Annotated in this window: 50 protein-coding genes and 1 pseudogene (1 of these 51 only partly in view); 16 read left to right on the top strand and 35 right to left on the bottom strand. The window is 66.6% G+C overall.

The genetic code is table 11. The annotated features are described in order from the left end of the window. Positions 1-112: 112 nt before the first annotated feature. Positions 113-781 (top strand): metal-dependent transcriptional regulator, encoded by a 669-nt coding sequence (locus tag ACLMAL_RS19215; protein WP_328413227.1) that lies wholly within the window; start codon positions 113-115, stop codon positions 779-781. Positions 782-1,088: 307 nt separating this feature from the next. On the opposite strand, the gene ACLMAL_RS19210 is transcribed toward ACLMAL_RS19215, so the two are convergent. The 3 genes from ACLMAL_RS19210 to ACLMAL_RS19200 form a co-directional block, all read right to left on the bottom strand. Continuing rightward, positions 1,089-1,778: a hypothetical protein gene (locus tag ACLMAL_RS19210; RefSeq protein ID WP_412000299.1), complete on the bottom strand. Its 690-nt coding sequence runs from the start codon at positions 1,776-1,778 to the stop codon at positions 1,089-1,091. A 339-nt stretch (positions 1,779-2,117) separates the two neighbouring features. Next, positions 2,118-2,540 carry an EF-hand domain-containing protein gene (locus tag ACLMAL_RS19205; protein WP_412000298.1) on the bottom strand — a complete coding sequence of 141 codons (423 nt, stop codon included), beginning with the start codon at positions 2,538-2,540 and terminating at the stop codon, positions 2,118-2,120. A 385-nt stretch (positions 2,541-2,925) separates the two neighbouring features. Then, the gene (locus ACLMAL_RS19200; protein ID WP_412000297.1) at positions 2,926-3,339 is read right to left on the bottom strand and encodes a DUF4345 domain-containing protein; all 414 of its coding nucleotides are present in this window, start codon (positions 3,337-3,339) and stop codon (positions 2,926-2,928) included. A 136-nt stretch (positions 3,340-3,475) separates the two neighbouring features. On the opposite strand from ACLMAL_RS19200, the gene ACLMAL_RS19195 reads away from it, so the two are divergent. Further along, the gene (locus tag ACLMAL_RS19195) at positions 3,476-4,066 is read left to right on the top strand and encodes a TetR/AcrR family transcriptional regulator (RefSeq protein ID WP_412000296.1); all 591 of its coding nucleotides are present in this window, start codon (positions 3,476-3,478) and stop codon (positions 4,064-4,066) included. A gap of 352 nt (positions 4,067-4,418) precedes the next feature. Here the strand turns inward: ACLMAL_RS19195 and truB are convergent, their stop codons facing one another. The 5 genes from truB to ACLMAL_RS19170 form a co-directional block, all read right to left on the bottom strand. Next, positions 4,419-5,351, bottom strand: a complete 933-nt coding sequence (gene truB, locus ACLMAL_RS19190; RefSeq protein WP_412000295.1) for a tRNA pseudouridine(55) synthase TruB — start codon at positions 5,349-5,351, stop codon at positions 4,419-4,421. Continuing rightward, positions 5,351-6,025, bottom strand: a complete 675-nt coding sequence (npt, locus tag ACLMAL_RS19185) for a 4'-phosphopantetheinyl transferase Npt (RefSeq protein WP_412000294.1) — start codon at positions 6,023-6,025, stop codon at positions 5,351-5,353. The genes truB and npt overlap by 1 nt, the downstream gene beginning before the upstream one ends. Before the next feature lie 44 nt (positions 6,026-6,069). Then, complete coding sequence (locus tag ACLMAL_RS19180; protein WP_412000293.1) at positions 6,070-7,026, bottom strand: metallophosphoesterase family protein; 957 nt, start codon at positions 7,024-7,026, stop codon at positions 6,070-6,072. Positions 7,027-7,348: 322 nt separating this feature from the next. Then, positions 7,349-9,955, bottom strand: a complete 2,607-nt coding sequence (locus tag ACLMAL_RS19175; RefSeq protein ID WP_412000292.1) for a hypothetical protein — start codon at positions 9,953-9,955, stop codon at positions 7,349-7,351. Positions 9,956-9,963: 8 nt separating this feature from the next. After that, the gene (locus tag ACLMAL_RS19170) at positions 9,964-11,646 is read right to left on the bottom strand and encodes an Hsp70 family protein (protein WP_412000291.1); all 1,683 of its coding nucleotides are present in this window, start codon (positions 11,644-11,646) and stop codon (positions 9,964-9,966) included. A 104-nt stretch (positions 11,647-11,750) separates the two neighbouring features. Between ACLMAL_RS19170 and grpE the strand changes: the two genes are divergently transcribed. Further along, a complete protein-coding gene (gene grpE, locus ACLMAL_RS19165; protein ID WP_412000290.1) occupies positions 11,751-12,242 on the top strand; it encodes a nucleotide exchange factor GrpE in 492 nt (163 codons plus the stop codon). 205 nt (positions 12,243-12,447) lie between these two features. Here the strand turns inward: grpE and ACLMAL_RS19160 are convergent, their stop codons facing one another. The 8 genes from ACLMAL_RS19160 to rimP form a co-directional block, all read right to left on the bottom strand. Then, positions 12,448-13,815, bottom strand: coding sequence for an MATE family efflux transporter (locus ACLMAL_RS19160; protein ID WP_412000328.1), 1,368 nt, complete (start codon positions 13,813-13,815; stop codon positions 12,448-12,450). A 49-nt stretch (positions 13,816-13,864) separates the two neighbouring features. Then, complete coding sequence (locus ACLMAL_RS19155; protein WP_412000289.1) at positions 13,865-14,881, bottom strand: DHH family phosphoesterase; 1,017 nt, start codon at positions 14,879-14,881, stop codon at positions 13,865-13,867. Between the two features lie 13 nt (positions 14,882-14,894). After that, on the bottom strand, positions 14,895-15,338 hold the full coding sequence (rbfA, locus tag ACLMAL_RS19150; RefSeq protein ID WP_328403808.1) for a 30S ribosome-binding factor RbfA: 444 nt from the start codon (positions 15,336-15,338) through the stop codon (positions 14,895-14,897). Between the two features lie 26 nt (positions 15,339-15,364). Further along, positions 15,365-15,655, bottom strand: coding sequence for a DUF503 domain-containing protein (locus tag ACLMAL_RS19145; RefSeq protein WP_328413231.1), 291 nt, complete (start codon positions 15,653-15,655; stop codon positions 15,365-15,367). A 117-nt stretch (positions 15,656-15,772) separates the two neighbouring features. Beyond that, positions 15,773-18,817 carry a translation initiation factor IF-2 gene (gene infB / locus ACLMAL_RS19140; RefSeq protein WP_412000288.1) on the bottom strand — a complete coding sequence of 1,015 codons (3,045 nt, stop codon included), beginning with the start codon at positions 18,815-18,817 and terminating at the stop codon, positions 15,773-15,775. A 108-nt stretch (positions 18,818-18,925) separates the two neighbouring features. Then, the gene (locus ACLMAL_RS19135) at positions 18,926-19,261 is read right to left on the bottom strand and encodes a YlxR family protein (RefSeq protein WP_412000327.1); all 336 of its coding nucleotides are present in this window, start codon (positions 19,259-19,261) and stop codon (positions 18,926-18,928) included. 146 nt (positions 19,262-19,407) lie between these two features. After that, positions 19,408-20,436, bottom strand: coding sequence for a transcription termination factor NusA (gene nusA, locus ACLMAL_RS19130; protein ID WP_328403812.1), 1,029 nt, complete (start codon positions 20,434-20,436; stop codon positions 19,408-19,410). Then, on the bottom strand, positions 20,433-21,083 hold the full coding sequence (rimP, locus tag ACLMAL_RS19125) for a ribosome maturation factor RimP (RefSeq protein ID WP_328403814.1): 651 nt from the start codon (positions 21,081-21,083) through the stop codon (positions 20,433-20,435). Before rimP ends, nusA begins: the two co-directional genes overlap by 4 nt. A 297-nt stretch (positions 21,084-21,380) precedes the next feature. Between rimP and ACLMAL_RS19120 the strand changes: the two genes are divergently transcribed. Beyond that, complete coding sequence (locus tag ACLMAL_RS19120) at positions 21,381-21,902, top strand: hypothetical protein (protein ID WP_412000326.1); 522 nt, start codon at positions 21,381-21,383, stop codon at positions 21,900-21,902. After that, positions 21,899-22,333 (top strand): ferritin-like domain-containing protein, encoded by a 435-nt coding sequence (locus ACLMAL_RS19115; protein WP_412000287.1) that lies wholly within the window; start codon positions 21,899-21,901, stop codon positions 22,331-22,333. The genes ACLMAL_RS19120 and ACLMAL_RS19115 overlap by 4 nt, the downstream gene beginning before the upstream one ends. Before the next feature lie 235 nt (positions 22,334-22,568). On the opposite strand, the gene ACLMAL_RS19110 is transcribed toward ACLMAL_RS19115, so the two are convergent. Together ACLMAL_RS19110 and ACLMAL_RS19105 are read right to left on the bottom strand one after the other, a co-directional pair. Beyond that, positions 22,569-24,320 (bottom strand): acyl-CoA dehydrogenase family protein, encoded by a 1,752-nt coding sequence (locus ACLMAL_RS19110; protein WP_412000286.1) that lies wholly within the window; start codon positions 24,318-24,320, stop codon positions 22,569-22,571. A 426-nt stretch (positions 24,321-24,746) separates the two neighbouring features. Then, complete coding sequence (locus ACLMAL_RS19105) at positions 24,747-26,504, bottom strand: proline--tRNA ligase (protein ID WP_412000285.1); 1,758 nt, start codon at positions 26,502-26,504, stop codon at positions 24,747-24,749. A gap of 135 nt (positions 26,505-26,639) precedes the next feature. On the opposite strand from ACLMAL_RS19105, the gene yaaA reads away from it, so the two are divergent. Together yaaA and ACLMAL_RS19095 are read left to right on the top strand one after the other, a co-directional pair. Further along, entirely contained in the window at positions 26,640-27,383 is a 744-nt protein-coding gene (gene yaaA / locus ACLMAL_RS19100) for a peroxide stress protein YaaA (RefSeq protein ID WP_412000284.1), read from the top strand. A 106-nt stretch (positions 27,384-27,489) separates the two neighbouring features. Further along, a complete protein-coding gene (locus tag ACLMAL_RS19095; protein ID WP_412000283.1) occupies positions 27,490-28,221 on the top strand; it encodes a hypothetical protein in 732 nt (243 codons plus the stop codon). Between the two features lie 208 nt (positions 28,222-28,429). Here the strand turns inward: ACLMAL_RS19095 and ACLMAL_RS19090 are convergent, their stop codons facing one another. Both ACLMAL_RS19090 and ACLMAL_RS19085 read right to left on the bottom strand, forming a co-directional pair. Beyond that, a complete protein-coding gene (locus tag ACLMAL_RS19090; protein ID WP_328403828.1) occupies positions 28,430-28,609 on the bottom strand; it encodes a hypothetical protein in 180 nt (59 codons plus the stop codon). A gap of 285 nt (positions 28,610-28,894) precedes the next feature. Beyond that, positions 28,895-30,496, bottom strand: a complete 1,602-nt coding sequence (locus ACLMAL_RS19085; protein ID WP_412000282.1) for a PucR family transcriptional regulator — start codon at positions 30,494-30,496, stop codon at positions 28,895-28,897. Positions 30,497-30,756: 260 nt separating this feature from the next. Between ACLMAL_RS19085 and ACLMAL_RS19080 the strand changes: the two genes are divergently transcribed. The 3 genes from ACLMAL_RS19080 to ACLMAL_RS19070 all read left to right on the top strand — a co-directional run bounded on the left by ACLMAL_RS19080 (position 30,757) and on the right by ACLMAL_RS19070 (position 34,168). Beyond that, positions 30,757-32,247, top strand: coding sequence for a CoA-acylating methylmalonate-semialdehyde dehydrogenase (locus ACLMAL_RS19080; RefSeq protein ID WP_412000281.1), 1,491 nt, complete (start codon positions 30,757-30,759; stop codon positions 32,245-32,247). A 50-nt stretch (positions 32,248-32,297) separates the two neighbouring features. Continuing rightward, complete coding sequence (locus ACLMAL_RS19075) at positions 32,298-33,665, top strand: aspartate aminotransferase family protein (RefSeq protein WP_412000280.1); 1,368 nt, start codon at positions 32,298-32,300, stop codon at positions 33,663-33,665. 104 nt (positions 33,666-33,769) lie between these two features. Continuing rightward, positions 33,770-34,168, top strand: a complete 399-nt coding sequence (locus tag ACLMAL_RS19070; protein ID WP_412000279.1) for a PPOX class F420-dependent oxidoreductase — start codon at positions 33,770-33,772, stop codon at positions 34,166-34,168. Positions 34,169-34,189: 21 nt separating this feature from the next. Here the strand turns inward: ACLMAL_RS19070 and ACLMAL_RS19065 are convergent, their stop codons facing one another. From ACLMAL_RS19065 to ACLMAL_RS19050, 4 genes are all read right to left on the bottom strand, one after another. Beyond that, positions 34,190-35,674: an MFS transporter gene (locus tag ACLMAL_RS19065; protein WP_412000278.1), complete on the bottom strand. Its 1,485-nt coding sequence runs from the start codon at positions 35,672-35,674 to the stop codon at positions 34,190-34,192. A gap of 4 nt (positions 35,675-35,678) precedes the next feature. Beyond that, positions 35,679-37,205: an MFS transporter gene (locus ACLMAL_RS19060; RefSeq protein ID WP_412000325.1), complete on the bottom strand. Its 1,527-nt coding sequence runs from the start codon at positions 37,203-37,205 to the stop codon at positions 35,679-35,681. 161 nt (positions 37,206-37,366) lie between these two features. After that, positions 37,367-38,587 carry a uroporphyrinogen-III C-methyltransferase gene (gene cobA / locus ACLMAL_RS19055; protein WP_412000324.1) on the bottom strand — a complete coding sequence of 407 codons (1,221 nt, stop codon included), beginning with the start codon at positions 38,585-38,587 and terminating at the stop codon, positions 37,367-37,369. A gap of 188 nt (positions 38,588-38,775) precedes the next feature. Then, positions 38,776-39,342 (bottom strand): carbonic anhydrase, encoded by a 567-nt coding sequence (locus ACLMAL_RS19050; RefSeq protein WP_412000277.1) that lies wholly within the window; start codon positions 39,340-39,342, stop codon positions 38,776-38,778. Between the two features lie 407 nt (positions 39,343-39,749). Here ACLMAL_RS19050 and ACLMAL_RS19045 point away from each other — a divergent pair, with 407 nt between their 5' ends. The 3 genes and pseudogenes from ACLMAL_RS19045 to ACLMAL_RS19035 form a co-directional block, all read left to right on the top strand. Further along, entirely contained in the window at positions 39,750-40,733 is a 984-nt protein-coding gene (locus ACLMAL_RS19045; RefSeq protein WP_412000276.1) for a hypothetical protein, read from the top strand. A 263-nt stretch (positions 40,734-40,996) separates the two neighbouring features. Beyond that, positions 40,997-41,443, top strand: a complete 447-nt coding sequence (locus ACLMAL_RS19040; protein WP_412000323.1) for a nucleoside deaminase — start codon at positions 40,997-40,999, stop codon at positions 41,441-41,443. 117 nt (positions 41,444-41,560) lie between these two features. Further along, positions 41,561-41,686, top strand: a pseudogene (locus ACLMAL_RS19035) (isopenicillin N synthase family oxygenase); the annotation flags it as partial. A gap of 21 nt (positions 41,687-41,707) precedes the next feature. Here ACLMAL_RS19035 and ACLMAL_RS19030 read toward each other — a convergent pair. Together ACLMAL_RS19030 and ACLMAL_RS19025 are read right to left on the bottom strand one after the other, a co-directional pair. Then, the gene (locus ACLMAL_RS19030) at positions 41,708-43,075 is read right to left on the bottom strand and encodes a DoxX family protein (protein ID WP_412000275.1); all 1,368 of its coding nucleotides are present in this window, start codon (positions 43,073-43,075) and stop codon (positions 41,708-41,710) included. Between the two features lie 131 nt (positions 43,076-43,206). Further along, positions 43,207-44,565 carry a DoxX family protein gene (locus ACLMAL_RS19025; RefSeq protein ID WP_412000274.1) on the bottom strand — a complete coding sequence of 453 codons (1,359 nt, stop codon included), beginning with the start codon at positions 44,563-44,565 and terminating at the stop codon, positions 43,207-43,209. Positions 44,566-44,831: 266 nt separating this feature from the next. Here ACLMAL_RS19025 and ACLMAL_RS19020 point away from each other — a divergent pair, with 266 nt between their 5' ends. Both ACLMAL_RS19020 and ACLMAL_RS19015 read left to right on the top strand, forming a co-directional pair. Continuing rightward, complete coding sequence (locus ACLMAL_RS19020) at positions 44,832-45,962, top strand: phosphotransferase family protein (protein WP_412000273.1); 1,131 nt, start codon at positions 44,832-44,834, stop codon at positions 45,960-45,962. Between the two features lie 8 nt (positions 45,963-45,970). Next, complete coding sequence (locus ACLMAL_RS19015; protein ID WP_412000272.1) at positions 45,971-47,068, top strand: hypothetical protein; 1,098 nt, start codon at positions 45,971-45,973, stop codon at positions 47,066-47,068. A 99-nt stretch (positions 47,069-47,167) separates the two neighbouring features. Here the strand turns inward: ACLMAL_RS19015 and ACLMAL_RS19010 are convergent, their stop codons facing one another. The 7 genes from ACLMAL_RS19010 to mqo all read right to left on the bottom strand — a co-directional run bounded on the left by ACLMAL_RS19010 (position 47,168) and on the right by mqo (position 54,989). After that, the gene (locus tag ACLMAL_RS19010; protein WP_412000271.1) at positions 47,168-47,599 is read right to left on the bottom strand and encodes a VOC family protein; all 432 of its coding nucleotides are present in this window, start codon (positions 47,597-47,599) and stop codon (positions 47,168-47,170) included. Between the two features lie 241 nt (positions 47,600-47,840). Further along, positions 47,841-48,251: a cobalamin biosynthesis protein gene (locus ACLMAL_RS19005; RefSeq protein WP_412000270.1), complete on the bottom strand. Its 411-nt coding sequence runs from the start codon at positions 48,249-48,251 to the stop codon at positions 47,841-47,843. Continuing rightward, positions 48,238-49,656 carry a cobyrinate a,c-diamide synthase gene (locus ACLMAL_RS19000; RefSeq protein WP_412000269.1) on the bottom strand — a complete coding sequence of 473 codons (1,419 nt, stop codon included), beginning with the start codon at positions 49,654-49,656 and terminating at the stop codon, positions 48,238-48,240. Before ACLMAL_RS19000 ends, ACLMAL_RS19005 begins: the two co-directional genes overlap by 14 nt. Before the next feature lie 118 nt (positions 49,657-49,774). Further along, on the bottom strand, positions 49,775-50,389 hold the full coding sequence (gene cobO / locus ACLMAL_RS18995) for a cob(I)yrinic acid a,c-diamide adenosyltransferase (RefSeq protein WP_328403865.1): 615 nt from the start codon (positions 50,387-50,389) through the stop codon (positions 49,775-49,777). 336 nt (positions 50,390-50,725) lie between these two features. Then, on the bottom strand, positions 50,726-52,756 hold the full coding sequence (locus ACLMAL_RS18990; RefSeq protein WP_412000322.1) for a VWA domain-containing protein: 2,031 nt from the start codon (positions 52,754-52,756) through the stop codon (positions 50,726-50,728). A gap of 250 nt (positions 52,757-53,006) precedes the next feature. Continuing rightward, a complete protein-coding gene (locus ACLMAL_RS18985) occupies positions 53,007-53,456 on the bottom strand; it encodes a GNAT family N-acetyltransferase (RefSeq protein ID WP_328403867.1) in 450 nt (149 codons plus the stop codon). A gap of 18 nt (positions 53,457-53,474) precedes the next feature. Further along, positions 53,475-54,989: a malate dehydrogenase (quinone) gene (gene mqo / locus ACLMAL_RS18980; RefSeq protein ID WP_412000268.1), complete on the bottom strand. Its 1,515-nt coding sequence runs from the start codon at positions 54,987-54,989 to the stop codon at positions 53,475-53,477. Positions 54,990-55,262: 273 nt separating this feature from the next. Between mqo and ACLMAL_RS18975 the strand changes: the two genes are divergently transcribed. Further along, entirely contained in the window at positions 55,263-56,321 is a 1,059-nt protein-coding gene (locus tag ACLMAL_RS18975; protein ID WP_412000267.1) for an alpha/beta hydrolase, read from the top strand. Here the strand turns inward: ACLMAL_RS18975 and ACLMAL_RS18970 are convergent. Together ACLMAL_RS18970 and ACLMAL_RS18965 are read right to left on the bottom strand one after the other, a co-directional pair. Further along, positions 56,301-56,864 carry an alpha/beta hydrolase gene (locus ACLMAL_RS18970; RefSeq protein ID WP_412000266.1) on the bottom strand — a complete coding sequence of 188 codons (564 nt, stop codon included), beginning with the start codon at positions 56,862-56,864 and terminating at the stop codon, positions 56,301-56,303. The genes ACLMAL_RS18975 and ACLMAL_RS18970 overlap by 21 nt on opposite strands. A gap of 115 nt (positions 56,865-56,979) precedes the next feature. Then, positions 56,980-57,671 carry the 3' end of a cobyric acid synthase gene (locus ACLMAL_RS18965; protein ID WP_412000321.1) on the bottom strand. It continues 853 nt past the right edge of the window, so the window shows 692 of its 1,545 coding nt (coding positions 854-1,545); the start codon falls outside the window, past its right edge; the stop codon is at positions 56,980-56,982.

Below are 57,671 nucleotides of genomic sequence, written 5' to 3'. Positions count from 1 at the left end.
ACGAGATATCGCCACCCGACGCGAGCTGGCCGACACCTCGGCGCAGCTCAGAGATGCCGCGCAGCAGGCAGGCGGCCCGACGCACGGTGAACCGCACGGCAGCACCGTGACGATGGCGCCGGTGCTCTCGTCGGTGGCTCAGGACTACCTCAAGGTGATCTGGACCGCGCAGGAGTGGTCGCAGGAGAAGGTGTCGACGAAGCTGCTGGCCGAGCGGATCGGCGTTTCGGCCTCCACCGTCTCCGAGGCGGTCCGCAAACTCGCCGATCAAGGTCTGGTAGAACACGCTCGCTACGGCTCCATCACCCTCACCGAGGACGGCCGCCTCGCGGCCATCGCCATGGTGCGCAGGCACCGGCTGATCGAAACGTTCCTGGTCAGTGAGCTGGGCTACGGCTGGGACGAGGTGCACGACGAGGCCGAGGTGCTCGAGCACGCCGTCTCCGAACTCCTGATGGCCCGCATCGACGCCAAACTCGGCTTCCCGGACCGCGACCCGCACGGTGACCCCATCCCCTCGGTCGACGGCGCCGTCCCCACCCCACCGGCCCGCCAGCTCAGCGACTTCGCGGCCGCCGAATCCGGCCGCGTCGCCCGCATCTCCGATGCCGATCCCGACATGCTGCGCTACTTCGACTCCGTCGGCATCGCCCTCGACACACCGATCGCCGTCGTGGAACGTCGCGACTTCGCAGGCACCATCGCCATCCGCATCGAGGACCGCACCATCGACCTCGGCAGCCCCGCCGCCCAGGCCATCTGGCTCACCACCACCGACTGACCGCGCACCCACCGGGCCCCTCAGCGCCGCTTCGACGAAAGCACCTCTGGGACAACGCAAGAGGATACGGTGCCCTCGTGGCAGCGCCAATGCGTGACCCGTCTCCGCAGCTGGGGCTTCTCGATCTTTCTGTTGATCTGTCCGTGCCGGAGGTCTACTCGGGGACCGCAGCCTTCTCTCACATCACACGGATGAAGATGCCCGGCGCCCCGCAATGAAAATGCTCCCGCAGGAAGACATCTCGCGACCTGCACGCAGGCGTTGAGCAAGGAGATGCTCGGGTTCTGCTGCGGGCGGCCAGCAGGCCTCAGCACGTTGGGAAGTAGCGCTGCAGACGAGCGGGGACGCCGTCGGCGAGGGCTTCGGTCCAGCAGGTGTGGTGTGGGAAGCCGACGTAGGTGGTCCAGCCGTCCGGGTTGTGGACGACGATGCGTTGGGAGTCGCCGGGGACATCCCAGACGATGACCGCCCAGCCGCCCTCGCATTCGGAAACCGTGGCCTGGGCGGCGGCGAGGTATGGCGGAACGTCGAGGTCGTCGACGATCGCTTCCGCGGTGCACGGTGGCGGCACCGGATCTTCGAATCGCAGTACGCCGGACACGGTCTGGCCGGGTGCGGTCACGAAGGCGCTGTGCATGCCCTCGGGCACCGGCGACGATCCCGGCGGCGGTTGCATGGTGAACAGGTAGCAGCCGACCGGGATGGCGAAGGTGGTGGTGCCGTTCCCGTCCGTGGTCCCGGTCCATTGCCGCGTCTCGGCCGTCTCGCCGACCGGAATGTCATGCCGCGCAGGGTCACACGGCTGTATTAGTCGAACCGCCACCGGCACGTTCGGAACTGCGCCGCCGGATACGGTCAGCGTCTTGATGACCAACGCCGAGTTGTCCGGAGGTGGGAAGATCGGCGGCGCCTCGGGTGCGGCCAGGGAGGGAATAGTGGTTCCCTGCGGCGCGCCCGGGTGAGTCGTCGACCCCGGCGCTGTGCCCGTACTCGTCACCGCTACCGAACCCCCGCGCGATGACACTGACGATTCATTGCCAGCACCGCAAGCAACGGCGGCCACGACCACCGCGGCGCAGACCATTGCCCGCTGAACGACACGCATCCCCATTGCCATCGGCCTTCCGATCGATCGTGCCTCCTGACATCTGAACTATCGCCCCGGCGGCCGCCGGAGTTAACCCAGGTCAACCCTCATACGCAAGGTCGCAGTCCGGTCCGTTCCGGGACCTACACCCGACCTGATGGGCTACCTACACTGCGGCCGGCACGACCGCTTGGGTCAGCACAGCACCGCGACTAGCGCGACCGACGTAACAGAACAGGACCGTCGCGGTCAGCGGGAGAGGAAGTCGAGGAGGGCTCGAAATTCTGGGAGCGAAAGGTAGCCGTCGCCGTTGGTGTCGGCGGCGGCCAGGAGGGATTCGGCTGGTTCGTCGATGCGGCCCGCACCGACATGGCGGATCAGGGATTCGAGTTCGTCGACAGAGATTTGACCGTCGCCGTTGGTGTCGAAGACGCGGAAGGCGGCGTCGGCGTCGGTGACCTCTATGCGGCCTGCGACGAGAGCGGCGTCGAATTCGGCCTTGGAGACCAGGAAGTCGCCGTTGGTGTCGGCGGCCGCGACCAGGCGTTCGATCGCCTCGGCATCGACGTCCAGTCCGAGGGCGCGGATGCCCTCGGTGATGTCGTCCACCGAAACCAGCCCGTCGCCATCACGATCCCACAGTTCGAAAGTGTCGACCGGTCGTTCACTCATTGCCCATGCCTTCCCGCCGCCGCCGATCCCGAGTGCCTGCGTCCGGCCACTGGCCACTCTACGGATTCCGTTGCGCCGGAGCCTGTCCGGGCGAGCAGCGCAGGAGGCACAAGCCTGCCACTCGCTACGCCCGCAGCCGCTACATCGCGGTGCGCATCGGAGCCGACGGCATCGCGGGCGATTTGCGCTCGGCCGAGGCCGGTGAACTCCGGCCACATCACCGGAGAATTCTGGATTGCCCGCGAGCTGCCGCGCAGGTCCCCGACTGCGGCGACGTGACCACGTCCAGCAGTCTGGTGGTCGTCAGCCGATGTCCGCTGCGAGCTGCGGGGACTACCTGAATTCGAGCAGCGGATCCCGAGACCCCGCAGTCGACCCCTCCGGCTCAGGCCGCAGCAGTGACGTCGCGAGTGTCGCGCTCGAAGCGCGTTTCCTCGCCCCTGGACAGCACAAAGAACACGGGCGGGAGCACAAGCTCGATCGCGGTGAGCACGATCTGGAACCAGTGCGGCCAGCCGTAGACGGCCAGCGATATCCCGCGTCCGACAGCGCCGAGCAGGAAGATTCCGGCGAGCCAGCGGATCGCCACCGCCGAGATCGGCGACTGCCGTGCGGCCCAGATCCACACGACGCCGTAACCGACGAAGATCGCGCCGAAGAATCGAGTCTGGCTGTCGGCGGTCACGCCGGAGGAACCCATGTCCGGGATGCCATCGATGCCGAATCCCAGGTGAAAGAACCCGATCGCCACACACGCGACACCCATTGCCATCGTGAGCCATTTGAGTACGGCGGTCATGAAATTCCTCTCGGATGTGCGGGGCGTTCAGCGCTGGCACACTACGACCTTCGGGCGATGAGCCAACTAGTAGACGTTTGTCTACTAAGCCCGACCCTACGACGCTTAGTAGACAGTCGTCAACTAAGCTCACACGGTGCCCACCCGCCGCCGCCTCTCCCCCGACGAACGCCGCCGCCTACTGCTGGACGCCGGTGCGAAGCTGTTCGCCGAACGCGCGTACGACACCGTGCTGATGGACGACGTCGCGACCGCAGCAGGGGTGTCGCGGGCCCTGCTCTACCGACATTTCCCCACCAAGAGAGATCTCTTCGCGGGGGTCTATCAGCTAGCCGCGGACCGGCTGCTCGTGGCAACGAAACTCGATACCGAAACCCCACTACGAGAACAACTCTCAGCGGGCCTGGACGCCCACTTCGACTACTTCGAGGCCAACAGCACAACAGTGATCACCGCCAACAAGGTGCTCGCGGGCGACCCCACCATCCAGGCCATCATCACCGGCGAACTCGGCGAGCTACGCCACCGACTGCTCGAGGTGATCGGCGTCGAAGGCGCCACCCGGGATACCACCTCCGCCATCCTGATGAGCTGGCTCACCTTCGTCCGCGTGCTATCGATCGAGTGGCTGGAAAACCGCGCCTTCTCCCGCGCCGAACTCCGTGAGGTCTGCATCGGCGCACTGCTCGGCGCACTCGAACCCGTTCTCGGCGCCCGGGACGAGTGATCCGGCAGCAGTCGGGCTCGGACATCGCATATCCGCAGCGGCCCGAATCGAACTCGGCTCAGGGCTTCTCGACAGCCGACGTATAAGGTTCGGACGCGGCGGGGAGCTCGCCATACATGCGGACCGGCTCATGACGCCATCAGTATTCGCCATATGACGGCGGCCGGGTCCATTCATGGATTCCCACCATGCCCAGCAGTGCCGACGGACTGTCGGCGAAAACATCCCTGCAATCCTTCTCGGCACCGAGCCGCTCGCCGGCCGGGTCTGAACTACAGCTGATATCCCTGTCTCACAGAATATTCAGCGCCGTGTCGTAGACATTGGTGTAATCCGACAGCACGGGCACGATTCAGTCGACCAACCCGCGCGGACGCACGACCATCACCGAGGCAGCGCGCTTACCGCTCTCCTCCAGCAGCGCAATGGCTGTTCCGTCCTCGGTGAGCGCGGCATGCACACCCTTGATGCCAATCGGCTCGAGCCAACGCCCGTCGCGCAGCGACTCGGCCTCCTGCGCGCTGATCGTGCGGTGCGGAAAGGCGGTCCGGACGGCGTCGTCCATGCCCAAGCTCAGCAGCGGGGTGTCGGCTTCCGCGGCGAGCGCCAATTCGTCCAGGGTGCGTGCATGTTCGAGGGTGAAGGGACCGACTCGGGTGCGGCGCAACACGGTCAGGTGGCCACCGACGCCGAGAGCGGCACCGAGGTCGCGGGCCAGCGCGCGCACATAGGTGCCCGACGAGCATTCGACTTCGACGTCGAGGTCTACGAAATCGCCGTCCGAAATATCGTGGCGGGCCAGGACATCGAAGCGGGACACCGTCACGGGGCGGGCGGCGAGCTGCACGTCCTCACCAGCGCGATGGCGTGCGTAGGCGCGTTCGCCGTTCACCTTGATCGCGCTGACGGTGGCAGGCACCTGTTCGATATTGCCGGTCAGTTCCGCCGTGGCCGTGGCAATTTCGCCATCGGACAGGTGGTTCGCCGGTGTCGTCGCGAGCACCTCGCCCTCGGCGTCGTCGGTGGTGGTGGCCTGGCCGAGGCGAATGGTCGCAGTGTAGGCCTTGGTGGTGAGGGTGAGCAGCCCGAGCAGCTTGGTGGCGCGCTCCACGCCGAGCACAAGCACCCCGGTGGCCATCGGGTCCAATGTGCCCGCGTGACCGACCTTCTTGGTGCGCAACAGCTTCCGACACTTCGCTACCACATCGTGGCTGGTCCAGCCGCCGTCTTTGTCCACGATCAGCAGACCGCCGAGCACATCGGGACGCACCGTCGAGCCGGCCATCAGCCGTGCACAATCGCGGTGAGGATGAGCCCGTCGCCGATCATCCAGCGACCGTCGAAGGAGGTCAACGGCACACCACCGTCATTGGTCTGCCCTGGCACCAGCAGCTCGCTGTGGAAGGTTCCGGTACCGGCACCGTCGGAGCTCTCGTCGACGGTGAAGGTGATGTGCGCGTCCTCGAAGCCGAGCCAACGCGACGTCAGCGGCCACCATGCCTTGTAGGTGGCTTCCTTGGCACAGAACAGCAGTCGGTCGAGATGCACGGCAACGAGGGGGCTCGCGCTGGTGAGCCACTCTCGCTCCGGCGGCAGGCTCACCGAATCCAGCACGCCCTCGGGGAGCGGACCATGTGGTTCCGCATCGATCCCGACAGACCGGAACCGCAGCTTGTGCGCCAGCGCCGCCGCCCGGTACCCCTCGGTGTGCGTCAGGCTCCCGACGATGCCGCGCGGCCACACCGGCGCACCCCGCTCCCCTTTACCGATGGCCACCGGCGGCTCGCCGAGCTCCGCCAACGCGAGTCGCGCGCAATGCCGGGCTCCGATGAAGTCCCGACGGCGCTTCTCCACCGACTTCGCGATGAGATGCTCCTCCGCAGGATGCGCCGTCAGCTCCTCCGGGTACTCCAACAGCTCGGCCGAGGCCACACCAGCAGGCAGAATTTTCTCGATCATCGCCAACGAGCGTAGTCCAGCCCGGCTGGCGCGAGCATGCGGAGTCAGACTCCGCGGCGACGTTCTGCTTTGCTCCGCATTTCGGCGGCGGCCGCTTCCATTTCCGGCGTGACCTTGAAATGGCCGCCCCACTTGTTCAGCGAGCCCGGCGGGTACTCCGGGGCAGGCAGGATCTGGCGCAGCAGGCGGTCGGGCAGGCCGCGGCGCTGCCATTCGCGGGGGTAACCGAGGGAGACCTCTTCGAATCGGACGCCGTCGTAGTAGGAGGTGCGCGGGATGTGCAGGTGGCCGTAAACCGAGCACACCACGTTGTATCGGGTGTGCCAGTCGGCGGTCAGGTCGGTGCCACACCAGAGGGCGAACTCCGGGTAGAACAACACGTCGGTGGGTTGGCGAACCAGCGGGAAGTGGTTGATCATCACCAACGGCGTGCCGGGCGCGAGTGCGTCCAGCTTGCGCTGGGTGACCTGGACTCGGGCATGGCACCAGGCGTCGCGGGTCGAGAACGGGTCCGGCGAGAGCAAGAACTCGTCGGTCGCCACTACGTTGCGGTCGCGGGCGACGGCCAGTCCCTCGGCCTTCGTGGTGGTCCCTGCGGGCAGCCACGAGTAGTCGTAGAGCAGGAACATCGGGGCCAAGGTCACCCGTCCGCCGTGCTCCTCCGCGCCTGCGCCCTCCCATACCGGGAACGGATCCTCCGGTGTGAGCACGTCGAGATCGCGGCAGATCGACACCAGATAGTCGTATCGCGCCGCACCGTGCATCTGGACCGGGTCCTTTGCCGTGGTCCACAATTCGTGGTTACCCGGCACCCAGATCACCTTCGCGAACCGGCCGCGCAACAGCTCGAGCGTCCACCGGATGTCGTCGCTCTTCTCCGCCACGTCCCCGGCGACGATCAACCAGTCCTCCGGCGAATCCGCCCTGATCTCCTCGACCACCGGACGATTCCCCTGGTGGCCGACATGAACGTCGCTCACCGCCATCAACTTGGGTATCACCCCACCTACATTGGCACAGCCACACCACTCTCCGCCCGCCGACCCGCTCCCTCGCCCACCACTCATCACCCGCGAGCACGCGCTCAGCACAGACCACCGCACCCTCGCCACATGTGGCGCGCTGATCTCCGGCGCCTGGGAGTATGAGCCAGGCGCAGGGTTGCGACCTGGATGGCTCACATCGAGTGGCAAGAGCTCGGCGGCGGGATTGTCACTGAAGATGAGCCGAGTCGGCAGGTTTGCGGCTCGACCGGGCTGCGGACTTCGGCGAGGCAATGTGATCGTGAGCAACGACCTCCGATCGCCAGTTACGAGAAGCCGGCTAGCATTCCCAGTGGATTCGGGCTGTGTCTGCGAAACCTGTTGCAACAGTAAGCTTTCCCGTTGCTTCGCGACGGCATGACGCGATCGCGATGTGGCATGGGCGGTCGATGCTCTCGGGGATGCGGACACCGCCGTCGATCTCGTAGCGCATATTGGTGACCTTCCATGCACGGGCGCACGAGTCGTCCGGGGTGCTCGGCGGCTCGTCGGCACGGATCACGACCATTACTTCGGTGACGCCACTCGGCCAGGTGAACACCAGTAGGCCGTTTTGCGCGGCCAAGCCTGTGACAGTGGGGATCCCGCTGGGAGCGGGATCATCGTGCCGGTACGCGGGATCATCTTGTGCCGGTACACGATCGCCGTCGGAGCGCCCCCGATCGGCCAGCGGATACTCGCGTTCGGCCAGCGAGGACACATGCTCGCCGGACGAGCCACCGCCATCGCCCTGCGGACGACCCTGCAAACGCTCCGGCGGGACCGGCGAGGTCGCACCATGACTCTGCACATTTCCACGACTCTCCGCCGAGAACTCACCATCACCCCTCGAATAGCCGTAATCACGAGGCGAATGCCGGTCATCGCCCGTGGCGGGCCCAGCATCGTCGGACGATGGCACAGCGGCACCCGACGAATCGCCAGGATCGCCCTGCGCGGGCATGGGACGGACCTCGGGATTGGTCGACGCCGGTATCGAATCGTTTAGCGCAGGATCGGATAGTGAGAGTTGTTGCTCACCAAGTGGTTTCGGTGACTCAGCTCCGGGATGCAGGGTGGGTGCGGTGTCGGATCGGGCGATCTCCGAGTACTTCCCGGCGACTGCGGCGGCTACCGCGTAGACGGGCAGCCGGCCTGCGGGTGCGCCACCGTCTTCGAGTTCGGTGGCTCGGGTGCGGCCGACTACGCGCCAGGAGCCGTCCGGTTGCAGGCGGGTCACTCGGTAATCGACTGTGGCAGTCGATGATGGTGACCAGACCACCAGGACCGATCCGGTCGCGGTGCGGGTGGCCTCGACACGGGCCGGCGCCTCGACAGGCGCCTGCGCGAGCGCGGCTGCTGCGCCTTCATGGTCGGCGCAGATAGCTTTGGCGTCGACCAGACCGCGCAGCAGGGTCTCGGCGGGCCCCGCCTGTGCTACGGCAACGAGCCGGTCCGCTTCGGCGATCGCCGCCCGTGCTTCGGCAAGTAGTTCGTCAAGGGTACGACCCTGCTGTGGGGGCGGCATGTCGGAGGCGGTGCGCTGCAAGGACTCCAGGTGCGGCACGGCCTCGACGTATCGCTTCGCCGCGCAAGCCGCGCTCGCGCTGTGCCATTGCGCTGCGGCCGCCGCGAGCACTCGATCCACTTCGTCGGCGACCGACCTGATGGGTGTCAGGCCGTCATCATCGGCGCCGAGGAGCCGACGTGCCTCGGCGACCTGACGCGCCGCTTCGCTCGGACGGCCGGCTCGCAACGCCGCGCGTGCCGCCTTCAACGGCGCCTCCCATTGCCGAGGCACCGGCGTTCCCGATCGGGTCGGCGACGTACTCGACGTCGATGCTGTTCGCGGTCGGGGTGCGGTCGTGCCATGCGGCGCGGTCCTCGGCAGCGATGTATCGGACGACGTAGGTGTTCGGGGTGGCACGCCGTGCGACGAATCCTCCACGGAAGCACCGAGTTCCGCGGCGAGTCCGGTAAGCAGCCGAGTGGCGCCGGCGCGGTCGAGCCCCAACGCGACAGCCTCGTCGAGGAGATACTGGAAGTCCGTACCGACGAGCTCGTCTTCGACGAGCACCGCGGCCCTGACCTTCGGGCGAAGCTCGGTGGCGACATCCCCGGCCACCGCGCGCAGGTATTCCGCCATGGCAGCGTCACCGGACTCGAGCACGTCGTGAACATGAATCAGCAGTTCATCCAACACCACTCGAACCCGCCCCGGCGGCAGTTCCCGAGACCGGGCGCGCAATGCCTCGGCACGCAGCCGAATCTCGCGAGTCCGGCCCGCGTTCGTGGATTCCACTCGGAGCAGGGCGAACAAGGTCGGTGTCGGCGGTCCCTCCAGCAGCCGCTCCCATTCAGCGAGCAGTTGGCGGATCTGCCGTCTGCGCTGGTCGGTGAGCACGCTGGGAGCGGCGGGTTCGGCGTCGGCGATGACTCGGTGCCTGCGCATCCGAGTCGCAACCTCGGCGGCACTGAGCCCGCCCATCGCGCCGATCTCGGTCAGCCCCTCGACTTTTCCGGCCGGTACGCCGCCGTAGCGCTGCACCAAGCGGGATATCGCGGTATCGAGCATCTCGTATCGATCCGCGTCGCGCTGGGCACGACGCTCGCGCACCCGCGCCGCCTCGGCCCGCCGCGTTCCCGCCTCGAGCACCAGCCCCGACAAAATGGAGTGCGCCTCGACAAGCAGCCCCACCAGCACCCGGTACTTCGGATGATCGCGCTGACGCTGCCAGAAACCCCACACCTCGGCGACCCGTGCGGCCACCTCGGCATCGCTCAGCGTGTCTGCTTCCGCCAGCGGAATGTCGTAGAGCTCGAACGGATCCGAGTGCTCGATGCCGCCTCTGCGCTCGACGCCGGCGAGCACACGCTTGCGATAGTCGTTCGGGTTGAATGCCTCCATGAGGTGACTCAGCTACTGCGCCGACGCGAGCGCTGGACCTGATCCAGCTCACGCTCCACGTCGGCTTGTGACAATGTCGCCCCGGTCTGAGTAGCTAGGACCAACGGAATGTCGGCGTCGATGTGATGGGCCGTCACGTGCAGCACGCCGTCGAAACCCATTTCGAAGGTCACCCGCACCTCGCTGCCTTCGGGATACCCGGGCGGAATCCCCCGAATGCGTCCCTCTATCAGTACTTTCGTGTCCTCCGGCCGCATCGACGCGGCTTGCCCCTGCTGCTCGACCACGGTCAGGGCGATCTCGTCCTGGTCGGGGCGGACCGTGCCGAAGGACCGCCGTACTCGAACCGGCAACGTCTGATTCCGGTTGACCAGCCAGGTCGCCGCCAACCCATACCGGTGGTCCAGCGCGAGCAGACCGAATCCGCGCGAGACGACCGTGTCGACCTGAATTTCCAGCATCCGGCGCACCAGGCTCACCGGCTGCCCGAACGACGCGGCGACCCGCCCGATCGCATTGTCCAGATCCTGTTGCGACGCATCCTGGATGCCCGCTCCGTCGCGGAGCCGGCCCCTGGTCACCAGGTCGGCGATGATCAGCCGCTCCATCTCGAGCTTCTCCCCGTACAGCGCGGCGCCGCGTGCCACCGAAAGATCGGGATCGCGCAGTTCACCGGCCAGCCCCAGCTCCCGTTGAAGGTCACGCTCCACCATGGGCATTCGGGACGAACCGCCGACCAGCAGCAAGCGGTCGACGGACGAGACGCCGCGCTTACTCGCCGCGGCCAAGCAGTCGCGGGTGAGATCTATCGTGCGCTGCATCAGTGAAGCGGTCATGGTCTCGACGTCGTCGCGGGTCAGCGAGATGACGGCCCTTGCACCGTCGTGGGCGACCACCACATCGGTGTGGTCGGCGTCGGTCAACTCACGTTTGGCCCGTTCGGCGGCCAGCACCAGCATCTGCGATCCCGCCGAATCGTCCAGCGGGTCTTCGGCATCCGGATTGGCCGCGCAGAATTGCTGCGACAGATACAGGGCGATCCGCTCGTCCCAATCGGCACCGCCGAGCTGATGGTCGCCCTCGACCGCGAGCACCGAGATACGGCGATCGGCGAGCTCGATGACAGTGGCGTCGAACGTGCCACCGCCGAGGTCGTAGACGAGCACGGTCTCGCGCGCCGGGTGCTTATCGACATCCATACTGCCGTCGAGGCGGCCGAACCCATAGGACAGCGCCGCGGCGATCGGCTCCGACAGCACACCGGCAACATCGAGACCGGCATAGGTGCCCGCCTGGATCGTCGCGCGACGCTCCTCGTCACCGAAATACGCGGGGACAGTGATGACGGCACGTTTGACCGGCTCGCCACCACCGAATTCAGCGTCGGAGGCAAGGCTTTTCAAGATCAGCGCCGATACCGCGGGCGCCGACCAGGTCTTCCCGTGCGCCGCGAACCGCCACTCGCTGTCGCCCATGCGGCGTTTGACCAACGCGCACACATGTTCCGGATCCAGCCGGGCCTGCCGCCGGGCGCCTTCACCGACGAGATGATCGTTCGCGGAGGCGAACAGCACCACCGAGGGAACCGTCGAGTCACCGGTCATCCCGACCATGATTTCGGGGCGGCCGTCGGCGTCGATGCGCGCGATGGCCGAGTTCGTGGTGCCCAGGTCGATGCCGTAAACCCCCATGAGACGCGATGGTAGCAGCCGGATCCGACCGGTTCCCAGCCGCGAACACCGCCGAATCCGGCTGGCGCCCAACCCGATTGATCACGTCCGGTTATGGTGCGAATATGACGGAACCAGCCGCCCGGTCGATCGAAGATCCGAAGACCACGATCGATCAACTCGCCGAGCGCATCGAGGACCTGTCCCGCGTGATCGCCCGCCAGGCCGCGACGATCGAGCGCATGGTCGATACAGCGAAGGCACGTGCCGATCGGGACCGCGCGGGAGCCGATCTTCCCTTGGTCGTCGAACTGTTCGCCCTGTACGCCGACACCGCCGCCTGCGCCGCCACCGCGCAGTCCCCCCGCGAACGTGATGCCTTCGACGCCATGGCCACTCGCGTCGAGCGCCTCATCGTCGGCCGCGGCGGATCCCTCGTCACACCCCGACCCAACTCACCCTTCGACGCGCTCACCATGGAGGCGTCCGACGTCACGCCAACCGACGACCCGGCCGCGGATCGCACCGTCGATGGTCTGATCCAACCCGGCCTCACCGTCTCCGGCCGCTCCATTCGCCCCGCAACGGTGGTCGTCCGACGCTACGTCGAGCGCTGACCGACGCAGCCGATCGGGCAGCTCGCCGTGTCTGCCATCCGAGGGATTACTCCGACAACGCATCCACTGCCAGTGAACCACGGTGGAAGCCGGCCGTCCGATACCCGAGTTGCGGAAGGCTGAGCCGGGTACGCCCGCCGGGCGCGTTGAGCTCTGCTCAGCACACTGCGGAGAGCTGAGCTCGACACCGACGATTCTTGCAGGCTCAGGCCGCTGCGCGGCCCCGTCCGGGAATTTCCATGCCGACCTGCGCCCATCGGCCCGACTCCGCCCGCCAGGCCACGGCGATCAACCGCAGCAGCATGAATCCGACAAGGCCGGACCAGATCCCGGCTAGACCCCAGTCGAAGGCAAGCGATAGCCAAATCGCGGGGAGGAAGCCGAGCAGTGCTGCGCCGAGGGTGGTGGTCCGCAGGTAGGCCGCGTCGCCCGCGCCGAGCAGGACGCCGTCGAGCGCGAAGACGATGCCTGCGACCGGGATGATGGCGACGAAGAACCACCACGCGACGTGTGTGCGGTCCAACACGGCGGGGTCGTCGGTGAAAAGTTTCGGCATCACGACGACGCCCGCGGCGAAGAACGCCGCCAAGATCAATGCGAAGAGCTCCGACCAGCGAGTGATGCGACGTGCCAGGCTGCCTGCGCCCTGCGCGTCGCCTGCACCGAGCGCGGCTCCGACCAGGGTTTGCGCGGCGATCGCGAGCGAATCCAGCGTCAAGGCAAGGAAATTCCAGAGTTGCAGGACCAATTGGTGGGCGGCGACGGAGGCAGCACCGAATCGGGCGGCGACGGCGGCCGCCGAGACGAAACAGGCTTGGAAGGCAAGACTGCGGACGATCAGGTCGCGACCGAGCACCAACTGCGCACGCATAACCGACCAGTGCGGAGCGAGCGAAATCCGTTCACGCACCAGAGCACTGAGGAACAACACGGCCGTCACGGCCTGCCCGGCAACATTGGCCACAGCGGATCCTGGCAGCTCGAGGCGTGGTGCACCGAGCAGCCCGTGCACCAGTACCGGGCACAGCACACCTGAAACCGACAGCCCGGCAACCACGAACAACAACGGTCGACGGGTCTGCTGTACCCCACGCAGCCACCCGTTGCCCGCCATCGAAATCAGGATCAGCGGGACACCGAACAACGCGATCCGCACCCAGAGCAGAGCCTCAGCCGCGATACCCCCACCGCCTGCGATCACATTCGTCAGCGGAATCGCGAACAGCTGCACCGCAAAGACGATCAGCGCCCCCAATACGACGGCGATCCACGTCGCCTGCACGCCCTCGGCCACCGCACCGCGCTCATCCCCCGCACCATGCCTGCGGGCAGCGCGCGCGGTGGTGCCGTAGGACAAAAAGGTCAGCTGCGAACTCGCCTGAGCCAGAATCAATCCCCCGACTGCAAGCCCAGCCAGCGCCAACGCCCCGAGCCGCCCGACCACCGCCAGGTCGAACAGCAGATAGATCGGTTCGGCGACGAGCACTCCCAACGTCGGCACCGCAAGTCCGAGAATCCGCCTCGGCCCGGCATTCGCCGCCGGATCAGCACGCTCCGGCGGCGCGGCAACCACGATGGACTCGTGCCCAGCGCCCCCGCCGAGGTCCTCAGTACTCACCCGCTCACCCGAGAGCGGCCAGCAGTGCCGCGACAATGGATTCGGGCGTGCCGTTGGTGGTGTAACCGGCAGCGAAGCGATGTCCGCCGCCACCCAAGGCAGTTGCTATCGCGGCCACGTCGACGCCGTCGGCGCCGCCGGGTGTGGTGTCGCGGGAACGCAGCGACACGGTCCAGCGCTCCTGGATGGTGCGTGACTCCTTGAAGACCGCGGCAACGCCCGCTTCGGCGGTGGTGCGGACGATGTCGACGACACTCTCCGCTTCTTCCGAGCTGACCTCGGCCACATCGGCGCGACGCACGAACGCGTACACCAGGCCCGTGCCGCCATTCGCCGAGGGCACCAACTGCGCGGAGCCCAGGACGCGCGACAGCATCGGCAGCCAATTGAACGGGTGGGTGTCCATCAGCGTGCGGGAAATCTCCGCACCGTCGATACCGGTGGCCAGCAGTCGCTCGGCCAAACGGTGGGTGCCGGGCCGAACCCAGCGGAACGAGCCGGTGTCGGTGACAAGCCCTGCGTAAAGGCAGTGCGCCACTTCGGGATCGATCGGCACTTGCCACGCGTCGAGCAACCGGACGAGCACGCTGGTCGTCGACTCCGCGTTCGGATCGACCACATTGACCGTCCCGAACCTGGTGTTGGATCGGTGATGATCGAGCACCAGTGTTGTTGCGGCACCGGACAATCGGTCGGCCAAAGCGCCGAGCCTGCCCGCGCTGCCGCAGTCCACGGCCACCAGCAGGTCCACCTCACGCGGTACCTGCTCCGGCGCGACCAAATGATGCGCGCCTGGCAACGACCGCATCGAAACGGGCAAATCGGCCGGTTCGGCGAACGACACCCACACCGGAATGCCGCGACGATGCAGTATCAACGCCAATGCCAGCCCACTGCCGATGGTATCGGCATCAGGCTGCACGTGGCACAGGATGGTGACCGAGCGTGCGGCCGCCAATGCCGCGACGGCCGCATCGAGATCCGCCGCGTCGAGACCGACTGCTTCGGGCATCGTCGTCATCGCCTACCGCATGTCACTCGTCGGTGTCGCGTTCGACCTTGTACGGATCGGACTCGCCTGCGTGGGTAGCGGTGGCCGCCACCTTCGCCACCGCTTCGTCGGCAGCTCTGGCCTTGGCCAGCAATGCCTCCATGTCCGCAGCCACCTCGGGCACCTTGTCGAGCACAAAGGCCAGCGTCGGGGTGAACTTCACGCCGGTGCCTGCGCCCACCTTCGAACGCAGCACGCCCTTCGCCTTCTCCAGGCCCATGGCCGCACCCTCGTAATCGGGTTCGACGTCCAAGCTTTCGCCCAGCACCGTGTAGTACACCTTGGCGTCCCGCAGATCCGGGGAGACCTTGGCGTCGGTGATGGTCACGAAATTCAGGCGCGGATCCTTCACCTCGTACTCGATCGCGGTCGCCACGATCGCGGAAATCCGCTTGGCGAGTCGGCGTGCCCTGGCTTGATCCACCATGGCTGAACCCTCCTCACAATAAAACGTCAGTCTTCGGGTCCGAAGATCCTGCGGCGCACTGCCAGCAACTCTAACTCCGGACGGGCGGCAACGTGCCGCTCACATTTGTCGAGCACCTCGGTCAGATGATCCATTCCGGAACTGACCATGGCGACTCCCAGCAACGACCGGCGATGCCGATCGTGTTCCCCGCCTTCGGCGGCACTCACCCCGAAGCGTTGCAACTCGGCCAGGACCGGCCGGATCACCGAACGCTTCTCCTTCAGTGAATGCACGTCACCGAGCAGGATGTCGAACTCCAGTGCACCGAGGTACACGCACACCTCTTCAGTGTCGAGATTCTTCAGTATCGAGACGATAGCGCCGTCAGGTCGCGCCCACCCGAGCCCCGGCTTTCGCCGGGGTGACGGGCGGGCGCGACGCTGTTGCGGCTATCAGTCGCGCGGCTTCTCGCGCAGCTCGTAGGCCTCGATGATGTCGCCTTCCTTGATGTCGGAGTAGGTGACGGTCATACCGCATTCGAAACCCTCGCGGACCTCGGCGGCGTCATCCTTCTCACGCTTCAGGGAGGAGATCGTCATCGTCTCGGCGACCACCACGTTGTCACGCAGCAGCCTGGCCTTCGCATTGCGCTTGACCGACCCGGAGGTGACCATGCAGCCGGCGATGTTACCGATCTTGGAGGACCGGAAGATCGCGCGGATCTCGGCGCGACCCAGCTCGACCTCTTCGTAGATCGGCTTGAGCATGCCCTTGAGGGCCTTCTCGATCTCATCGATGGCCTGGTAGATCACCGAGTAGTACCGGATGTCCACGCCTTCGCGGTTGGCCAACTCGGTCGCCTTGCCCTCTGCACGGACATTGAACCCGATGATGATCGCGTTCGACGCCGACGCCAGGTTGACGTTGGTCTCGGTGACACCACCGACACCACGGTCGATGACCCGCAGACGCACCTCGTCGTCCACCTGGATACCGAGCAGCGCCTCTTCGAGGGCCTCGACGGTACCGGAGTTGTCGCCCTTCAGGATCAGGTTCAGCTCCGAAGTCTCCTTCAGTGCGGCATCCAGATCTTCCAGGCTGATCCGCTTGCGGCTGCGAGCGGCCAGTGCGTTGCGCTTACGCGCATTGCGGCGATCGGCGATCTGACGTGCGATGCGGTCCTCGTCGACAACCAGGAGGTTGTCACCGGCGCCCGGCACCGACGTGAAGCCGATGACCTGGACCGGTCGCGACGGCAGCGCCGCAACAACATCCTCGCCGTGCTCGTCGACCATGCGACGGACGCGACCGTAGGCGTCGCCCGCCACGATCGAGTCGCCGACACGCAGCGTGCCGCGCTGGATGAGCACGGTTGCCACCGGACCACGGCCGCGGTCGAGGTGCGCCTCGATGGCGACACCCTGGGCGTCCATGTCCGGGTTGGCCCGCAGGTCCAGCGATGCGTCCGCGGTCAGCACGACCGCTTCCAGCAGCGCCTCGATGTTGGTGCCCTGCTTGGCGGAGATGTCGACGAACATGGTGTCGCCGCCGTACTCCTCGGTCACCAGACCGTATTCGGTCAGCTGCTGCCGGATCTTGTCCGGGTTCGCGCCTTCCTTGTCGATCTTGTTGACCGCCACCACGATCGGCACGTCGGCCGCTTGCGCATGGTTGATCGCTTCCACCGTCTGCGGCATGACGCCGTCGTCGGCCGCGACCACCAGGATCGCGATGTCGGTGGCCTTCGCACCACGGGCACGCATGGCGGTGAACGCCTCGTGACCCGGGGTGTCGATGAAGGTGATCAGTCGGTCTTCGTCGTTGACGTGCGTCAGCACCTGGTAGGCGCCGATGTGCTGGGTGATGCCACCGGCCTCGCCCTCACGGACGTTGGCCTTACGGATCGTGTCGAGCAGTCGGGTCTTACCGTGGTCGACGTGACCCATGACGGTCACCACCGGCGGCCTGATCTGCAGGTCTTCCTCGCCACCCTCGTCCTCGCCGTAGGTGAGGTCGAAGCTTTCGAGCAGCTCGCGATCCTCGTCCTCCGGGCTGACGACGTGCACGACGTAGTTCATCTCGCTGCCGAGCAGCTCGAGGGTCTCGTCGTTCACCGACTGGGTAGCGGTGACCATTTCGCCGAGGTTGAACAGCGCCTGGACCAGGGAGGCCGGGTTGGCGTCGATCTTCTCCGCGAAGTCCGACAGCGATGCGCCGCGGGCGAGACGGATGATCTCGCCGTTGCCGCGCGGCAGCCGCACGCCGCCGACCGCGGGCGCCTGCATGTTCTCGTACTCGGCGCGCTTCGCCCGCTTCGACTTGCGGCCACGACGGACCGCGCCGCCGGGACGACCGAAGGCACCGGCTGCGCCACCACGGCCACCGGGTCCGCCGGGACGACCACCGCCGCCACCGGGACGACCACGGAAACCGCCCGCCGCGGGAGCACCCGCACCGGCACCGGGCGCACCCGTGCCGCCACCGCCACCGCCACCGGGACCGCCGCGGTAGCCACCGCCACCGCCACCGCCACCGGGACGACCGCCGGGTCCACCCGGACGACCGCCGGGACCGCCAGGACGACCGGCACCCGCGCCGCCGCCCGGACCCGGACGGGCCGAACGAGCAGGCATGGCACCGGGATTCGGGCGCGGCGGCATCGAGCCGGGGCTCGGCCGCGGTCCACCCGGACGGGGACCACCCTGACCAGCGGCCGGACGGGGACCGCCCTGACCGGGAGCCGGACGCGCGCCGCCCTGCGCGGGTGCGCCGGGACGCGGACCGTGCCCGGGACCCGGGCGCGGACCGCCTTGGCCGGGGGCAGGACGCGGCGCGGGGCGCTCACGCTCGGGAGCCGATGAATACGGATTGTTGCCGACCCGAGGGGTCTTGGGGCCTGGCTTCGGACCGCCCGCGGGACCACCGGGGCGCGGGCCCGAGCCCTGCGCGGGGGCGCCGGGGCGCTGTTGCTGCGGCTGACCGGGCCGCGGACCACCTGGGGTCGGGCGCGGACCGGCCGGAGCCGGAGCGGCCTTCGCCGCGGGAGCCGACTGTGCGGCGTCCTGAACCGGCGCCGATTCGCGCGCGACCGGGGCCGCGGGAGCCGGCTTCACGGCCGGACCGGGGCGCACCGCGTCGGCGACGCGCTCGGCGGGCCGGGCGACGGGCTCAGCGGTTTCCCGTGCGGCCGGAGCCGCGGGGGTGGCTGCCGGAGCCGGAGCCGGAGTACGTGGACCTGGACGCGGCCCACCCGGGGTGGGCTTGGCGGCCGGACGGGCCGTCGACGCCGATCCGGGCCGCGCCTCGGACTTGGCTGCTCCATTGGCCGGTGCGGACTTCGCCGCCACCGACTCGCGCAGCCGACGTGCGACGGGTGCTTCCACCGTCGAGGACGCCGACTTCACGAACTCGCCCTGCTCCTTGAGCTTTGCGAGTAGTTCTTTGCTTGTGACACCGAGTTCTTTGGCCAACTCGTGCACGCGGGCTTTGCCTGCCACTGCTCTCCTCACTGAGAGGTCGAGCAGTGCCTCCGCCTAGGGAAGGCGGGCCCGCACGACCTCGGGTTATCTCCGATGGACGTTCATCGTTGGTGCTTCACGGTGTGCTCATGAGTGCTCGTGCCTGTTCTCGAGGTACTTCTCCAGGGCTGAGATATCCAGATGTCCGGACACTCGTAGTGCTCTGCCGAATGCTCGGCGTCGCTCTGCTGCGGTCAAACAAACCGAAACGGGGTGCAACCAGGCACCCCGTCCGGGAAGTCTGCGCTGCGGATCGGGAACGACCGCAAAAGCATGAGAACCATTTGTGCCGGTCTCACATTCCCGCGCCACGATCCGCAACAGGTCGACGGTCAACTCGCGCTTCCGGCATCCGATGCAAGTCCGCACCGGAGCTGCCGGACGCTGGGGCGTTGTTGGCTGCTGGCTGGTGCGGTCGGGCAAGGAAACCGAAGGCTCGCGTTGAACCTGAGACCACTCTACCGCTGCCCCGGTCAGATCACCGAACCCCGCCCCCGCGGAAGTTACCAACATGTCATCCGAAGCATCCGGTATCGGGCCCATACGCGGCTCACCGCGAGCGGTGTCGGTCAACTTCGATGCGCTTCCGTTCGCACACTGCCGCCCATGTCAGGGGCCGCGTCGCTGCGGATATCGATGCGCCAGCCGGTCAAGCGGGCCGCCAGGCGGGCATTCTGCCCCTCCTTGCCGATCGCGAGCGAGAGCTGGAAGTCCGGCACCACGACCCGCGCAGCGCGCGCCTCCGCATCGACGATGGTGACCGATACCACTTTGGACGGCGAGAGCGCATTGCCGACGAAAGTCGCCGGGTCCTCCGCGTAATCGATGATGTCGATCTTCTCGCCTGCCAGCTCGCTCATCACGTTGCGCACCCGCTGCCCCATCGGGCCGATACAGGCGCCCTTGGCGTTGACTCCCGGCACGGTGGTGCGCACCGCGATCTTGGAGCGGTGCCCGGCCTCACGAGCGACCGCGACGATCTCCACCGAGCCGTCGGCGATCTCGGGAACCTCGAGCGCGAACAGCCGGCGCACCAGATTCGGGTGCGTCCGCGACAGCGTGATCTGCGGGCCACGCGGGCCGCGCGAGACGCCGACGACGTAGCACTTGATCCGGTCGCCGTGCTCGTAGGTTTCGCCGGGCACCTGCTCGGCGGGCGGGATCAAGCCCTCGGTCCCGTGCATCTCGCTACCGATGCGCACCACGATGGTGCCGCGAGCGTTGGCGCGCGCGTCGCGCTGCACGACGCCGCCGACGATGTCGCCCTCATGGGTGGCGAACTCGCCGAAGGACTTCTCGTTCTCCGCATCGCGCAGTCGCTGCAACACCACCTGGCGTGCGGTGGTCGCGGCGATCCGGCCGAATCCCTCTGGGGTGTCGTCCCATTCGGAAATCATGTTGCCGTCGGCGTCGACCTCCATGGCCATCACCCGCACGACGCCGGTCTTCTGGTTGATGTCGATGCGCGCGTTGGGCTGGTGGCCCTCGGTGTGCCGGTAGGCGGTGAGCAATGCCGACTCGATCGCGGAGATCACGGTCTCGATCGAGATCCCCTTGTCGGCGACAATCGCGCGCAGGGCTTCGATTTCGATGTTCATTCCACGATCCCTTCGGTCGGCGAATCGGACGCTGTTATTGATTCGGACAATGCATCGGTCGTTCCTAGAACTTCTTCTTCCTGTCCCGGCCGCGGACGGCCGGGCGCGACTCCACCCGCAAGCTCGAGCTCACCCGCACCGGGCGGCGAGAACTCGACCTGGACGACGGCTTCGGCGATGTCGGCGAGCGCGACGCTGACCCGATGCGGGTTGCGTTTGCCGCCGAGCACCAGCGCCACCGTGCCGTCGGTGAGCGCACCGACCCTGGCTTCGAACTTGTCCGATCCACCCGAATCAGGGGCGGGCACCCCGGGTCGTAGCGAGATCCGCACTTTACGCCCACGGGCGCGACGCCAGTGCCGGTCGGCGGTGAGCGGGCGATCGATGCCGGGTGTGGTGACTTCCAGCAGATACTCCGTCTCGCCGAAATCGCCTGCCTCGTCGAGATGCTCGGAGAGCTCCCTGCTGAGTTCCGCAATGGTGTCCAGATCCGCGGCGTCGTCGCTGTCCACGATCACCTTCACCCGAGCCTGCGCTTCCGCGTGCTTGCCGGCCGTCGAAATCTCGACGCCCTCGAGGTCGAATCCTCGGCGTTCGACGAGTCCAGCAACCAGCTGGCTCAGCCTTTCCTCGGTCGGCATCGGCATGTGGGGCGACTCCTGGTTCAGTTGTGACGTGGCGGGAAAATTCTCTACCGGAGGTCTAGCGTAACGCGCCACGAGAGTGTAAAGGACCAGCGGCCTGAGGCAAGTTTCCTGTGTATGCGGCGGTCGGTCTCCGGCGAACAGGCCGGTCGACGGGTGGTCGGAGAGACCGCGTGAATCTGGCACGATGGTGCCGTGCCCATCCGCCATCATGCCCCGCCGCGCGCCGGGTGTACCTCCGGCATCGCCATCGACCGGCATGGTTGCGCGGACCGCTTGTCGGTCGGTCACCGCGTGACGGTGGACCGGCGCACCGCGTTGCGCATCGCCGGTGGCGGCACGGTCGGCGCGCTGACGCTCGGCGCGGCGGTCGGTTGCGCCGACGACACGATCTATGAGCCGGATCCGCTTGCCGCACAAGAGGTTCTGGCCCGCGCCGACGCCGTAGCAGCGACCGCGGCGATCGCGCTGACGCCGCAGCGGCACGCCGCGCTGACCACGATCGCGAGCGAACGCACCGCGCACGCCGATGCCTTGCGGGCCGAGATCAACCGGGTGATCGGGGTCTTCGGCGACGGCACCACCCCGACGCATCGCACCCGTTCGATGGACACCCCGGCCGACACGGGATCGGCACCGGCGGCGTCGGGTGCGGCCGTACCACCCGTCACACCTCCGACGATCGATCAGTTACGTGATCGTCTCGCCGCGTCCCAACAGTCCGCCGGCGATCTCGCGCGCACCCTATCGGGTTATCGGGCAGGGCTGTTGGCCTCCATCAGCGCGGCCTGCGCAACCGAGGCGGGAGTGCTGCTGACATGACCGACGCCGAGCGCCTTGCCCTGATCGACGCGTTGAACGCCGAATACGCGGCGGTATACGCCTACGGCGTGATCGACGCCTACGCCTCCACCGAACGCGACCGGCTCGTCACCCAATACACCGCCGCGCACCGTGCCCGCCGCGACAGCACCGTCGAGACCCTGACCGCGGCGGGCACCACCGCACCACCACCGGATGCCGCCTACACGACCCCGTTCCCGGTCGACGACCCGATCCCCGCGGCCAACCTCGCCGTCACCGTGGAAACCGACTGCGCGGTCGCCTGGCGCTCCGTGGTCGAACGCGCCGACACCGAACTCGTCCGCCGGATGGGCATCGAAGCGCTCACCGAAACGGCTCTGCGCCAAGCCACTTGGCAGGCGATCCTCGGCGCCGCCCCGCCGACGGTCGCCTTTCCGGGCATGGCTTGACGTCCGTCGGTCGGTCCCGCCCACAGCGCACGCCGACGCGTGCGACCGGCGCCGACCGCTGACGCTCGGTGGGCAGCACAGACAGCCATGTGCTTTGGGGATCCGACTTGTTTGCGGGTACCCGCAAGTGGTCCAGTGTCGCGATAACGGCCGCGGCCACGGTACGCCCGCGCAGGGGTAGAACGGGATCGGCCGACCCCCTCTGAGGTCGGCCGATCCCATCGAATTGCGGTGACTACGGGCGCATCGTGTACGCGCCGTCGTAGGAGGCGACCTGGTTCCAGACGCGGTCGAAACGCTCACGGTCCGCGAGCGGGGTGCGCAGTGCGCCGACGGCCCACGCCTGCTGTGCGGCAGTAGCGGTGGGCTTGCCGTAGAGGGTGGTGGCGTAGGTGTTGAAGTCGCGGATCTGGAAGTCGAAGATCTGGTCGAGCACATCGCGGTCGAGGCCGGTGATCGCGGCCTGCTCCAGGATCAGCTGGCCGTAGACCACCAGGGAGAACAGGTGGCCGATGGTCAGCATGAAGTCCAGGTCCTTCTGCTGGTCGGCGTCGGGGGCGGCCGTGGTCAGCAGGGTGCGCAGGGCCTGGGCCTGCTCGTAGAAGCGGGCCACGTTCGCGACATCGGTGTGCTTGTCGTAGACGGGGGTCCAGTCGGCGAACTGCACCTTGCCCGCACCGCGCGCCGGGCCCTGCCGGAAGAAGAACTCGTCGTCGGCCGCGTCGAGGCGGGTGCCGACCTCCGGGTACTCCTTCGGGTTGAACAGGTAGTTCGGCATGAACTTCAGGATCTGGCCGACATTGACATGCACGGTGCCCTCGAGCCGGGGCAGGGTGCCGATGTAGCGGGCGACCTGGGCGAAGTAGGTGTTCTTCTCGAAACCCTTGGCGGCGAGCACATCCAGCAGCAGCGTCATGACGGTCTCGCCCTCGGAGGTCACCTTGGACTTCGTCATCGGGTTGAACAGCAGGTAGCGGCGGTCTTCGAGGCTGGCGGTGCGGAAGTAGTCGACGGCCCGGTCGCTGAACAGCTTCATCGCGGTGATGCGGGCGTAGGCATCGACGAAGTTCGTCCGAACATGCGGGAAGTCGGTGACCGGGTTGCCGTAGAGGATGCGGTTGTTCGAGTGGGTGATCGCCTCGTAGAACGAATGCTCGACCATGCCGATGCTGCCATGACAGAGATTGAACTTGCCGACGTTGACGGTGTTCAGCGCCGCGGAGAAGGCTTCGGGACCGGTGGAGAGGATGTCCTCGGCGGTCACCGGGTAGTTGTGCAGCGCGAAGGTGCTGACGTAGAGCTGGCCGTGGATGACGTTGTCGATCAGCTCGTAGTCGTCGTGGCGGCTGTCGGCGGCGAACCACACGTAGCCCTCGGCGCCCTCGATGTCGGAGCGGCGTGAGAACACCGACACCATGCTGGCGACGTTGCCGTTGCCGATGTAGTACTTGGTGCCGTTGGCGCGGAACAGGATTCCCGCTTCGGCGTCGGCGCTGCCGGGTTCGGTCGGCGTCAGCACCAGGTCGGTGTTGTAGATGTCGGCGCCGTGGTCGCGCTCGGACAGACCGAACGCCATCACCTGGCCGTCGGCGAGGTCGGCGGCGGCCCGCTTCTTGGCGGCCTCGTTGTCGCTCTGCCAGATCGGGCCGAGGCCGAGGATGGTGACCTGCTCGGCGTACCAGTACGCGAGACCGTAGAACCCGAAGATCTCCGAGAGCGCCGCATTGCGGGCCGCGTCCCAGCGCCGGTTCGCGTCGCCGTCGGCATAGGCGGCGGGCGTCAGGAAGGTCGCGAACAGCTTTTCCTTCTTGGCGAACTCGAGAAACTCCGACACCCACACCGCATCCGCGTCATCGGTGAGCAGCTGTCGCTTGCCCCGCGATTCGAACCACTCGATGGTGGCCTTCAACAGTCGCCGCGTCTCGGCGTCGAACTGCTGTGGGTCGTAGGTGGCGGGGTTGAACAACAACGCGTCGATGCTCGTCATGTCGGTTAACTTACCAGCGAGTAACAGCAGCCCGGAGGGGGTCCACCATAGTCGGCCCGGCGAATCTTCCCTACGGAACCGTAGGTCGGACGCGCTTTCCGCACCACGGTCCAATACATCCGGCGCGGCAGGACCTACAGTCACACGAAGACACCTCGATGGTCGGCAAAGTCGGCGGCACCTCCGTTCGAGGGGCCGTGGCTTTGTTCCCATCCCGCGCCCAGAGGGGAGGTGTGGGTCTTATGCGCAAGCACCAGGAAGCCCCGGTCGACTGGGCCGCTGTATGCATCAGCGTTTGCCGCAGCCGCCGGGGCTGTCTACTTCCTGGTCCAGATGTCGGGGGCTAGGTAAACCCACCGAATGGGGCGTCGTTCGCAGCGCCGCCCCCTGAGCAACCGTCACTCGACGTGACGGACTGAGTCACCGTCAGCCGCGGACCTGCGCGAGCACCGAATCCACCACCGATTCCGCTGGTACCTCGATGGATTCGCCGGTGAACCGGTCGCGGATCTCGACCTTGCCCTCGGCCCAGCCGCGGCCGACCACCACGATCAGCGGCACACCGATCAGCTCGGAATCCTTGAATTTCACACCGGGCGAGGCCTTGCGATCGTCGAGGACGACCTCGAGGCCCGCCGCATCCAGTTGTGCGGCAACCTGTTCGCCGCCGTCGCGAGCGGACTCGTCCTTGTTGGCGATCACCACGTGCACGTCGAACGGAGCGACCTCGCGCGGCCAGCGCAGACCCTTGTCGTCGTGCTGCTGCTCCGCGATGACAGCCACCATCCTGGACACCCCGACACCGTAAGAGCCCATGGTGAGCCGGACCGGCTTGCCGTTCTCACCGAGTACATCGACGTCGAACGCGTCGGTGTACTTGGTGCCGAGCTGGAAGATGTGTCCGATCTCGATGCCGCGCGCCGAAACCAGCGGGCCCGCCCCGTCGGGTGAGGGGTCGCCGTCGCGCACCTCAGCGGCCTCGATGGTGCCGTCCGGGGTGAAGTCGCGGCCGGCGACCAAGCCGACCACATGCTTGCCAGGCGCGTCGGCGCCGGTGATCCATGCGGTGCCGGTCACCACTCGCGGGTCGACCAGGTAGCGAACACCGTTGTCCAGCAACGCCTTCGGTCCGATGTACCCCTTGACCAGGAAGTCATTGGCGGCGAAATCGGCCTCGGTGAGCAATTCCACCTCGGCGGGTTCGACAGACGCGCCGAGGCGCTTGTCGTCCACCTCACGGTCACCGGGGATGCCGATCCCGACGATTTCGGTCTTGCCGTCCGGATGGCGCAGCTTCACCATGATGTTCTTCAGGGTGTCGGCCGCGGTGACCGGACGACCGTAGCTCTCCGCGATGCCTGCGCCATTGGCCCAACCGACCAGCGTCGCAATGGTCGGGGTGTCGGGGGTGTCGTGCACAACAGCCGCGCGCAGCCCTTCCAGCGGGATCGCCGCGGGCGCGGGCGTGACCACGGCCTCCACGTTGGCCGCGTACCCGGACTCGACGCAGCGCACATAGGTGTCCTCACCGACCGGGCTCTCGGCCAAGAACTCCTCCGACGCGCTGCCGCCCATGGCACCCGAGGTCGCGGCCACGATTACGTAGTCGACGCGGAGCCGCTCGAAGATACGGCGATAGGCATCGCGGTGCGCCTGGTAACTGCGCTTCAGCCCGTCCTCGTCCAGGTCGAAGGAGTAGGAGTCCTTCATGACGAACTCGCGCCCACGCAGGATGCCCGCGCGGGGACGTTCCTCGTCACGGTACTTGGTCTGGATCTGATACAACGTGACCGGAAGATCCTTGTACGAGTTGTATTCGCCCTTCACAGTGAGCGCGAACAGCTCCTCGTGGGTCGGGCCGAGCAGATAGTCGGCGCCCTTGCGGTCCTGCAGCCGGAACAGGCCGGGACCGTATTCGGTCCACCGGTTGGTGGTCTCGTACGGCTCGCGCGGCAGCAGTGCGGGCAGCGAGATCTCCTGGGCGCCGATGGCGTCCATCTCTTCCCGGACGACATTCTCGACCCGGCGCAGCACCCGCAGGCCCAGCGGCAGCCACGAGTACACACCCGGGGCGACGCGGCGCACGTATCCGGCGCGGACGAGGAGTTTGTGGCTGGGCACCTCGGCGTCGGCGGGATCGTCGCGCAGGGTACGCAGGAACAGGCGGGAGAGGCGGGTGATCACGGAACGACAGGGTAGTCGCTGGCCGGGCGATGCCTGCAAGGCATTGGTCTAATTCGGCCTGATCGGGGGCGCTGCGTAGTTGCCCCGGCTACCGCCTCCGAGCCCCGACCGAGCACGCCGGTACCGTATCCGCTCGTGCTGGTGCTGCTGCCTCCCTCCGAAACCAAGTCCGACGGTGGTTGTGACGCGCCCCTCGACCTGACATCGTTGGCGATGCCGCAGCTCACACCGGTACGCGACCGCCTGATCCACGAGGTGGTCAAGTTGGCGGCCGACCCCGACCACGCCCGCGTTGTCCTCGGTCTCGGCAGGGGAGCCGACGTCGAGATCGCCCGCAATGCGAGCCTGTGTACCTCCCCGACCCGGCCTGCGCTGGAGCGCTACACCGGCGTCCTCTACGACGCTCTCGACGCCCGCGCCTTCACCAAGACGCAGCGGGCCAAGGCCGACGCCAGGCTCGCCATCGGTTCCGCATTGTTCGGCGCCATCCGCGCCACCGACGCGATCCCCGCCTACCGCCTTTCCGGTGGCTCCAAACTCCCCGGCCTGCCCACCCTTTCGGCGATATGGCGCGACGCGCTTCCCGACGCGCTGCACGCCGAAGCCACAGGTGAGCTGGTCATCGATCTCCGCTCGGGCAGCTACCAGCAGTTGGGGCGGGTCCCCGGCGCGATCACCGCCAACGTCCTCACCGAACACCCCGACGGCACCCGGACCGTGGTGAGCCATTTCAACAAGCACCACAAGGGTCTGCTCGCCAGGGCTCTGGTCCTCACCCGTGCCGACCCCACCGACATCCGCGCAGTCGCACGTATCGCGACCAAGTCGGGCCTGAAGACCGAAATCTCCTCCCCTACAGAGCTTTTGATCATCACCTGAGGCGGGCCACGCAGACTCGCCGACACAATGGCAGTGTTGTGCAGGCTTCCATCCCCTGGGCATTCCTCCGGATCCACTCGCAGTGCGCTGAACCTAGGCTGCCGCGATGGGTTTCTACGACTGCCGGTGCATGGTCACCGGTATCGGCCTGGACGGCATCGGTGCGACAGCGGTGTTGATCCGCCGCAATGGCGATGTGTACCAACCGATTTCACTGGGGATTGCGGGCAACTACGACCGGTCGGGAGCGGTCGACGGAGTTATCGAAGACCTCGGCACCGACGTGCTGCTGCGGTACTTCCTCAACCGCCTGAACGACGGCAGGCTGGTCCTCGACGCCGACGCGACCGAATTCGACCGCGAATCTCCGCCTACCGAAATCGACGAACTGCTCTGGTGCTTCGAACGCAACTGCCTCGACATCGATGACGAACCGGTCGCAGCCGCGATATTCGACGGGTCGCCGATCCTGCTGGCACTGGTCGCCCAACCGATTTGGGATGCCGTGACCGCCGCAGCCACTGCCGACCGATTCGCGAACGCATTCCCGGATTCGCCCACCGCGTTGGAGATCTATCGGGACCATCCGTCGGAATTATCCGTACCGGCCGGGAAGCTGCGCGCCATCAACGATCTCCTTGCCGCCCGTGGCCTGGTCTGGGCCTCGCCTGCACACGCCGCACAGCGGTACCCGACGGACTACGGTGGCCAGCACGACAGCGAGGACCTGCGCAGATTCCTCGATGAGGCCAGAGGCGACTACCACGACCTGCCGATCGTGTTGTCGGCGATCGACTCCTACGAGAGGAAGATCCGCGACCTGCTGATCGATGACTGACTGCTGAGAGCCCGACCTTGCCCTCCGGGCTCTCCCCGCGCGCCGGCGACCGCTGTGTGACCGCCGGCGCGCGTAGTTCGCGCTCTACCTCGGTCTGCATGGACCCAGGTTGCGAACCGCACCGATGCCGACAATGGACGTGAGCCTGTGTCCGCGAGCGAAGTAACGACCCGCTCGACCAACCGCGACTCGGTCCGCTCGGCAGGCGTCAGATACAGATGCTGAAACTGAAGACGCCCAGCGGGATGTTGAAGCAGAAGGCCACCGAACCCAGCGCAGGAGTCGGTGCCGGTGTTACCGGTTCGGCAGAGGCAGCGGGAGCTGCAGCTGTGCCGACAAGCAAGGTGATGGCAATCGCGGCGAGCGTCGAAGCAATCTTCGTGGTCATTTCAACGTTTCCTTAGCTAGGTGACGATGATGAGACTCCCGACCCGGTGATGGCTACTTCTACGATGGTCCGCCGATGCCAGGACTTCCACAAGACCGCTCCAGCGAGGGCGAAGCTCTTCCACGCCCCAAGGCATAGCGATACCACATGAGTCAAAAGGGCCCGTTGACCCAAAGAACGCGTGGTGGGATCAAAGAAAATGTCCCGCGGCTCACGAAATAACCAGTCGAGCAATGTGACTTTCATCACGGTTCTTGCGATGAGAGCGGCGCCAGCGGCGTCGGCTTACAGTTTGTCGGCGTTCGCGGTCAGATCTCGAATGAGCAGAGCGGCGTGCAGCGAGGTGCGGGACTCACCGTCCTCGAGATCGACGTCGAGGATGCGCTCGATGCGCGCCAGCCGGTCGTAGAGCGTCGGCCTGCTGATGTTGAGTCTGCGTGCGAGTTCGGTTTTGTTGCCCGCCACATCGAGGAATTGCCGCAACGTGCGGGTCAGGTCGGCCGCATGCCGAATGTCGTAGCGCAGCAGCGCACTCAGCTCGGTTTCGGCGAAGCTCTGCACGCCGGGCTCGTTGCGGATGAGGGAAAGCAGGCCGCGCAACCGAACGTCCCCGCCGCGATAGAAAGGCCGCGGCGCGGACGTTTCCAGCGATAGCGCAACCTCGGCGACATGCATGGCGTGGGCCAGTTCGCGCGCGGTGTCCAGCAGTGATTCCGATTCCGCGCCAACGCCGACGACCACTCGCTGCACACCGTCGACGCGGCGCACTTCGGCCGTGATCGCCAGACAGATCCCGTGCAGCACCTCGTCGAGGTCGGCGGTACGCGGGACCGCGAGGATCATGCTGACGCGATCGCCGTGATCCGCCGCGGTCAGCGCGGCGGCTTTCGTCAATCCGAGGCCGTGCGTCACCGCGTCGAGCACGCCCACGCTGCGGCGCTGCCTGGCGACCTGATCGGTTTCGTCCAGCGCGGCAACATCCATCGCGAGCGGCACGTAATTCGCCCGGCGCGCAAGCAGACCCAGCGCCGCGGCCCTGGCCTGCGCGTCACGCTCGTCGAGCACCCTGCCGTTGACCAGGTCGTCGATGAGACCGGTCTGCGCCTGCCGGTGCAATCCGAAGCGATCCTTGTCGATCATCCGATGCAGGGTCAGGGTTTGGGCGGCGCGCTCGAGCACCATGCGCGCCCGTGGGGTCGGCACCCGGCTGGAGCGCAGGATCAGCCTGCCCCACCGCTGAGTGTGCGGACCGACCGCCACCACATCCCAGCCTTCGGGCAGCATGCGCGAGGTGGTCTCCCAGTTCTCCAGGATCGCCGAGGTGGTGGTGTGCCGCGCGGTCAGTGCGAGCACCCGATGGGAAAGGTCTTCGAGCACCACTGAGCAGTCGAGCATGCCCGCGGCAGTCTTGACGATCTCCGCCATCGAGGCGCGCCGAACACTGAGTTCGGTGAAGGTCTCGTGCACCGTCCTCGCGAACTCCAGTTCGGCGTATTGATCGGCCACGATCACCCGGTGCACCGCCTCGGTGATCTCGACGAACCTGGTAATCCGGTGCAGTGCGATCACCGGCAGTCCGAGCGCGTCGGCGGTGGTCGCGACCACTGGGGCCAGGGCGGGCACGGCGTCGCCGAGCTCGACGACCAGACCGGACACGCCCGCTCCCGCCAACGCCGACAGATAGTCGACCGTCGCCGCGTCACTGCCGCTCAAGGCCGGTCCGGTGGTCAGAATCAGCTCGCCGCCGACCAGCAGCTCGGCGACCTCCGGCAGATCGCTGACATGGACCCACCGCACCGGACGATCCAGCGATCCCCCACCGACGACCTGCGGATCCCCCGCACGCACCACCGGCATGGCCAAGACATCCGCAACAGACAGCAACACCGACGAATCGTAATACGAAAACGCAAATCGCGTACAGATTGTCGGCTCACGGATGCCGATTCATGCGGCAGAGTGAGACTCGACAACTTCGATCCGGCGCATGCCGGGATCCAGCTAAGCACGAGTAGGAACGACAACCCGCGCGCATTCTGGATCCCGGCGCGCGCCGGGATGACAGCCGAATCCATGCCGATGACGCCGAGGGCACCGATGCCCGGAGGCAGCTACACACCGACGCTCACGAATCGAATCGAGGAGATATGCAGACAATCGCGCATTGGGTCGACGGCAAGGGCTTCGCAGGAACGAGTGCCGCGACCGCGCCGGTGACCAATCCTGCGACCGGTGTGGTGACCGGGCAGGTAGCGCTGGCGCGCGTCGAGGACGTGCAGGCGGCGATCGATTCCGCGACCGCGGCGTTCCCCGCGTGGCGCGACGCCTCGCTGGCCCGCCGGACCCAGGTGCTGTTCCGGTTCCGTGAGCTGCTCAACGAACGCAAAGAGGAATTGGCCAAGCTGATCACCGCCGAGCACGGCAAGGTGCTCTCCGATGCGCTCGGCGAGGTGACCCGCGGTCTGGAGATCGTCGAATTCGCCTGTGGCATCCCGCATCTGATCAAGGGCGGATATACCGAGAACGCTTCGACGAAGGTGGACATCTTCTCGATCCGCCAGCCGTTGGGTCCGGTGGCCGTTATTTCGCCGTTCAATTTCCCGGCGATGGTACCGATGTGGTTCTTCCCGGTCGCGATCGCCGCGGGCAACACCGTAGTGCTCAAGCCGAGCGAGAAGGATCCGTCCGCGTCGCTGTGGATGGCCGAGCTTTGGCACGAAGCGGGCCTGCCCGCAGGCGTTTTCAATGTGGTGCAGGGCGACAAGGTCGCCGTCGACGAGCTGCTCGACAACCCGGGCATCAAGGCCGTCTCGTTCGTCGGCTCGACCCCGATCGCGAAATACGTCTACCAGCGCGGCACCGCGAACGGCAAGCGGGTGCAAGCCCTCGGCGGCGCGAAGAACCACATGCTCGTGCTGCCGGACGCGGATCTGGACCTTGCCGCCGACGCCGCGGTCAACGCCGGTTTCGGCTCCGCGGGCGAGCGCTGCATGGCGATCAGCGTGGTGCTCGCGGTCGGCTCCGTGGGCGACGAGCTGGTCGCCAAGATCGCCGAACGGGCCGGGACGATCAAGACCGGCGACGGCACCCGCGATACCGATATGGGTCCGCTGGTGACCCGGGAGCACCGCGACCGCGTCGCCGCGTACATCGACGCGGGTGAATCCGCCGGAGCCACCGTAGTTCTCGACGGCCGCGGCATCGAAGCCGACGGCGCGGCGAACGGGTTCTGGCTCGGGCCGACGATTCTCGATCACGTCGGCACCGATATGAGCGTCTACACCGATGAGATCTTCGGTCCCGTCCTGTCGGTGGTCCGCGTCGACACCTACGACGACGCACTGGCGCTGATCAACGCGAACCCCTACGGCAACGGCACCGCGATCTTCACCAACGACGGCGGCGCGGCCCGGCGCTTCCACAACGAGGTCGAAGTCGGCATGGTCGGCATCAATGTGCCGATCCCGGTTCCCATGGCGTACTACAGCTTCGGCGGTTGGAAGAATTCGCTGTTTGGCGATTCGCATGCACACGGCACCGATGGCGTCCACTTCTTCACCCGAGGCAAGGCCGTCACCAGCCGCTGGCTCGATCCGAGCCACGGCGGGCTCGAATTGGGCTTCCCCCAGAACAAGTAACGCCCGCGAAAGCACCGCCCACAGACCAAGTGACGCAGGAGAACTCGCCGATGACGCTGCCCAACGGATTGACGCCCGACCAGGCGCGGCAGACCGCCGCCCGCGCCTATGAACTCGACCGCCGCCACGTTTTCCATTCGTGGTCCGCGCAGGCGCAGATCAACCCGATGACCATCACCGCCTCGCAGGGCTGCCACGTCTGGGATGGTGAGGGCAACAGGCTGCTCGATTTCTCCTCTCAGCTCGTCAACACCAATATCGGGCATCAGCATCCGAAAGTCGTTGCCGCGGTGCAGGAGCAGGCGGCCAAACTCTGCACCGTGGCACCGCAGTACGTCAACGAGGCACGCTCGGAGGCCGCGCGGTTGATCGCCGAACGCACGCCGGGTGCGTTGAACAAGATCTTCTTCACCAACGGCGGCGCCGACGCCGTCGAGCATGCGGTCCGGATGGCGCGGCTGCACACCGGCCGCTACAAGGTGCTGGCACGCTACCGTTCGTATCACGGCGGCACGGAGACCGCGATCAACCTCACCGGCGATCCGCGACGCTGGCCCAACGACCACGGCAATAGCGGCGTCGTGCATTTCTTCGGACCTTTTCGCTATCGCTCGCAGTTCCATTCGAGCGACGACACCGAGGAAACCGAGCGCGCGCTGGCGCATCTCGAGCAGACCATCGTCTTCGAGGGGCCGAGCACCATTGCTGCGATCATCCTCGAATCCGTCCCCGGCACAGCGGGAATCATGGTTCCGCCGCCCGGCTACCTGGCCGGGGTGCGGGCGTTGTGCGACAAGTACGGCATCATTTTCATCGCCGATGAGGTGATGTCGGGGTTCGGCCGCACCGGAAAGTGGTTCGCGATAGAGCATTTCGAGGGTGCCGTACCGGATCTACTCACCTTCGCCAAGGGCGTGAACTCCGGATATGTGCCGCTCGGTGGCGTCGCGATCAGCCCGGCCATCGCAGCGACGTTCGACGATCGACCGTATCCAGGTGGGCTGACCTACTCCGGTCACCCCTTGGCGACGGCCGCGGCGGTGGCGACCATCAACGCGATGACCGACGACCGCATCGTCGAGAATGCCGCCGACATCGGTGCACGCGTGCTCGGCCCCGGCCTCCGGGATCTTGCCGAGCGCCACCCCAGCATCGGCGAGGTCCGCGGGATCGGCGTCTTCTGGGCCCTGGAACTCGTCCGCGACCGAGCGACCCGCGAACCGCTCGCCCCCTACGGCGGCACCAGTCCGGCGATGACCGAGGTCGTCGCGGCCTGCCGCGCGGCGGGGCTGCTGGTATTCGTCAACTTCAACCGGTTGCACGTCGTGCCACCCTGCATCGTCAGCGAAGGCGAGGCAAAGGAAGGTCTGACCATCCTCGACGACGCCCTGCTGACGGCCGACCAACACGTCGCCTGAGATGGCACGGGCGCCGTTTTGCCATCTCGTCGATCGATGATGGAGTTGGAGACGGAATTCCAACCACCTGTGGGCTGTTCCAGTTATACGTGACCCCTACCACTGTGCTTTCCGTTGACCTGAAGAAGTACCTGGACGAGTCGAAGGTGTTCGCGACCGCGGCGACCATCGGACCCAATGGGCAACCGCACCTGACCGTCATCTGGGTGCAGCGTGACGGCGAGGACCTGCTGTTCTCCACCACCGTGGATCGCCAGCAGGGCAAGAACCTCGCCCGCGATCCGCGCATCACCGTGATGATCAATCCGCCGGAGAATCCGTACGTATACGCAGAGATTCGTGGCACGGCGACCATGACGCCCGATCCCGACAAGACACTGCCGAACGAGCTGTCGCACAAGTACACCGGGCTGCCCTATCTGGAATTCAATCCGGCGTCGGTCAACGACGGACCCCGCGTCATCGTGCGCGTCACCCCACGCAAGGTCGCAGGCCGCATGTAATCCGTTCGGGGCCCGGCAGTTTCAGCTCTGCTGGGCCTCTTCCTGTGCGTGCTGCGCCTGCGCGACGTCGGCGGCGGTGTAGCGCAACGTCAATGCGACGAGCCCGACCAGCAGCGCGCCGACCGCGGCGACGAACAGCACCAGGGTGTATCCGCTGCCCAACGCATCGAGTTCGGCGACCGTCATGCCGGTGGGACTGCCGGTTCGACCGCCGAGTGCCAGTGTTCGCGAGGCGGCCACCGGGGCGAGCAGGCCGATCGCGATGGGGGTGCCGAGGTTCAGGAACATCTGGCCGACCGCCGAGAGCGGGCCGATATCCGCGGGCGCAACGCCGACGAGTACACATAGCGGGATAAGCACGATCGCCATACCGATGCCGAGACCGATCACGACGAACAGGCCCAGCAGCGTCGGCACATACTGCACGCCGCGATCGAGGGTCGAGCCGAACAGCAATCCGCCGACCAGAATCCCCGCCCCCGCGCTCAGCAGCCAACGTGGTGCGATCCACATCGCCAGTCTCGACGACAGCGCGGTCCCCAGACCGGCGCCGATGGTGAACGGTATGAAGGCGATTCCGGCGACCAGCGGGCTGTAACCGACCACATTCTGAATGAACAGGCCCGCGAAATAGGTTGTCGCACCGAGCACACCACTTGCCAGCAGGATCGCGAGGAAGGTGGCGACCCGATCGCGGTGATCGAACAGCGACCACGGCAGCAGGGGATTGTCCACTCGGCGTTCGGCGAAAACGAAGACGAAGAGCAATACCGCGCCGCCGACCAGTGCACCGACGATGACCGGGCTGCTCCAGCCGAATTCTGGTCCTTCCGTTGCCCCGAACACCAGGGCGGCGCAGGCCAGGGTGCCGAGCACCGCGCCGCGCACATCCAAGGTCAGCCGCTGATGGGTGGTGTCACGTAGCCGATACACCGCGCCGAGGATGATCAATACGCCGATCGGCACATTGATCAGAAAGATCCACCGCCAACTCACCTCGGTCAGCGCACCGCCGATCACCAACCCGCCGACCGAGCCGACCGCCATCATCGAACCGAAGATCGCGAAGGCTTGATTGCGCACGGTTCCCGGCGCGAATGTGCTTGCTACCAAAGCGAATGCAGTGGGGGCCGCGAGCGCGGCTCCGGTGCCCTGGATCGCGCGGGCGGCGATGATCATTGCCTCGTTCTGGGCGAGCCCGCACAGCAGCGAGGCCAGCGTGAACAGCGCGACACCGACGATGAACATGCGTTTGCGGCCGAAGGAGTCACCGATCCGGCCGCCGAGCAGCATCAAGCCGGCCAGCGGGAGCCCGTAGGCGGTGACCATCCAGGCGGTGCCGGAACTGGTCAACCCGAGCTCGTCCTGTAGTCGCGGCAACGCGAGGATCACCACGGTTCCATCGAGCACCACCATCAGCTGCAGCCCACTCAGCACGAGGATGGCGAGCCCGAATGCCCGCTGCGTCACCGGATACTGCACCGGTGCAGCGGAGTCACCCGGCATCCGGTCAGCCCCGGTACTCGGACCGGCGAACGACCGGTATCGGACCGGTCTGACGAACAACCGGCATCGGACCGGTCTGCTGCGCTTCCTCTTGCGCGTGCTGTGCCTGAGCCAGTTGCTCGGGCGTGAAGCGCAGTACCAGCGCGATGAAGCCGGCCACCACCGCGACGAGCGAGCAGACCGCGAGCACCAGCGTGTACCCGCTGCCCAGCGCGAAGATCTCGGCCTCGTTCATATCCGCCGCCTTACCGGTGCGGCCGCCCATCGACAGTGTGCGCGATGCCGCGATGGGGGTGAGCAGACCGATGAACACCGGCGTCGCCAGGTTCATGAACATCTGCCCCACGGCGGAAAGCGGGCCGATATCCGACAGCGGCACACCGACGAGCACGCACAGCGGCGCGAGCACCATCGCCACGCCGACACCGAAGCCGATCACGATCAACAGCGGCAGCAAGGTGGTCAGGTAGTTCACGCCGCCATCGAGCTGTGAACCGAACAGCAATCCGGCGGAAAGGACGAAGGCCGCACCACACAGCAACCAGCGAGGTGCGATCAGCAACGCTGCCTTGGAGGCCAGCGCGCCACCGATGCCGATGCCGATGGTGAACGGAATCGACGCCACGCCCGCAACCAGCGGACCGTAGCCCAGCACGTTCTGCAGAAATTGCGCGACGAAGAAGGTCATCGCACCGAGCACGCCACCGGCGAGGAAGATCAAGAGGAAGGTCGCGACGCGATCGCGACTGTCGAACAGCGACCACGGCAGCAGCGGATCCTCGATCTGCCGTTCCATCACGACGAAGATGATCAGCAGCACGACACCACCGACCAGGGAGCCGATGATGGCCGGGCTGGTCCAGCCCATTTCCGGTCCCTCGGTCGCACCGAACACGATGGCGGCGCAGGCCAGCGTGCCGAGCATCGCGCCGCGCACATCCAGCGAGGAACGGTGGTGTTCGGTGTCCGCGAGCTGGTACATCGCACCCAGGATGATCAGCGCACCGATCGGCACATTGATCAGGAAGATCCAGCGCCAGCTCATCTCGGTCAGCGCACCACCGACCACCAGACCACCTACCGAGCCGATGCCGACCATGGAGCCGACGATCGCGATTGCCTGATTCCGCACTTTTCCTGGTGCGAAAGTGGTTGCCACCAGGGCGAAGGATGTCGGCGCCGCGATCGAGGCACCGGCGCCCTGCACCGCGCGCGCCGCGATCAGCATGGCCTCGCCCTGCGCGAGCCCGCACAGCAGCGAGGCGAAGGTGAACAGTCCGACACCGAGTATCAGCATGCGTTTGCGACCGAAGGCGTCACCGAGCCTGCCACCGAGCAACATCAGGCCCGCGAAGGTGAGACCGTAGGAGGTCACTGTCCACGCACCACCCGCGCTGGACATTCCCATTTCCTGTTGCAGCCGTGGCAGGGCGAAGATCACCACGGTTCCGTCGAGCACAACCATCAGCTGCAGCCCGCTCAGCACTAGGATCGCGAGCCCGAAGGCCCGCTGCGTCACGGGATACTGCATCGTCGCAGGGGGATTCTCGAGCACGGTGAGCCACTGTAGTTGACTCGGCGGTGTCGATTCGGCCCGACATGAGTCCGCGCGGGCGAGTCACAACAGATCAGGCGAGGACTTGTGACACTCGACCGAGTCGCCGCCACCGGCGCGGGTCAGTGAAAAATGCCCTATCCGCCCGTGGATTCGGCAAGCGGGCGCACGGAATCGGTGGAGAACCCGGCCGTCGGGCCGATCACCACGATGGCCGGCGGGCGGATGCCTTCGTCGCGCACCCGGGTGGCGACGGTACCGAGGTCCGCGCGCAGCACGCGCTGGGTGCGCAGGGTGCCCTCCTGGATCACGGTCGCCGGCGTGTCGGCGGACCGACCGCCATCGATGAGCACGGTCGCGAACTGTTCGATCCGCTCGACAGCCATCATCAGCACGAGGGTGCCGCGCAACTTGGCCAATGCCGACCAGTCGACGAGCGAATCCGGGTGGTCCGGTGCGACGTGCCCGCTCACCACCACGAATTCATGGGTGACACCACGGTGGGTCACCGGGATGCCCGCGGCCCCCGGGACGGAGATGGGACTGGTGATGCCGGGCACCACGGTGACCGGGATCCCGGCCGCAACGCATGCTTCCACTTCCTCGTAGCCGCGGCCGAACACATACGGGTCACCGCCCTTGAGCCGCACCACGAATTTGCCCGACTTGGCGCCCTCGACCAGCGCCGTATTGATCGCCTCCTGCGCCATCGCGCGGCCGTACGGGATCTTCGCCGCGTCGATCACCTCGACATCCGGTCCGAGTTCGGCGAGCAGTTCCGGCGGCGCCAGCCGATCGGCAACCACCAGGTTCGCTCTGGCCAGCAGCCTGCGGCCGCGCACGGTGATCAGATCCGGATCGCCTGGTCCGCCACCGACCAGCGCGACGCCCGGGGTGACCGGTGTCGAATCATCGGTCACCACACCGGATTGCAGTGCCTCGAGCAGCGCGGTGCGCACGGCGGCCGAGCGGCGATGCTGACCGCCCGCCAGCACGCCGAGGGTGAGTCCGTCGTAGCGGGCCGTCGCGGGTGTGACGGCGGTGCCGAGCCGCGCGACATCGGCACGCACACAGAAGATGCGGCGGCGAGTGGCCTCGTCGACCACGGCGGCATTGGTCTCGGGTTCGTCGGTGCAGGCGATCGCGTACCAGGCGCCGTCGAGATCGCCGTCCGCGTACGCGCGCAGGGTCACGGTGAGCTGCCCCGAGGTGGCCATACCTTCTACTGCCGGAGTGACTTCACGGCTGATCACGTGGACATCCGCACCGGAGGCGATCAACAGTCCGAGCCTGCGCTGCGCCACCGTCCCGCCACCGACTACGACGACACGCCGCCCCGCGAGATCGAGCCCGACCAGGTAGTTCGGGTCGCCCTCGTGGCGGGTGACGGGATCGAGCTCCGTCTGGTCATCGGTGGGTGTTGGCGTATTCGGCACAGTATTCGAGCCTACGTCCTGAATATTCGGGCTTTGTGTCAGACCCTGCACCGCAAGCCGCGACGGTGGGGAACGAACTCTCCATCACCGGCGGCATGCGGCTGTCGATATCAGGCCGGAGCTCCATCGAGCACTTCGACCTGCCCGGTGTCTAGCGAGTAATAGGCGCCGACAACCGAAAGGGCGTTGGTATCAACCAGTGGTGCGAGGTCGTCGTTGCGCCGTAGCTCTCCGGCGGTCAACTCGACCTGGATGCGGGTCATCGTCTCGACCGGGTCTGCGCCCGGCGAATCCATGCGCTCGTATGCCGGGCGCAGCGCCTCCACAATCGCCTGCAGATTACCCGGCAGTGGCAGGCCTTCGCGCAGCGCTTTATAGGCGGCGGCCACCGCACCGCAGCGCTGGTGTCCGAGGACAACGATCAACGGGGTGCCGCCGGTCATCGGGCCGTATTCAACGGAACCGGTCACGACGGGGCCCACTGCGAGTCCACCGGTTCGCATGACGAATAGATCGCCGAGCCCGGTGTCGAACAGCAGCTCCGGCGGGACCCGCGAATCGATGCACGACAGTATGACGCCATAGGGCTGCTGATTCTGGGCGAGTAACCGACGACGATCCGGATCTCGATCCGGGTGGTTCAGGTTGCCGTCGACCCACCGCCGGTTGCCCGCCATCAGGCGATCGAAAGCATCCTTCGCAGTCTGCGGAGCGGTCGGCGTCGTATCGGTGTGCTCGGACGGTTCATCGCGACTACATCCCGCTATCAGGGCGGTTGTCGCTGTCAGAGCACCTGCTAGAACAGTTCGACGGTCGAGCACACTCATGTCGTCACCTCCGCAGTTGATGGATCTCCATCGGTTACGAAACGGCGAAACCAAGCGCTGACTGTGCCGCTCAGTATGCCGGATATACCTTCGGAACACGGCATATGCCAGACGAGCTCGTCCCGGCTGCACACTGCGGAGCTCGCGATCCGACTGTCCGACACTGGCCCACCGATGCCGAAACGGTCTCCGCAGCCGACCGATTTGCCTGCGCCGCCAACCGAGTACGACACGACGTCGTTCCTATACTCGAGCTCGTGACTCAGTGGGCGCGAGCGATGTGTGCGGTGGCGGTAGCGGCGACGCTGACCGGGGTCGGTACGACAGTGGGTGTCGCACAGGAAGATTCGCAGCCCTACCTCCCTGCTCCCGGCATCGAGTCGAAGTACTTCCAGCAGGGCCCGTGGGCGGTGACCGAAGAAATCGGGTTCGGATGCTGCGATTCCACCGGGGCGAAATATGACGTCTGGTACCCGACCGACCTCGGCGCGGGCAGCGCAAAGCACCCGATTGTAGTGTGGGGCGACGGAACCAACGCCGTACCGAGCCAGTACGCCTATCTGCTTCGGCACCTGGCATCGTGGGGTTTCGTGGTGATCGGCACCGAGAACCAGCAGACCGGCTCCGGCAGCGACATTCTCGGCTCGCTGTCGTACCTGAAGGGGCTCGCCGCGGATCCGACGAGCATGTTCTTCCACAAGCTCGACACAGCGGCGGCCGGCGCGATGGGCCATTCGCAAGGCGCCAGCGGTGTGCTCAACGCGATGGTGGCGTCGGAGGGCGCGATCAAGACTGCGGTGCCGATCGAAATACCGGCGCAGCTGTGGTGCTCTTCGGGGACTACGTGCGCCGACACTCGCAAGCTCACCTCGGGTTCGGTGTTCTTCGTCAACGGCTCGGCCGACCGGTTCATCTCCCCTTCGACGCAGGCGCTGCCATGGCAGGCGGTCGGTCTGCAGTCGAATCAGGCGTACTACGAGGCGACCGCAACGAGCGTGCCGAAGGTATGGGCGACGCTCAACGGCCCCGATCACAATGATGTGCAAGGCCGACCGGACTGCGCACAGGCGTCGACTCCGTGCACCAGCGGCGTCTACGGCTATCTGGGATATCCGACGGCATGGATGCTGGCGCAACTGCGCGACGACACCGAGGCGCGCGACGCATTCCGCACCGGCACCGGCGAATTCCTCACTCCCGCACCGAATTGGCGCAATCAGTCGAGCACCGTCAGCCGCTGATCCGCGTCGATGTGTGGTCAGCTCGGCGTAGGCATTGCGCTACCGGAGCGTTGGCAGAGTTGATTCGGTGGGTTGGTCTGCGGCCGAGCGGATAGGCCGAGAGAGGCGGTCGGTAACTCGATCACCGACGGCCGGGTAAGCCGACGGTCGGCGGCACTGGGTCGCTGTCATCCACAACCAAGAACAGCACAGACAACCTGTCTGTTGCGACACGGCCCAGTTGCTTGCAGTGTGGAGCCATGACACGGGTACCGGCAGAACAGTTGCTCGAGGTGGCCTACGACGAGGCGCTACGCGGCCGGTCCGAGGGCGGTATTCCGATCGGCGCGGCGTTGTTCGCCGCGGACGGCACGCTGCTCGGCCGCGGCCACAACCGCAGAGTGCAATCCGGCGATCCCAGCCTCCACGCCGAAATCGATGCGTTCCGCGCGGCGGGCCGCCGCCGCGACTACAGCTCGACGATCATGGTGACCACACTGTCGCCGTGTTGGTACTGCAGCGGGCTGGTGCGCCAGTTCGGCATCGGCGCGGTGATCGTCGGGGAAGCGCAGACCTTCAGCGGCGGCCACGACTGGCTCGCCGAGCACAGGGTCGACGTCACGGTCCTGGACGACCAGCGCCTCATCGACGTGATGACCACGTTCATCGCCGAACAGCCCGCACTGTGGCACGAGGACATCGGCGTCGCCGATGAGATCGAGGCGCGGTGAGCGCGCCGTATCCGCACCGGTGGCCGCTGGGCTCGACCACCGCAACCGAACCCGACAGGAAGGCCGTGAATTGAACGCGATCGCCTCCATCGACCTCGCCGCGTGGCGCACCGGCGCTACGAACTCGACCACGACGCCGTGGTCACCCCACTGGGACCGCCGATCGGCGAGGTGAGCGGTCTGCCCCCGGTGGTCTCCGCCGCATTCCTGCGCACCCGTTTGGATGCCATCACGGTCGGTTGACACCGCGATCTTCCACCAGGGTCACCGGAAGTACGCGTAGTCCTGAACCCAGTGGAATCCGCGGCTACGCAGTGGGAAGCTGTCGAGATCCAGCTCGGTCAAGGACACGGTCACCGGACGGTCGTTCACCTGCCCCCGCAGGACGAGCCGGTCGGGACCCGGCTGTTCGAAGGTGAACGAGGCGAACTGCTTCGGCTGCCGCGAGGCTTCCTGCGTGGGTTCGGAAAGGGCGATCGTCCTCGCCTCCGGATCGACAACGGCCTCGGCGGGCACCCTGCTGCCGTCCATCCGCTGATATACCGCGCCGCTGGTATCGACAATGAGTCGCTGCCAACGATTTTCGTCGGAAGTCAGTGGTGGCAGCGCAACTCCGTCCAACTCGAATTCTGTGACATCCCAGATCCCGTACAGGGCCGGTTTCGTTGCCCCGTCGCCATATTCGCGCCACGCGTCCCAGCCGCTGCACACACATCCGATAAGCACCCAGATGCCGAGGAAGATCTGTACGACACCGAGGATGCGTTCGGCCCGCAGGGTGCGAAAGAGTCGTGGTTGGGTGGCGGGCTCGGACGGCCGTTCCAGCACAAGGACATTCGCCAGTCTGCGCGCCTGCGGAGCCAGCACCACCAGGCACAGCAGCACCAAATGGAACGAGAGGATCTTGACTGGAACGTCAAAGGTCATGTTCAGCACGAAAACCTGGGCCAGACTGACCAGACTCAGCATCGCACCGAGCGTCGCGGTGCGCGGAACGAACAGCAGTAGCCCGCCGAGGACTTCCGCGCTGCCGAGCAGAATCTCGTACGGATGTGAACTGCCGACCTGCATCCACAGCACCGACATCGGGCTGAACTCGCCGTAGGGTTGGACCAAGGCGGCCAGCGGCGGACTCGCCATCTGTGTCGGAATGACTTTGGCCATCCCGTAGAAGATCATCTGACCGCCGAGGCACAGCCGGATGACGACCACGAACCAGGCATTGAGCCCGGAGTAGTCGCGGCGGTGTCGGTCGAGTGCGGTCCAGACGGCGGTGATCACGGCGGCGAGCACCAGCAGACAGAAAACCAGCAGCCAGATGATCGCTTGATCACCGCTGCCCGAGTCGTGCAGCACGGCGTCGACGCCGAATACCTGCCTGCCGACCCAGGCGACGATCGGTTCGACAGCGGTCATCTGCCAGAAGATCGCTTCGTCCGGAAGCCATTGCCCGGCAATCCCGGTGAATACGTAGGTGATCTGCGCGAAGACCAGGCAGAAGAGCCCGAAGTAGGCCACGCACAGGCGAAAGGCGACCCGTGTGAGCGGACGCCAGTGCGGGTTGCTGGACTCGGCGGCCGAATGCTGTTGTGCCCGAACACGAGTCCGCTGCGGACCTACTATCGCACCCACGCGAACTCCCTGTCTGACGACGAAATGGTGACGGCTCGAAACTATCGAGGCCAACCACTCGTCGTCCTCAGAGCGAACCCCCGTCTCTGCCGGGGGGTTAACCGAACCAGGGTCGGGGTGCCTGCACCCGGTCAGCGGAAGTAGGGGTAATCCTGCACCCAGTTGAACCCACGGCTACGCAAAGGGAATTGCTCGAGATCGACCTGTTCCAGCGCGATGGTCACCGGCCGACCGGCCAACTGCCCCGCCAGCTTCAGCCGATCCGGGGACGGCTGATCGAAGGTGAAGGTGGCGATCGGGACCGACTGCCCGCCCGGCTGCGGCGGCGGATCGGACAGGACGATCGTGTGCGCAGAGGTGTCCACGACGACGGCAGCAGGCACGAGCGTGCCGTTCATGCGTTGATAGGTTGCGCCGAGGACGTCGAAAACCAGTCGCTGCCAACGGTTCTCGTCCGTCGTCAACGGCGGGAGCGGCTGCCCGTCCTGGGTGAACTCCGAAACCTGCCAGATTCCGTACAACGGCGGCTTCGACGCACCCCCGCCATCTTCTTCCCAGAACTTCATCCCGACCTGCACCGCACCGGACAACGCCCATACCCCGAGCGCAAGTTGCACCGTGACCGCGATGATTTTCGTCCGACGACGAGCAAACGGCTCCGGCTGGGTAGCCGGTTCAGCAGGCCGCGCCAACAAGAGCATGTCGGCCAGCCGCCGAGCCTGCGGCGCGAGCAGCACCATGCTCAGCAACAACAGGTGCAGCGCCAGAATCTTGACCGGAACGTCGAAGGTCATGTTCAGTACGAATACCTGCGCCAAACTCACCAGGCTTAGCATCGCGCCGAGGGTTGCTGTCCGCGGCAGGAACAGCAGCAGGCCACCGAGCACTTCGGCGCAGCCGAGCAGGATTTCGTACACCGGCGACGAACCGACCTGATTCCAGAGCACCGACGCCGGGCTGAACTCGCCGTAGGGCTGGAGCAATGCCGCGAGGGAAGGCTCCGGCATCTGGGTCGGGATCATCTTGGCCACCCCGTACCAGAGCAGCTGCCCGCCCAAGCACAGTCTGACCGCGAGCAGGAACCATGCATTCAGGATCCGATAATTCGGTCGATGCCGATCCAGCACGGTCCAGATCGCCGTCGCCACGACCGCCACAGCCAGCAGGCTGAACACGAACGCCCAGATGAACCGCTGATCGCCGCTGCCCGAATATTTGTGCAGCACAACGTCGGTTCCGAAGATCAGCCGTCCGGTCCACTCGAAGATCGGACCGAGCGGACCCCACAGCCCCATCGCCGTGTCCTCGGAGAGATCCTTGGCGAAGAGGCCGGTGAAAACGAACGGGATCTGCGGGAACAGAGCACAGAACAAGCCGAAGTATACGAAGCTGAGACGGAATGCGATCCGCGTCGCCGCGGTCCAGCGGGGCCTGTCTTCGACGATCGGCGTGCCGACGTCCGCTCGCTCCAGAACGTCCACACCGCTCACGCTCACACCGAACCCCTCACTGCCTGTCGATGACTCCACAAGAGGGCAACGTATCGAGGCGGAGAGGCTGTCCGCTTCCAGGAAGTCCCCGATTTCCTCCCCTACCTCCGAGGTATGAGATCTAGCCCGAAGGATGAGTACCCCGGTACTGTCAACCCCCGATGCCACCCAGTGAGCGGGTTACATTTTCTTGCTGTTTTCCTGGCTATACGCAACTAGAACGCGTTACATTTTGGCCGAAGGTTCATGGTGCAGGAGGATGAAATATGGCCGAAGATCCCGATCCCACCGCGCAACGACAGCTGACTGTCAGCGACCGCGATCTCGACGCCCTCGCCGAGGATTTGTCCCGGTGGCTGGATTCGAAGGTCTCCGCTGACCACCCGCCGAAGATCTCGGCGCTGTCGCGTCCGCAGGGCGCCGGGATGTCGAGCCCGACGGTGCTGTTCGACGCCGAATGGAGCGTGGACGGCAGGCACGAGGCCGGATCGTTCGTGGCACGGATGACGCCGGAAGCCGAATCGTTCCCCGTGTTCGAAAACTATGATCTGGAAACGCAATACAAGATCATGGCGGGCGTCGCCGAAGCCTCCGACGTGCCGGTGCCCGAACTGTGCTGGCTGGAAACCGACGAAAAGGTGCTCGGCACCAAGTTTTTCGTGATGAAGCGAATCGACGGACGGGTGCCCGCGGACAATCCGCCGTATGTGTTCATCGGCTGGCTGTTCGATGCAAGCCCCGAAGAGCGCGCCCAGCTCACCGCCGGCACGGTGGAGGTCATCGCCAGAATCCACGCGATCCCGGATCCGGCCACCCGGTTTCCGATGCTCGACGGCCCCGGCCAGGCGCTGCGCAGGCATGTCGAGTGGCATCGCAAGTGGTATCGGTGGGCGCTGGCCGACGACGGGTACCCGATCCCGATCATCGAGCGCGCCTTCGACTGGCTCGACGCGCACTGGCCCGCCGATCCGGGGCCCGATGTCCTCGCCTGGGGTGACTCGCGACCGGGCAACATCCTCTACAACGGCTTCGAACCGGTCGGTGTGCTGGACTGGGAGATGGCCGGCCTGGGTCCCCGCGAGCTGGATATCGCCTGGCTCATCTTCATTCACCGCTTCTTCCAGGACATCGCCACCCGCTTCGATCAGCCGGGCCTCGCCGACTTCCTGCGCCGCGACGACATCGTCGCCGAATATGAAGAGATCACCGGATATACGGTCCGCGATCTCGACTTCTACATCGTCTACGCCGCGCTGCGCCACGCCATCGTGATGGCCAGGGTCAAGCGCCGGATGATCCATTTCGGCGAGGACACCGACACCCCCGACCGCGACGACTACGTGATGCATCGAGCGAGCCTGGAGGCGCTGCTCGCCGGAACCTACGAGTGGGATTGAGACCAGCAATGCCTGTGCCCTTGGACGAGTACCCGATCCATCAGACACACCTGTCCCTGGCCCGAGTGGCCAGCAGCGACCGGAACTTCTACGACAGAAGCTATTTCAACGGCCATGACCGCGACGGGGGCACGTTCTTCGTCACCGGCTTCGGCGTGTACCCGAATCTCGGCGTGACCGACGCCTACGCAGCCGTCCGGCGTGGCGACACCCAGCGTTCGGTCCGCTTCTCCGACGCGCTCGGCGATCGCAGCCTGGACCAGCAGGTGGGCGGCTATCGCATCGAGGTGCTGGAGCCGTTGCAGCGGATCCGAGTGATCTGCGAACACGACGACCTCGGCTTCGACCTCACGTGGGAAGGCTCGTTTCCGACAGTCCAGGAGCAGCCGCACCTGATCCTCAACGGCAACCGGCCGATCATCCAGGCGACCCGTTTCGCACAGGTCGGCTCCTGGGCAGGCACGCTGCACGTCGACGGTACGGATTTCACCGTCGACCCGGACATCTGGATGGGCACCAGGGATCGTTCCTGGGGTATCCGACCGGTCGGCGAGCCCGAACCGCCCGGCCGCGCCGCCGCGGAGCCCTCGGGTGGCTTCTGGTGGATGTATGTGCCGATTCGCTTCGACGACTTCGCCATCGTGGTCATCGTGCAGGAGGAGCCGGACGGGACCCGCACCCTCAACGACGCGGTCCGCGTCTTCCCCGACGGCCGAACCGAACAGCTGGGCTGGCCGCGGATCCACATCGACTACCGTTCCGGCACAAGGCATCCCGTCGGCGCGCGGCTGGAACTCACCACACCCGACGGCAAACCGCTCGAAGTCGAAATCAAGACCGTCACCAATGTCGCCCTGCATGTCGGCTGCGGCTACGGCGGCGACCCCGACTGGTTGCACGGCCGTTGGATGGGCCGCGACTGGTCCTCCAGCAGCAGCTACGACCTCACCGATCCCGCCATCGCGAGCCGAGTCCCCTTCGGCGTCATCGACCACGTCGCGCACGCGCGCTGCGGCGACGCCGAAGGTTGGGGCCTGTTCGAACACGCCAGCCTCGGCCGCCACGACCCGACCGGCTTCGCCGACTGGGGCTCGGTAGCGCCGTGATATCGCACCGGGTGCGGGCACTCCGAACGGTGCCCGCACCCGGCTGCGCTATGTTCCAGGGCGGAAGCAATCCACCACAATGCCTCGCCCGTGCGGATTTCAGCTCTCCGGTCGAGCCAGCTCCGGACGTTTGACGTAGTCGGTCAACCCGATCACATTCCCCCAGGGATCGGCGACCTCGACACTCCATCCCGTGCCGACTTCGTAGGGCGCACCGAGCACTGGCACCCCGTACCCTTCGAGCTCCGCGGCCGCGGCCAGCGCATCGGGCACCTCCAACCACAACCGCATCCCCGACAACCCCTGTGCACCCGCGCTCGGATCCACCCGGACCATCACCCCGGCCACCTCCCCGCCGACATCGAACACCGCGATACCGTCCTGCGGCAGCGTGAACTTCACCGCCATCCCCAACGCACCCTCATAGAACTCCACCGCAGCACCCAGGTCGCCGACCGGAACCAGCACGTTGTCGATACCTCGGATCTCCATCCGGCCATCGAACCACGCCGACGCCACCGATACGGGCACTGCCGGAGAATGGTGACCTGCGCCCGAGCGCAGAACCTACTGTGGGCGTGGCAGATTACGGCAAGAACAGAGCGAGCCGCCCCGACACTGACAACAGCCGGACCAGACTGCGGCTCGGCCTTCCCAACTCTCGGACCGGTCGGCGGAGCACCACAGCAGAGGGGCGACGGGATCCGCGGCCCGGTGATTCTGCGTCATTGCCGATGCGCGATTTGCCCGCGTGGACCGACGACCTGCCTGCTCATTCGCCGTCGTGGGCTGTTCGGGAGCAGGCTGATTCGCTGCGGGCAGGCCGATGGAGTGCGGTGGCGAGGACGATGTGGTCGATGGTTCGCTTGGGGATAGTGAGCGGGCCGTTGGCTGCCAGGATCGCGGCAGCTTCGGCAACGCTGGGGGTGCCAAGGAGGGTGTTGGTCCGGGTTGATGGATTGGGGACACGGACTTCGGCCAGTTCTGCGTTGGTGTAGGCGCGGACCGGAATCGCGAGGTGGGCTGCCGCGGCGCGGATGCCGGGCTCGGCAGCGCGACGATCGAGGGTTGCCAGGCAGCGGATAGGTTTGTCGCCCAGTACTTCTCGGATAGCGGAGAGGATTCGCTCGGCCGAGGTACCCGGTCGGAAGCCGAGGCCGACGGCGAACTCACGTGGCGGCACGGGTGGGTGTGTAGTCGGCTGCGGCGGCCACGAAACGTGCTACAGCTTGCGGATTTCCGGCCGGGTGGGTGTGCAGGTAGGAGGCGTGCACGCGGTGGACGAGTGCGCCTTCGCGGATTCGGTCGCCGCCGGCGTGCCAACCCCATGTGGCGGCGTCGGGGCCGGTGGTGACGAGTCGGGTCCGGTGGAATTCGTGGCCGCGCACCCGCTCGCCCGCACGCCAGAGCGGAGAATCGGTGAGCGCCACCGCATCTCGATAGCCGAGGGTAAGGCGCGGTCCGAATTCCGCAGTCGCGTCGACAACGCCTGCCATCGTGTGGCCGTCGAGCGATCGGGTGAGATACAGCAGGCCGGCGCATTCGGCGTGCACCGGCATCCCGTGCCCGGCCTGCTCGGCCACCTGCGCGAGCAGACAAGTATTGGCCGCCAGGTCGGCGGCGTGTTCCTCCGGGAACCCGCCCGGCAAGACCAGACCTGCTGTGCCGGTGGGGAGTTCGTCGTGCATCGGGTCGAAAACCACCACTTGGGCCCCCGCTGCGATCAACAGCTCACGGTGCTCAGCGTACCCGAAGGTGAACGCAGGCCCGCCGGCGATAGCGATCACCGGCGCGAATCTTGCCTTTGCCGAATGCGCGCACAACTCCACTCCAGGATCCCAGATCGGACCTGCGGCCGTCGTTTGGGCAAGACTCGCGATGGCGCGCAGATCGACGTGGGCGGCAACGAGATCTGTCATTGCATCGACCGCGGCAGTGGCAGCGGCGCCGTGTTCGACGGCGGGAATGAGGCCGAGGTGGCGGGAAGGGACTTCCAGCTCGGACATTCGTGGCAGTGAGCCGAGGACGGGCAGGCCGACGCGGTCGCAGGCCGCGCGCAGTACTTGATCGTGGCGTTCGCTGCCGACGCGATTGAGGATTACGCCGCCGAGCCTGATCGTGCTGTCGAAAGTGGCGAACCCGTGCAGCAGCGCGGCGAGGCTCTGGCTGTGGCCGCGGGCATCGACCACCAAAACCACTGGTGCACCGAGTAATCCGGCGACCTGTGCGGTGGATCCCTCGGCGATGGGGCCGGACTGGTTCTCGTCGATGCGGCCGTCGAACAGCCCCATCACACCCTCGACCACCGCGAGGTCACACGCCTGCGCACCGTGCCGATACAGCGGCACAACACGTTCCATGCCGACCAGCACCGGATCGAGGTTGCGCCCCGGCCGCCCCGCGGCAAGTCCGTGATACCCGGGATCGATATAGTCGGGCCCGACCTTGAACGGCGCAACCCGATGCCCCGCCCGCCGCAACGCCCCGATCAACCCTGTCGCCACCGTGGTCTTCCCACTTCCCGACGCCGGCGCGGCAATCACCACCGCAGGAACGCTCACCGAATCCGCACCCCTCGGGACCCGCATCCACTCCGCCATTCAGCAACATCGGCCGCCGACACCGGGCCCACGCACTGCCCGTCGGCGAGCGGTACATGGTGCAGCGGGCTGCGGCGCAGCCATGTCCCACTCGTCGAAGCGAGGGTCACCATTCGATGCCTCGTTGGCCTTTTCGCCCTGCGTCCATGGGGTGTTTGACTTTGGTCATTTCGGTGACGAGGTCGGCGGCCTCGACGAGGGCCACAGGGGCGTCACGGCCGGTGATCACGACGTGTTGGTTGCCCGGTCGGTTTCGCAGTGTCTCGACGACCTCGTCGGTGTCGACCCAGCCCCACTTCAGCGGGTAGGTGAATTCGTCGAGAACGTAGAAGCGGTGCTGCTCGGCTTCGAGTCTGCGGGCGATCTCCCGCCAGCCTGCCAGCGCGGCGGCGGCGTGGTCCTCGTCGCTGCCCGGTTTGCGGGTCCACGACCAGCCTTCGCCCATCTTGTGCCATTCGACCGCGCCACCAGCGCCGGTTTCCTCGTGCAGCCGACCGAGCGTACGAAAAGCGGCTTCCTCGCCGACCTTCCACTTGGCGCTCTTCACGAACTGGAACACCGCTACGTCGAATCCCTGGTTCCAGGCACGCAACGCCATCCCGAACGCCGCGGTCGACTTCCCTTTGCCCGGCCCGGTGTGCACCGCCAGCACCGGCTGATTGCGCCGCTGCCGAGTGGTCAGCCCATCATCCGGAACGGTTTCCGGCACACCCTTAGGCATCGAAACTCCTTGGTAGTCCATTGATCAGTACGCCCGCACTCATGTGGACGCCATCGCCTGTCGATCTACGCCGTGCCGAACAGTGGCGACGGTCGGCCGGCTGCGCGATACCTCGAGCCGGCGAAGGTTCGAGAGCAGACAGCTGTGCCACCACGAACAGGTAGTTCGTAGCGCTGTGCACGCGCCGAGATGACTGGATCAGGTGCAGACGACATCGACTGTCGAGGCCAGGGCGTAGCGGCGCTGCGCTGAGGCAACTCGCGGCGCGGTACGCCCGCGTCGACGGCCGGCGCAGGCGGCGTCGGCTATCGACGACAGGCAGTTGTGCCGCCACGATCAAGCGGCGCGCATTGTCGGGTGCGCGCCGAAACGACCCGAGCCTGCGCGGACTATGTCGGCTACCGATTCACCGGTCAGCTCGCCGAGTCGCAGGTAGCCGGCGCGCAGGCTGCGGGCCAGGTCGGCGGCGAGGCCGAGGCGGATCATGCCGCGTTCGCAGTCGACAACGATCGAGGTCACCGTTTCGTGGGCCAGCATCGCGGCCGCGGCACGAGCACGGGGCACCGGATCGGCGCCGCCGGTGGCGCGACCGTCGGTGAGGAGCACGAGCATGGGGCGACGGCGAGGGTCACGGACTCGTTCGCGGTGCACCACCTCGCGGGCCTTCAACAGGCCCGCGGCGAGCGGGGTTTTGCCGCCGGTACGCATGCCGGACAGGCGGCGGACCGCGATATCGACCGAGGAGGTCGGCGGCAGCACGAGTTCGGCCTCCTGTCCGCGAACGGTGATCACGGCGACCTTGTCGCGGCGCTGGTAGGCATCGCGCAGCAAGGCGACGACAGCGCCGGTGACCGCGGAAAGCCGGTCCCTTGCCGCCATCGATCCGGAGGCGTCGACCACGAAGATAACCAGATTGCCTTCGCGCCCTTCGCGATACGCACCGCGCAGATCCTCGGCCGACAGCATCAGCGGACCGTCGCCGCGGCCGCGGGCGTGCTGGTGCGGGGCGGCCGCGAAGATGGTGCCGAGCAGATGTAGTCCGGCGGGGGTGTCCGTACTGGAGCGGACGGTGCGGCCCTGCCTGGTCTGCGCACGGGAGCGGCGGCCCGCCGCACCCTCGCCGATGCCGGGGACTTCCCAGCGCGGCGCAGCCACGACCGACGCAGCGGGAGCACCGGTTCGGCCTTCGCGAGCCGCGGGCGACTGCCCGCCGCCGGGTCCGCGGTCCGGGGAATCCGGGCCGCCGTCGGGTCCGTCGTCCGGGGAATCCGGTCCCTCGCTGTCCGGACCGAAATCGTCCGCGCGACTCGGATCCGGCGAAGGCTGATCCTGCGCCCGGTCGGTCCCGAATTCTTCTTGCTCCGTAGCGTTTTCGCTGCCCGGCTGCTCGGCGCGCGCCGCTTCCTCGCCCGCGTCGCGCATCGCGTCGTCGAGCTGTTCTTCGCTGATGCCCGGCTCGTCGAACGGATCGCGCCGCCGCCGGTGCGGCAGTGCCAGCTCGGCGGCTACACGCACGTCTTCTTCGCCCACGGTGTCGGCGCCGCGCCAAGCCGCGTGCGCCGTGGCGGTCCTGGCCACCACCAAGTCCGCGCGCATCCCATCCACATCGAAAGACGCACACAGTGCGGCGATTCGGCGCAACTCCACATTGTCGAGCGCTACGCCTGCGACGCGATCGCGGGCAGTGAGAATCCGTTCGGCGGTACCCCGGTCGGCGGCCGCGTAACTCGCCGCGAACCCGGCCGGGTCCGCCTCGTAATCCAACCTGCGGCGTACCACGGCCATCCGCACATCCACCTCCCGTGAGGCGGCGACATCGACGGTCAGCCCGAACCGGTCCAGCAGCTGCGGACGCAGCTCACCTTCCTCCGGATTCATCGTTCCCACGAGTACGAACCGCGCCGGGTGCGAATGCGAAACACCGTCGCGCTCGATATGCACCCGCCCCATCGCCGCCGCATCGAGCAGCACATCCACCAGATGGTCGTGCAGCAGGTTCACCTCGTCGACGTAGAGCACGCCGTGATGGGCAGCCGCCAGCAGGCCCGGCCTGAACGCCTGTTCGCCGTCCCGCAGCACCCGCTCCAGATCCAGCGAACCGACCACTCGGTCCTCGGTAGCGCCGACCGGCAGTTCCACGAGCCGAGCCGGCCGCGCCCCCGTCTCATCGACCACCGGCGGTAGCAGCTGCGCAAGCGCACGCACCACTGTCGATTTCGCGGTGCCCTTCTCCCCGCGCACCAGCACCCCACCGATCCCGGGATGCACCGCACACAGAATCAACGCCAGCTGCAACCGCTCCTGCCCCACCACCGCCGAGAACGGGAACCCCGCCTCACCATCCGCGCCAGGACGCGAACCACTCAGCGAATGGGCATGCGGTGCAGTTTCCGTATGGGACAAGGACACGCCCCAACTCTATTCGCGCCACACCAGCCGATCCCCAGCACCCTCCAGAGTTCGCGGCCCGTCTCGCTTCCGAGCGGCCGAAGCGCAGGCGCCGCAGGCGCAAGTCTCGGCCGCTCGGAAGCGAGACCAAGGGGGCCGCGAACACGCAGCGCCGCAGGCGCCGCAGGCGCCGCCAATCCAACACAGCGCCGCAGGCGCTGCCAAAGACTCACCCCCTGCGCATGGGGGTGTGCATGATGCCGTCGTCGTCGAACTCTTCGCCGTCGGGCTTGAAACCGAACTTGGTGTACATGTCGACCAGGTAGGTCTGGGCGCTCAGGCGTACGGTGGCGGAGCCGGCTTCGGCCAGGGCGGCTTGGACCAGCCTGGTGGTGTAGCCGTGGCCGCGGGCGGGGACCGCGGTGCACAGGCGGCCGATGCGGAAGGACTTCACGCCGTTTTCGTGCTCTTCGAGCAATCGCAGCGTCGAGATGACCTCACCCTCGTCGTCGAGCCAGAAGTGTCGGGTCTCCGGCAACAGATCCAGGCCGTCCAGTTCCGGATAGGCGCACTTCTGCTCCACCACGAAGACTTCCACGCGAAGTTTCAACAGCTGATAAAGGGTGGCGGTGTCGAGATCCTGCGCCCATGACCGTTTGAGTGCAACCGTTGACATCATCGCGTTTTGGTACCACACCTACGCCGTCGGCGCGACCCCCTCGTACTTCGGCGTGTTGTCCGACACGCCCGTGAGGTTCAACGTCTTGGCGGTCCAGTCCCACACTTCGTGGTACAGAGCCTGGTTCTCCGAGAGCTTCACGCCCAGCGAGGGGACCATTTCCTTCAGCTTCGGCATCCAGTCCGCGTACTCGCGCGGGAAGCAGCGCTCCAGCACATCGACCATGGCGCTCACACAGGTCGACGCGCCGGGCGATGCGCCGAGCAGACCGGCGATGGAGCCGTCCTCGGCCGCGATCACGGCGGTGCCGAGCTCGAGCACGCCGCCCGCACCCTTGCGACGGATGATCTGCACGCGCTGACCCGCGGTGATCAGTTCCCAGTCGTGGCCGTCGGCCCGCGGGACGAACTCCTGCAGCGTGTACACCTTGCCCGCCTCGGACTTCAGCAGCTCACTGACCAGGTACTTGACCAAACCCAATTCGGTGACGCCGACGCCGAGCATCGAGAACAGGTTGCCCGGACGCACCGACTTGAACAGGTCGGTCAGCTTGCCGTCCTTGAGGAACTTCGGCGTCCAGCCCGCGTATGGGCCGAACAGCAGGCCCGGCTGTCCGCCGATGACGCGAGTATCCAAGTGCGGCACCGACATCGGCGGCGCGCCGACGGCGGCCTTGCCATACACCTTGGCCTCGTGCTGCTTGATCAGCTCAGGGTTGGTGCAGCGGAAGAACTGGCCGCTCACCGGGAATCCACCGAAGCCCGCGATCTCCTTGATGCCCGCCTTCTGCAGCAGCGGCAGCGCGCCACCGCCTGCCCCGACGAAGACGAATTTGCTGATGAGCGTGCGGGTTTGGCGGGTACGCAGATTGCGCACCCGCACCAGCCAGGTGCCGTCGGACTGCTTGGTCAGGTTGCGCACCTCGTGGCCGAAGGCCAGGTCCGCGCCGGACTTGCCGAGGTAGGCGAGCAATTCCTTGGTGAGCGAACCGAAGTCGATATCGGTGCCGGCATCGCTCCAGTTCAGCGCGACCGGGTCGGAGAAATCGCGGCCCTTGGCCATCAGCGGCAGTCGTCGGCTGAATTCCTCAGGGCTGTCGATGTATTCCATGCCCTCGAACAGCGGGTGGCGCGACAGCGCCTCGTAGCGCTTGCGCAGGTACTGAACGTCGTCGGCACCGTGCACAAAGCTGACATGCGGGATGGGGTTGATGAAGCCCGACGGATCGCTGAGCAGGCCGTTCTCCACACCGTAGGCCCAGAACTGCCGTGAGACCTGGAAGCGCTCGTTGATGTCGATCGCCTTGGAGACATCGACAGAGCCGTCCGGCTTCTGCGGACTGTAGTTCAACTCACACAGCGCCGAGTGGCCGGTGCCCGCGTTGTTCCACGGGTCGCTGCTCTCGGCCGCAACGGCGTCGAGCCGTTCGAACAGGGAGATCGACCAATCCGGCTGCAGCTGACGAAGCAGCGCGCCGAGGGTGGCACTCATGATGCCGGCACCGATGAGTACCACATCGGTCTTTTCAGTCATGGCAGCGTTCGGCACGGGTAGATCGACTTCCTTGTCACTTCTGCGGCTGCCACCCTCTTGGTGGTTAGCCTTGGCACGGGCGCTATATGGAGTTTTACGAGCCTGGCGTGACTCGGCGGTGAGTAGGTTACCCGCCGTTCACCTATTGCCAATTGTGCACCTCACCGGTTCGATCACCGGCAACGAACCTGCCGAATGTGACATAGATTCCTCCCCTGCCCTCGGCGACGCTGGAACTTCAATCCGACGCAAACGTCACCTAGATTGGTTGTCGTGACGAACGAAACCTCGCTAGGCGTGTCGGACATCACGACGGGCGCGAAGTGGCAACCGGACGTTCTCGGCGCGGGCTACGAGCAGCGGACCCTGGCGTTCGGCCCCGATCCCGACGGCGAGGGTGACGCGGTGGCCACACTCGTTAGGTACACCCCGGATTCCGGCGCCGCGGCCACCGAGCTCGCGGTGCTGTACGTGCACGGCTTCACCGACTACTTCTTCCAGCAGCATCTCGCCGAGCACTTCGCCGGGCGCGGGCACCAGTTCTATGCCCTGGACCTGCGCAAGTGCGGACGCTCGCTCCGCGATGGGCAGACACCGCACTACGTCACCGATCTGGCGCTCTACGACGCCGAGCTCAACGAGTCGCTGCGCATCGTGCGTGAGGAGACCGGTGGCGAGGTGCTGCTCGTCGCGCACTCCACCGGTGGGCTGATCGTGCCGCTGTGGCTGGACCGGCTGAATCGGGCCAAGGGCACCGTCGCATCCGGTATCACCGGTTTGGTGCTCAACAGCCCGTGGTTCGACTTGCAGGGCCCCTCGTACTACCGGACCATCGGCACACCCGTGATCAAGGCGCTCGGCAGGTTTCGGTCGATGATCGAGCTACCCGGCGGGAAGATCAGCTCCTACGGCGACAGCCTGCACCACAGTGTCGCGGGCGAATGGGACTACAACCTCGATTGGAAGCCGCTGAGCGGCTTCCCGGTCCGCTTCGGCTGGTTGCGGGCTATCCGCAATGGTCATGCCCAGCTGCAGGCCGGTCTCGCAATCGGGGTGCCCGCGTTGATCCTGCGTTCCCGGATCACCAAGTTCGCACGCAAGTACGGGCCCGCGGTCGACGTGGCGGACGCGGTGCTCGACGTCAGGCAGATCCAGCGCTGGTCCGGCTGCCTCGGCGATCGCACCAACATCGTCCCGATCGATGGCGCACGGCATGACGTCTTCCTGTCCTCTGCCGAGCCGCTGGCGAAGGCGTTCACCGAGCTCGACAACTGGCTGGACTGGCTGGCGATCTACCTGCGCAAGTCCGCCTCACCAGAGGCTGGTGCGTAACACGATCTCGGTCGCCAGCTCGTGGTCGGCTTCGGTCGCCACATTGTCGACGTCGATCTCCACCACCCGGAATTCGCCGTAGACGTAGCGTCCGGACGTATCCGCGACCACACGCGGCATGTTCTTGGTCACCAGCACGGTGACAGCGAGCTCGACCGGCCGGCACGCTGCGTCCAGCACGGTCCCATCCGCGGCGGGTACCGCGGGGTGGCCGCGATCGGCGACCACCAGGCTGATGAACCGGCCGAAACCGCCCGCACACAGCTGCCAGGCCAGTTCCGCGCCCGACCCGCGTCCGGCGACATTCACCCATGGCACGCCGAGCTGGTCGAGAATGCCGTGTACACCGGCGGTGTCCAGGTCCGCTATCGATTCCACCGCGATGGTGCGCAGGTCCGAATTGTGCAGTCGAGCACAGACCTGGTCGTACACGTCGACCGGATCACCCGCGTCGGGCAGCAGCAACACGCTGTGCCGAGATTCGGGCCCGTCGACCCGCACGGTCCAAGCCCGGTCACCGACCGTGATCCGCCGAGATTTCATGCCGGAGTACGGTACACGGCCCGGTTGAACAGAGCCGCGTGTCGAACCTCACCTGCGAGTCAGACGTGGGGTTCACCACTATTTCTCCAGCCATGTATTCAGGGGTTCACCCAGCTCAGCGACTTGCGGAGCTCGGCGCCATCGCGGCGGTGAGGACAGGAAGGCCGCCGGGCGCACCGTCGACGATCAGGCGTTCCAGCTGTGGGAAGTCGAGGTGCTCTTCGACCAGATCGGCGAGCAGATCGAGTTGGGCGCAGCGAATCGCAGCAACCGAAACATCCTCGGCGACAAGGAAACCCGGTCGTCCGGCCGCAGCGGCGATCTGCCGCAGCCACATTCGACGGAACCCGTCCGATTCCAGCAGACCGTGCAGGTGGGTGCCCCACACCGCGCCGCAGACGCTGCCCTCGGGTACGCCGGCCAGCTCCAGCCAGGCAGGATCGGTGCTGCGACGCACCCGTCCGTGATGAATTTCGTAGCCCTGCAAGGGAATTCGCTCCGGCAGCAGGCTGCGGCCGGAGGCCCGGCGCAGTACCTTCGGGTCGGCGAATTCGATATCGAGATCGAGCAGTCCGAGGCCCTCGACGACGCCCGCACCGGATTCGACGGTGTCGGCGATCCGGCGGCCGAGCATCTGATAGCCGCCGCAGATGCCGAGGATCGGTTTGCCCGCAGCCGCGCGAGCCGTCAACGCGTCGGCGAGCCCGGCGCGGCGCAACCAGGCCAGGTCATCGACCGTCGCCTTGCTGCCGGGCAGCACCACGAGGTCGGCCTCCGAAAGCCTGGACGGCTCGCTCACCCAGCGCA

This window comes from Nocardia sp. CWNU-33, from assembly GCF_046764895.1.
Taxonomy (GTDB): domain Bacteria; phylum Actinomycetota; class Actinomycetes; order Mycobacteriales; family Mycobacteriaceae; genus Nocardia.
The sequence above is the reverse complement of the archived record's forward strand: the minus strand, read 5'-3'. Positions and strand labels throughout refer to the sequence as shown.

Coding starts and splice junctions, on each gene's coding strand:
- npt (WP_412000294.1), bottom strand. CDS start 6,025: ATGATCGAGAAAATTCTGCCTGCTGGTGTGGCCTCGGCCGAGCTGTTG.
- ACLMAL_RS19115 (WP_412000287.1), top strand. CDS start 21,899: ATGACCGACGCCGAGCGCCTTGCCCTGATCGACGCGTTGAACGCCGAA.
- ACLMAL_RS19065 (WP_412000278.1), bottom strand. CDS start 35,674: ATGCCGGGTGACTCCGCTGCACCGGTGCAGTATCCGGTGACGCAGCGG.
- truB (WP_412000295.1), bottom strand. CDS start 5,351: ATGGCCGGCTCGACGGTGCGTCCCGATGTGCTCGGCGGTCTGCTGATC.
- grpE (WP_412000290.1), top strand. CDS start 11,751: ATGACGGAACCAGCCGCCCGGTCGATCGAAGATCCGAAGACCACGATC.
- ACLMAL_RS19095 (WP_412000283.1), top strand. CDS start 27,490: ATGGGTTTCTACGACTGCCGGTGCATGGTCACCGGTATCGGCCTGGAC.
- nusA (WP_328403812.1), bottom strand. CDS start 20,436: ATGAACATCGAAATCGAAGCCCTGCGCGCGATTGTCGCCGACAAGGGG.
- ACLMAL_RS18970 (WP_412000266.1), bottom strand. CDS start 56,864: ATGAAATCTCGGCGGATCACGGTCGGTGACCGGGCTTGGACCGTGCGG.
- ACLMAL_RS19170 (WP_412000291.1), bottom strand. CDS start 11,646: ATGGGGGTTTACGGCATCGACCTGGGCACCACGAACTCGGCCATCGCG.
- ACLMAL_RS19205 (WP_412000298.1), bottom strand. CDS start 2,540: ATGAGTGAACGACCGGTCGACACTTTCGAACTGTGGGATCGTGATGGC.
- ACLMAL_RS19155 (WP_412000289.1), bottom strand. CDS start 14,881: ATGACGACGATGCCCGAAGCAGTCGGTCTCGACGCGGCGGATCTCGAT.
- rbfA (WP_328403808.1), bottom strand. CDS start 15,338: ATGGTGGATCAAGCCAGGGCACGCCGACTCGCCAAGCGGATTTCCGCG.
- ACLMAL_RS19090 (WP_328403828.1), bottom strand. CDS start 28,609: ATGACCACGAAGATTGCTTCGACGCTCGCCGCGATTGCCATCACCTTG.
- ACLMAL_RS18985 (WP_328403867.1), bottom strand. CDS start 53,456: ATGATGTCAACGGTTGCACTCAAACGGTCATGGGCGCAGGATCTCGAC.
- ACLMAL_RS19000 (WP_412000269.1), bottom strand. CDS start 49,656: ATGCGGGTCCCGAGGGGTGCGGATTCGGTGAGCGTTCCTGCGGTGGTG.
- ACLMAL_RS19050 (WP_412000277.1), bottom strand. CDS start 39,342: ATGGCGGGCAACCGGCGGTGGGTCGACGGCAACCTGAACCACCCGGAT.
- ACLMAL_RS19020 (WP_412000273.1), top strand. CDS start 44,832: ATGGCCGAAGATCCCGATCCCACCGCGCAACGACAGCTGACTGTCAGC.
- cobO (WP_328403865.1), bottom strand. CDS start 50,389: ATGCCTAAGGGTGTGCCGGAAACCGTTCCGGATGATGGGCTGACCACT.
- ACLMAL_RS19015 (WP_412000272.1), top strand. CDS start 45,971: ATGCCTGTGCCCTTGGACGAGTACCCGATCCATCAGACACACCTGTCC.
- ACLMAL_RS19175 (WP_412000292.1), bottom strand. CDS start 9,955: ATGGAGGCATTCAACCCGAACGACTATCGCAAGCGTGTGCTCGCCGGC.
- ACLMAL_RS19080 (WP_412000281.1), top strand. CDS start 30,757: ATGCAGACAATCGCGCATTGGGTCGACGGCAAGGGCTTCGCAGGAACG.
- mqo (WP_412000268.1), bottom strand. CDS start 54,989: ATGACTGAAAAGACCGATGTGGTACTCATCGGTGCCGGCATCATGAGT.
- ACLMAL_RS19075 (WP_412000280.1), top strand. CDS start 32,298: ATGACGCTGCCCAACGGATTGACGCCCGACCAGGCGCGGCAGACCGCC.
- ACLMAL_RS19215 (WP_328413227.1), top strand. CDS start 113: ATGGCGCCGGTGCTCTCGTCGGTGGCTCAGGACTACCTCAAGGTGATC.
- ACLMAL_RS19060 (WP_412000325.1), bottom strand. CDS start 37,205: ATGCAGTATCCCGTGACGCAGCGGGCCTTCGGGCTCGCGATCCTAGTG.
- rimP (WP_328403814.1), bottom strand. CDS start 21,083: ATGCCGATGCCGACCGAGGAAAGGCTGAGCCAGCTGGTTGCTGGACTC.
- ACLMAL_RS19200 (WP_412000297.1), bottom strand. CDS start 3,339: ATGACCGCCGTACTCAAATGGCTCACGATGGCAATGGGTGTCGCGTGT.
- ACLMAL_RS19110 (WP_412000286.1), bottom strand. CDS start 24,320: ATGACGAGCATCGACGCGTTGTTGTTCAACCCCGCCACCTACGACCCA.